The sequence below is a fragment of the Sphaerisporangium melleum genome (assembly GCF_014646695.1).
Lineage (GTDB): Bacteria > Actinomycetota > Actinomycetes > Streptosporangiales > Streptosporangiaceae > Sphaerisporangium > Sphaerisporangium melleum.
The window spans coordinates 119,013-173,287 of record NZ_BMNT01000019.1 but is presented as its reverse complement, the minus strand read 5'-3'; the positions used below and the strand labels follow the sequence as shown (position 1 = coordinate 173,287).

General features: G+C 71.4%; 43 protein-coding genes. 30 read left to right on the top strand and 13 right to left on the bottom strand.

Annotated features, from left to right (window positions below; translation table 11 throughout):
• Window positions 1-249 precede the first annotated feature (249 nt).
• Window positions 250-1,065: an HD domain-containing protein gene (locus IEY93_RS18420; protein WP_189164315.1), complete on the bottom strand. Its 816-nt coding sequence runs from the start codon at window positions 1,063-1,065 to the stop codon at window positions 250-252.
• 289 nt (window positions 1,066-1,354) lie between these two features.
• On the opposite strand from IEY93_RS18420, the gene IEY93_RS18415 reads away from it, so the two are divergent.
• The gene (locus tag IEY93_RS18415; protein ID WP_189164314.1) at window positions 1,355-2,497 is read left to right on the top strand and encodes a carboxylate-amine ligase; all 1,143 of its coding nucleotides are present in this window, start codon (window positions 1,355-1,357) and stop codon (window positions 2,495-2,497) included.
• 53 nt (window positions 2,498-2,550) lie between these two features.
• Here the strand turns inward: IEY93_RS18415 and IEY93_RS18410 are convergent, their stop codons facing one another.
• The 3 genes from IEY93_RS18410 to IEY93_RS18400 all read right to left on the bottom strand — a co-directional run bounded on the left by IEY93_RS18410 (window position 2,551) and on the right by IEY93_RS18400 (window position 5,344).
• On the bottom strand, window positions 2,551-4,101 hold the full coding sequence (locus IEY93_RS18410; RefSeq protein WP_189164313.1) for an NAD(P)-binding domain-containing protein: 1,551 nt from the start codon (window positions 4,099-4,101) through the stop codon (window positions 2,551-2,553).
• Window positions 4,102-4,105: 4 nt separating this feature from the next.
• Window positions 4,106-4,669: a hypothetical protein gene (locus IEY93_RS18405; RefSeq protein WP_189164312.1), complete on the bottom strand. Its 564-nt coding sequence runs from the start codon at window positions 4,667-4,669 to the stop codon at window positions 4,106-4,108.
• A 114-nt stretch (window positions 4,670-4,783) separates the two neighbouring features.
• On the bottom strand, window positions 4,784-5,344 hold the full coding sequence (locus IEY93_RS18400; protein ID WP_189164311.1) for a carboxymuconolactone decarboxylase family protein: 561 nt from the start codon (window positions 5,342-5,344) through the stop codon (window positions 4,784-4,786).
• 279 nt (window positions 5,345-5,623) lie between these two features.
• Here IEY93_RS18400 and IEY93_RS18395 point away from each other — a divergent pair, with 279 nt between their 5' ends.
• Entirely contained in the window at window positions 5,624-6,019 is a 396-nt protein-coding gene (locus tag IEY93_RS18395) for a nuclear transport factor 2 family protein (RefSeq protein ID WP_189164310.1), read from the top strand.
• 157 nt (window positions 6,020-6,176) lie between these two features.
• Here the strand turns inward: IEY93_RS18395 and IEY93_RS18390 are convergent, their stop codons facing one another.
• Both IEY93_RS18390 and IEY93_RS18385 read right to left on the bottom strand, forming a co-directional pair.
• On the bottom strand, window positions 6,177-6,875 hold the full coding sequence (locus IEY93_RS18390) for a carboxymuconolactone decarboxylase family protein (RefSeq protein ID WP_189164309.1): 699 nt from the start codon (window positions 6,873-6,875) through the stop codon (window positions 6,177-6,179).
• Between the two features lie 803 nt (window positions 6,876-7,678).
• The gene (locus IEY93_RS18385) at window positions 7,679-8,830 is read right to left on the bottom strand and encodes an acyltransferase family protein (protein WP_189164308.1); all 1,152 of its coding nucleotides are present in this window, start codon (window positions 8,828-8,830) and stop codon (window positions 7,679-7,681) included.
• Window positions 8,831-9,749: 919 nt separating this feature from the next.
• On the opposite strand from IEY93_RS18385, the gene IEY93_RS18380 reads away from it, so the two are divergent.
• The 10 genes from IEY93_RS18380 to IEY93_RS18335 all read left to right on the top strand — a co-directional run bounded on the left by IEY93_RS18380 (window position 9,750) and on the right by IEY93_RS18335 (window position 25,887).
• Window positions 9,750-11,357: an MFS transporter gene (locus tag IEY93_RS18380; protein WP_189164307.1), complete on the top strand. Its 1,608-nt coding sequence runs from the start codon at window positions 9,750-9,752 to the stop codon at window positions 11,355-11,357.
• 251 nt (window positions 11,358-11,608) lie between these two features.
• Window positions 11,609-11,839 (top strand): acyl-CoA carboxylase subunit epsilon, encoded by a 231-nt coding sequence (locus IEY93_RS18375; protein ID WP_189164306.1) that lies wholly within the window; start codon window positions 11,609-11,611, stop codon window positions 11,837-11,839.
• 501 nt (window positions 11,840-12,340) lie between these two features.
• Entirely contained in the window at window positions 12,341-13,333 is a 993-nt protein-coding gene (locus IEY93_RS18370; RefSeq protein ID WP_189164305.1) for a DUF1702 family protein, read from the top strand.
• 295 nt (window positions 13,334-13,628) lie between these two features.
• Complete coding sequence (locus IEY93_RS18365; protein ID WP_189164304.1) at window positions 13,629-14,606, top strand: DUF1702 family protein; 978 nt, start codon at window positions 13,629-13,631, stop codon at window positions 14,604-14,606.
• Window positions 14,603-16,570, top strand: coding sequence for a CRTAC1 family protein (locus tag IEY93_RS18360; protein WP_189164303.1), 1,968 nt, complete (start codon window positions 14,603-14,605; stop codon window positions 16,568-16,570). Before IEY93_RS18365 ends, IEY93_RS18360 begins: the two co-directional genes overlap by 4 nt.
• A gap of 5 nt (window positions 16,571-16,575) precedes the next feature.
• Complete coding sequence (locus tag IEY93_RS18355; protein ID WP_189164302.1) at window positions 16,576-17,586, top strand: enediyne biosynthesis protein; 1,011 nt, start codon at window positions 16,576-16,578, stop codon at window positions 17,584-17,586.
• Window positions 17,583-23,375: a type I polyketide synthase gene (locus tag IEY93_RS18350; protein ID WP_189164301.1), complete on the top strand. Its 5,793-nt coding sequence runs from the start codon at window positions 17,583-17,585 to the stop codon at window positions 23,373-23,375. Before IEY93_RS18355 ends, IEY93_RS18350 begins: the two co-directional genes overlap by 4 nt.
• Window positions 23,376-23,452: 77 nt before the next feature.
• Complete coding sequence (locus IEY93_RS18345; RefSeq protein ID WP_189164300.1) at window positions 23,453-23,881, top strand: acyl-CoA thioesterase; 429 nt, start codon at window positions 23,453-23,455, stop codon at window positions 23,879-23,881.
• A gap of 33 nt (window positions 23,882-23,914) precedes the next feature.
• Window positions 23,915-24,454 (top strand): flavin reductase family protein, encoded by a 540-nt coding sequence (locus tag IEY93_RS18340; RefSeq protein WP_189164299.1) that lies wholly within the window; start codon window positions 23,915-23,917, stop codon window positions 24,452-24,454.
• Entirely contained in the window at window positions 24,451-25,887 is a 1,437-nt protein-coding gene (locus IEY93_RS18335; RefSeq protein ID WP_189164298.1) for a cytochrome P450, read from the top strand. Before IEY93_RS18340 ends, IEY93_RS18335 begins: the two co-directional genes overlap by 4 nt.
• 657 nt (window positions 25,888-26,544) lie before the next feature.
• Here the strand turns inward: IEY93_RS18335 and IEY93_RS18330 are convergent.
• Window positions 26,545-27,321, bottom strand: a complete 777-nt coding sequence (locus IEY93_RS18330) for a helix-turn-helix domain-containing protein (protein ID WP_189164297.1) — start codon at window positions 27,319-27,321, stop codon at window positions 26,545-26,547.
• Window positions 27,322-27,692: 371 nt separating this feature from the next.
• Here IEY93_RS18330 and IEY93_RS18325 point away from each other — a divergent pair, with 371 nt between their 5' ends.
• The 4 genes from IEY93_RS18325 to IEY93_RS18310 all read left to right on the top strand — a co-directional run bounded on the left by IEY93_RS18325 (window position 27,693) and on the right by IEY93_RS18310 (window position 32,002).
• Window positions 27,693-28,262, top strand: coding sequence for a DUF5987 family protein (locus IEY93_RS18325; protein ID WP_189164296.1), 570 nt, complete (start codon window positions 27,693-27,695; stop codon window positions 28,260-28,262).
• Window positions 28,259-29,914 carry a GMC family oxidoreductase N-terminal domain-containing protein gene (locus IEY93_RS18320; protein ID WP_189164295.1) on the top strand — a complete coding sequence of 552 codons (1,656 nt, stop codon included), beginning with the start codon at window positions 28,259-28,261 and terminating at the stop codon, window positions 29,912-29,914. Before IEY93_RS18325 ends, IEY93_RS18320 begins: the two co-directional genes overlap by 4 nt.
• A gap of 129 nt (window positions 29,915-30,043) precedes the next feature.
• Entirely contained in the window at window positions 30,044-31,165 is a 1,122-nt protein-coding gene (locus tag IEY93_RS18315) for a carboxymuconolactone decarboxylase family protein (protein ID WP_189164294.1), read from the top strand.
• Between the two features lie 33 nt (window positions 31,166-31,198).
• Window positions 31,199-32,002, top strand: coding sequence for a TIGR03084 family metal-binding protein (locus IEY93_RS18310; protein ID WP_189164293.1), 804 nt, complete (start codon window positions 31,199-31,201; stop codon window positions 32,000-32,002).
• A 60-nt stretch (window positions 32,003-32,062) separates the two neighbouring features.
• Here the strand turns inward: IEY93_RS18310 and IEY93_RS18305 are convergent, their stop codons facing one another.
• Window positions 32,063-32,863, bottom strand: coding sequence for an SAM-dependent methyltransferase (locus tag IEY93_RS18305; protein ID WP_189164292.1), 801 nt, complete (start codon window positions 32,861-32,863; stop codon window positions 32,063-32,065).
• 448 nt (window positions 32,864-33,311) lie between these two features.
• Here IEY93_RS18305 and IEY93_RS18300 point away from each other — a divergent pair, with 448 nt between their 5' ends.
• The 3 genes from IEY93_RS18300 (at window position 33,312) to IEY93_RS18290 (ending at window position 37,020) form a co-directional block, all read left to right on the top strand.
• Window positions 33,312-34,262 carry a prephenate dehydrogenase gene (locus IEY93_RS18300; RefSeq protein WP_189164291.1) on the top strand — a complete coding sequence of 317 codons (951 nt, stop codon included), beginning with the start codon at window positions 33,312-33,314 and terminating at the stop codon, window positions 34,260-34,262.
• Between the two features lie 605 nt (window positions 34,263-34,867).
• On the top strand, window positions 34,868-36,499 hold the full coding sequence (locus IEY93_RS18295) for an MFS transporter (RefSeq protein ID WP_189164290.1): 1,632 nt from the start codon (window positions 34,868-34,870) through the stop codon (window positions 36,497-36,499).
• A 191-nt stretch (window positions 36,500-36,690) separates the two neighbouring features.
• Entirely contained in the window at window positions 36,691-37,020 is a 330-nt protein-coding gene (locus tag IEY93_RS18290; protein WP_189164289.1) for a YciI family protein, read from the top strand.
• A 108-nt stretch (window positions 37,021-37,128) separates the two neighbouring features.
• Here IEY93_RS18290 and IEY93_RS18285 read toward each other — a convergent pair whose 3' ends face one another.
• Window positions 37,129-37,593 (bottom strand): hypothetical protein, encoded by a 465-nt coding sequence (locus IEY93_RS18285; RefSeq protein WP_189164288.1) that lies wholly within the window; start codon window positions 37,591-37,593, stop codon window positions 37,129-37,131.
• A 362-nt stretch (window positions 37,594-37,955) separates the two neighbouring features.
• Window positions 37,956-39,200: an acyltransferase family protein gene (locus tag IEY93_RS18280; protein ID WP_189164287.1), complete on the bottom strand. Its 1,245-nt coding sequence runs from the start codon at window positions 39,198-39,200 to the stop codon at window positions 37,956-37,958.
• Window positions 39,201-39,538: 338 nt separating this feature from the next.
• Here IEY93_RS18280 and IEY93_RS18275 point away from each other — a divergent pair, with 338 nt between their 5' ends.
• Together IEY93_RS18275 and IEY93_RS18270 are read left to right on the top strand one after the other, a co-directional pair.
• Complete coding sequence (locus IEY93_RS18275) at window positions 39,539-40,615, top strand: DUF2855 family protein (protein ID WP_189164286.1); 1,077 nt, start codon at window positions 39,539-39,541, stop codon at window positions 40,613-40,615.
• A gap of 204 nt (window positions 40,616-40,819) precedes the next feature.
• A complete protein-coding gene (locus IEY93_RS18270) occupies window positions 40,820-41,554 on the top strand; it encodes a DUF2306 domain-containing protein (protein WP_203968670.1) in 735 nt (244 codons plus the stop codon).
• Between the two features lie 174 nt (window positions 41,555-41,728).
• Here IEY93_RS18270 and IEY93_RS18265 read toward each other — a convergent pair whose 3' ends face one another.
• Entirely contained in the window at window positions 41,729-43,075 is a 1,347-nt protein-coding gene (locus tag IEY93_RS18265; RefSeq protein ID WP_189164285.1) for an extracellular solute-binding protein, read from the bottom strand.
• 506 nt (window positions 43,076-43,581) lie between these two features.
• Here IEY93_RS18265 and IEY93_RS18260 point away from each other — a divergent pair.
• From IEY93_RS18260 to IEY93_RS18230, 7 genes are all read left to right on the top strand, one after another.
• Window positions 43,582-45,159: an FAD-binding oxidoreductase gene (locus IEY93_RS18260; RefSeq protein ID WP_189164284.1), complete on the top strand. Its 1,578-nt coding sequence runs from the start codon at window positions 43,582-43,584 to the stop codon at window positions 45,157-45,159.
• A 182-nt stretch (window positions 45,160-45,341) separates the two neighbouring features.
• A complete protein-coding gene (locus IEY93_RS18255; RefSeq protein ID WP_189164283.1) occupies window positions 45,342-46,589 on the top strand; it encodes a cytochrome P450 family protein in 1,248 nt (415 codons plus the stop codon).
• A gap of 61 nt (window positions 46,590-46,650) precedes the next feature.
• Complete coding sequence (locus IEY93_RS18250) at window positions 46,651-47,193, top strand: dihydrofolate reductase family protein (RefSeq protein WP_189164282.1); 543 nt, start codon at window positions 46,651-46,653, stop codon at window positions 47,191-47,193.
• A gap of 72 nt (window positions 47,194-47,265) precedes the next feature.
• The gene (locus IEY93_RS18245; protein ID WP_189164281.1) at window positions 47,266-48,147 is read left to right on the top strand and encodes an LLM class F420-dependent oxidoreductase; all 882 of its coding nucleotides are present in this window, start codon (window positions 47,266-47,268) and stop codon (window positions 48,145-48,147) included.
• 35 nt (window positions 48,148-48,182) lie between these two features.
• Window positions 48,183-48,764 (top strand): hypothetical protein, encoded by a 582-nt coding sequence (locus IEY93_RS18240; protein WP_189164280.1) that lies wholly within the window; start codon window positions 48,183-48,185, stop codon window positions 48,762-48,764.
• On the top strand, window positions 48,761-49,558 hold the full coding sequence (locus tag IEY93_RS18235) for an aspartate/glutamate racemase family protein (RefSeq protein ID WP_189164279.1): 798 nt from the start codon (window positions 48,761-48,763) through the stop codon (window positions 49,556-49,558). The genes IEY93_RS18240 and IEY93_RS18235 overlap by 4 nt, the downstream gene beginning before the upstream one ends.
• A complete protein-coding gene (locus IEY93_RS18230) occupies window positions 49,555-50,361 on the top strand; it encodes a thioesterase II family protein (RefSeq protein ID WP_189164278.1) in 807 nt (268 codons plus the stop codon). The genes IEY93_RS18235 and IEY93_RS18230 overlap by 4 nt, the downstream gene beginning before the upstream one ends.
• Window positions 50,362-50,397: 36 nt before the next feature.
• On the opposite strand, the gene IEY93_RS18225 is transcribed toward IEY93_RS18230, so the two are convergent.
• Both IEY93_RS18225 and IEY93_RS18220 read right to left on the bottom strand, forming a co-directional pair.
• Entirely contained in the window at window positions 50,398-50,850 is a 453-nt protein-coding gene (locus tag IEY93_RS18225; protein ID WP_203968671.1) for a MerR family transcriptional regulator, read from the bottom strand.
• A gap of 261 nt (window positions 50,851-51,111) precedes the next feature.
• Window positions 51,112-52,152 carry a LacI family DNA-binding transcriptional regulator gene (locus IEY93_RS18220; protein WP_189164277.1) on the bottom strand — a complete coding sequence of 347 codons (1,041 nt, stop codon included), beginning with the start codon at window positions 52,150-52,152 and terminating at the stop codon, window positions 51,112-51,114.
• A gap of 184 nt (window positions 52,153-52,336) precedes the next feature.
• Here IEY93_RS18220 and IEY93_RS18215 point away from each other — a divergent pair, with 184 nt between their 5' ends.
• Both IEY93_RS18215 and IEY93_RS38265 read left to right on the top strand, forming a co-directional pair.
• A complete protein-coding gene (locus tag IEY93_RS18215; protein ID WP_189164276.1) occupies window positions 52,337-53,650 on the top strand; it encodes an ABC transporter substrate-binding protein in 1,314 nt (437 codons plus the stop codon).
• Between the two features lie 138 nt (window positions 53,651-53,788).
• Window positions 53,789-54,275 (top strand): carbohydrate ABC transporter permease (locus IEY93_RS38265; RefSeq protein ID WP_229691244.1); only part of this gene is annotated, 487 nt, incomplete at its 3' end.

Below are 54,275 nucleotides of genomic sequence, written 5' to 3'. Positions count from 1 at the left end.
ATCATCACCCGCCTCGCCGTCATCAACTGACAACCCCCACCCCGGCCGGCCCGCGAACCACCCACACCGCGGGCCGGTCAATGGTGCTGAAGACGCTCCGTCACTTCGCGGTGGCCGGGGATCGTCCTGCGGACAGGTCCTGGCCTCCGCAGCCCCGCGGGCCATGCCGCGCCCTCGGGCGTCGATCACATTCGGGACGCCGTCTGGGCGGCCGCGGCGGCTGTGGGACATCCTTGGCGAGATCCGGCATCAACGGGGGTGGCGGAGGGTGTGGGAGATGCGGGGCATGGCGGCGATCAGGTGGGCGGTGTGGCGGAGGCGGGCGCGGCGGGTGGGCAGGGCGTGCAGGTCGGCGTGCCACTCCTCCAGCCAGCGGGCCCGGGACGCGGCCGGCAGCAGCGTCGCGGCCAGGGAGAGCGCGCGGAACGTCATGCCGGCGCCGTCCCTCGCGCCGCGCCGGGCGCGCGCGGGCACACCGCCGTCCTCGCCGAGGCGGTCCAGGGTGAGGACGGTCGCGGTGGCCAGTTCCTCCAGCTCCCGGCCGACGCCCTCCATGCCGAGCCGCCGCGCGATGGGGACGAAGACCTCCAGGCTCTCCCGCGACTTCACCCGCTGCTTGGCCGGGGGCAGGAAGGCGAGCGTGCGCTGGTTGTGCAGGCGGTCGGCCAGCTTGAGGGCCAGTACGCGCGCGTCGGTCGCGTTCGCCCATCCGTCCGGGCGGCGGGCGGGGTCGTCGATCAGGGTGAGGCGGTTGAGCAGGGCCAGGACGCCGGAGCCGAACTCGGCGGCGATCTGCGCGGGCGGGCAGGCGGTGTCGTCCAGCACGTCGTGCAGCAGGGCGGCGCACAGCACCTCGTGGTCCATGTCCAGCCCGGCGAGGATGGCGGCGACGGCGAGCGGGTGGGTGATGTACGGGTCGCCGTTGCGGCGGGTCTGGCCCCGGTGCCAGTACGCGGCGACGGTGTAGGCGCGCTCGATCAGGCGTGCCTGGCCGGCCGGTGGCGGGGTGGGGAGCGCGCCCAGCACCGGGTGCACCGGGGAGGGCGTCGGCGGGACGTTCGGCATGACTAGAACTCTACATAGGGTGCCGATGATGCACAGGTCTCCGTTGCGCGACAGAGTCCTCACCTTGCTCCTGGTCGATCACCGGTGAGACCCGCGCAGAACGTGCTCTGGTCACCGTCGACCGGTTCGTCCCGTGATGTGCTTTCGCCGTGTCCCCGGGGCGACCCCGGTTCGGTGTGCCGGGACCCCATTGCGGCCCCTAGTGAAGATCTGGATCGGTAGCGTGGCGTCATTCGGTACGTGAGCCCGCGGGCGCGGGCGATCTGGAAAGCCCTCACTGGAGTAGATGATGACGGCCATCGTGGACGCACCCCAGCCGGTGCCCTTCGACGCGCTATGCCCCCTGATGGGAGTGGAGGAGGAGTACCTGGTCGTCGACCCGGTGACGCGGGAGGTCAGCCCGTGGGCGGCCCGCGTCGTCACCCGGGCCGCCGCGGAGATGGGCGACCGGGTCTGCGCCGAGATCACCCGGCTGCAGGTCGAGGCCAAGACCGCCCCCTGCGCGGGCATCGGAGAGCTGGAGCGCCAGCTTCGCGAGATGCGCCGCGCGGTGGCCGCGGCGGCGCGCGAGGAGGGCCTGGCCCTGGTCGCCTCCGGTACGCCGGTGCTGGGCGAGGCCGTCCCGCCCCCGATCACCGAGGACCCGCGGTACGAGATCGGCATCGCGAACTACCGCTCACTGCACGATGAGCAGAGCATCTGCGCCGGCCACGTCCACGTCCATCTGCCCGACCGCGAGCGCGCCGTCCTGGTGGGCAACCACCTGCGGCCCTGGCTGCCGGTGCTCATCGCGCTGATGGCCAACTCCCCGTACTGGACCGGCCGCGACACCGGCTACGCGAGCTGGCGGACGCTGTCGTGGGGCAAGTGGCCGGTGGCCGGCCCGCCGCCGTACTTCGGCTCGCTGGACGAGTTCGACGCGACGATCGCCGCGCTCACCGAGCTGGGGGCGCTGGTCGACCCCGGGACGATCTTCTGGGACGTGCGGCCCTCGGCCCGGCTGCCCACCCTGGAGGTCAGGGTGACCGACGTGCCGGCCACCGCCGAGGAGTCCGCGCTGCTCGCGGCGATCGTGCGCGCGCTGGTGATGGTGTCGCTGGAGAAGGTCGAGCGCGGCGACCCCGGGCCGCGGCTCGCGGCCGAGCGGCTGCGCGTCGCCTACTGGCGGGCGGCTCGCGACGGGCTGGACGGGCACGGCGCCGACCCGGTCACCGGCCGCCTGCGCCCCGCCGACGAGCTGCCGGAGGTGCTGCTCGCGCACATCCGTCCCGGCCTGGAGGCCACCGGTGACCTGGAACTGGTCACCGAACGGCTCGCCCGGCTGAGGGTCACCGGCACCGGCGCCGCCCGGCAGCGCGCCGCCCACGCGCGCCGCGGCCTGTTCCCCGACGTCGTCGACCACCTGATCGACACGCTCGTGCCGGTCTCCTGACGGCCTGGAGCCTCGTGGGGCCCCGGGCGGACGGCCCGGGGCCCCACGGAGGCTTACAGGTAGGGGGCGAGGAAGGATCTGAGCGGGGCGACGTGGCGGACGGGGTCGCGCCACTGGGCGAGCAGGTCCTCCAGCAGGTGCCGCTCGCCGGCCTGCTCGCCGTGCTGCCACACCCGGACGACCGGGTGCAGGAAGGCGCTCTCGTGCGCCCGCTCGGGCGTCGGGTGGCGCTTGATGGCGAACACGTCCTCATGCCGGTCACGCCCCCAGCGCAGTGTGACCGTGAAGACCAGCGGGTGGGCGGCGAACCGTTCGACCGCGTAGTCCTCCGGCAGGTCCGTGTAGTGCACGACCACCCCGGCGTCCTCGTCCAGGACGTACACGTCGCACAGGTACTCGAACTGGGTCCACAGCGCCGAGCTCCAGTTGACCCGGTCGAGCATGGTGGCGGTCAGCCGGTCGGCGTCGCGCGGCAGCACCTGCCGGTCGAGCGGGGTGGACTCGTACCGCTCGGCCAGCAGCGCGGCCATGGTGCGCAGGTTGTAGCGGAACCCGTCGATGAACGCCGAGGACGCCCGCTTGAAGTCGCGGGCCTGCATGAGCGTGCCGGCGAAGTACATGCCGTCGACGTTGGCCGACTGGAAGTCCGGGCCGATGGCGGGCATCCGGCCGTTGGGGGCGAGCTCCGGGCGGCAGGAGTCGTCGAAGACGCCGGTGTCCATGGTGAACCCGGTGCAGCGGATCACCGCGTCGTACTCCAGCTCGGCCGTCTCGCCCTCGGCCAGCGTGTAGGTGATCGCGGCCTTGTAGACGTCGCCCTCGCGCCACAGCCGGTCGACGGTGCACTCCAGCACGCCGTGCAGGGTCTTGAACCAGTAGCTGTCCAGCAGGGCGCCGTACTGGCCGCGCACGTGGCCCGGGTGCTTGGTGGTCCACGACAGCGTGACCGGGCTCGGGCTGGCCAGGTGGATGATCGCGGCCTCGCCGAGCATCGACTGGGCGGTCTCGAACGCCGAGTTGCCCTTGCCGATGATGAGCACGCGCTTGTCGGTGAACGTCTCGCCCGACATCGGGACGTCCTCGTACCCCATGGCCAGCTCGATGCCCGGGATGTCGGGGATGTTGGGCCCGCCCCAGCCGGTGGCGACGATCAGGCATTCGGCGCGGAACACCTCGCCTCCGGCGGTGTGCGCGAGGAACACCCCGCCGGTCTTCTCCAGCCGCTCGACCGGTGTGGAGTACCGCACGTTGAGGTCGTGCCCGCGCTGGAAGTCGGCCAGGTAGCGCACCAGGTCGTCGGCGCAGGGGAAGTACTCGCGCGAGTAGTGGGGGAACATCAGGTCCGGCGAGTCGCTGAGCAGGGAGTTCCAGTCCCAGCGGAGCAGGATCTCGGGGTCCTTCTCGCCGGTGTGCACCTTGTTCAGGGAGATCAGCCTGCGGTGGCGCGGAAAGCGGCGGAAGAAGCCGCCGGGGGAGTCCTCGCGCTCCAGGGTGAGGTAGTCGGCGCCGGCCCGCTGCAGGTAGTAGCTGAGCTGCAGCCCGGCCGGCCCGGCTCCGATGATCAGATAGCGGTGTACGCGCCCGTCCGGCGCCTCGGCTGTCACGGAGTCAGGCCGGCACGACGGCGCAGTTGCAGCGCATCTGCGCGCGCTCGGCGGGCGTGGGACGGCGGTGCAGCCACATCGCGACCACCATGGGGATGAAGACGATCGCGTTGTAGAACAGGTGCAGTTCGACCCGGGGGACCAGGAGCTGGATGATGCTGGTCGGCACCGGCCGGCCCAGCAGGTTGTTCCCGGTCAGCGCCTGCAGCAGCAGGAGCAGGTGCTCCAGGTGGTGCCAGACCTGGATGCCGAGCGAGATGCTCCACCAGGTGCGGGCCCGGCCGGTGAAGCCGCGCCGCAGCACGATCAGGCCCACCAGCATGAGCAGCGCGTACCCGTAGTGCATCCACTCGGAGGTGACCAGCCACGGGAAGAACAGCCCGAGCACGCCGCGGGCCTCGGGGATCGGCCAGCCGAGGGCGTAGATCTGGATCGCCTGGACAACGTGCTCGGCCCAGTGGGCGATCACGATGGCCAGGAACACGTTCAGCCCGAGGCGGTGGTGTTCGGTGTTGAGCGAGGTGAGCAGGTCGCTCCGGTGGGGTAATGCGCTCGAGTGGCTGGCCATTGGGTCCTCCGCGGGGGTCGGGTGGTACACGCCGGAGGAGCGGGCGCCGCGCTCCGCTCCGCACGGCAGGGGGGTGTGCCGCCACCCGGCCGGGGCCGGGCGGCGGTGCTGCCGTCAGGAGTCGCGCTGCGATTCGGCCAGCAGGCCGAGGTAGCCGTCGGAGACGATGCGCTTGGCGCGCGCGGCGTAGGAGGCCGGGTCGTCGGGGGCGATCGTCGCGAGCCCGTCCACGTAGCGGTTGTACATGCAGAACGCGGCGGCGATGAGCACGGTGTCGTGGATCTCCAGGTCGGTCGCGCCCTCGGCCCGGGCGGCGGCGACGTCCTGCTCGGAGACCTCGCGCCCGCTGCGCTGCACGGCGGCGGCGATGACCAGCAGGGCCTTGAGCTTGGCGGAGACCGGGGCGGCCTGGAGGTCGTCGCGCACCTGCTCGACCAGTTCCATGCCGCCGGGGAGCTGGGCCGCGGCGTAGGCGGCGTGCGAGGAGTAGCAGTAGCGGCACGCGTTGAGCGCCGAGACGTAGGCGGCGATCAGCTCGCGCTCACCGGGAGTGAGCGTGCTCTCACGGCGCAGCAGCACCTCGACCAGCTCGTTGAGCGGCCGGGCGGTTTCCGGACGGAACCGGAAAAGGCCCCGAATGCCGGGTTCATCGGTGGTAAGGGTGATGTGGGGCATGGTGACTTCCCTCGCCGGTGCTGCAGTCGGGGCATGACGGATGGCCGGAGGTGCGCATTCCCCCTGCCAATCGTTCATGCTCGCCATACGACCACCCCCCTGTCAATGGGTGTTTTCGGTCACCCCTAACCGGCTTGATCGGACCCCCTAAATTGAATTGTCCTTACCGGTATGGCCATAAGGTAAGTGTCTTCTCACTCCCTTGTTCGCGGCTGAAGCGGCGGCGTAGCGTCACCACGTCGCCCCCTGACGATCCGCACCATCATGAGGAGGCCGTCCATGTCAGAACACCCGAACGTCAATCCGGTCCGCGAGATCTACGACGCCATCGCCAAGAGCGATCTGGACCACATCCGCGACAGTCTGCTCGCCGACGACGTGTCGTTCCACGTCCCCGGGCGGGGCCCGCTGGCAGGTGACTACAACGGCAAGGAAGAAGTGCTCGGCTACCTGGGAAAACTCGCCCAGCACACCGACAATTCGCTGCAGTACGAGCCGTACACCTTCCTCGCCGACGACGGGCACGTGGCCGCGCTGCTGCGCATCAGGGGTGAACGGGACGGCAAGCTCCTGGACGAGCGTGGCGTCCATGTGTTCCACCTGGCCGGCGGCAAGATCACCGAGCGGTGGAGCTTCCCGTACGACACGCACGTCATCGACGAGTTCTTCGCCTGACCGGTCCGGCAGGCCGGCCGTTCGACCGGCTGCCCCTTCGACCGTCTGAACGGTCCGGCCGTAACCGTCCTCGGGCACGGCCGGACCGTTCGGCTCTTGGCCGCCCGCGCGGCGCCGGCCCCCTGCCGGCGCCACGCGGGCGGCTCGCGTGCCGGGCTCATGGCTGCGGTTGGGTCTCGGCGGCGAAGACGGCGAGATAGCCGTTCGCCATCTTCGCCCGCGCCGCGTACACCGCCGGGTCGTCCGGTGCGAAGGTCGCCAGCCCGTCCACGTAGCGGTTGTACATGCAGAACGCGGCGGCGATGAGCACCGCGTCGTGGATCTCGACGTCGGTCGCGCCCGCCGCGCGCGCGGCGGCCACCTGCTCCTCGGTGACCTTCTTGCCGCTCTCCTGTACCGCCCCGGCGATCGCCAGCAGCGCGCGCATCTTCTCCGACACCGGTGCGGAGGACAGGTCCGCGCACACGTGCTCGACCAGCATCATGCCATCAGGTGAGCGCACGGCCGCGAAGGCCGCGTGCGTGTAGAAACAGAACCGGCACTGGTTGAGCGCCGAGACGTACGCCGCGATCAGCTCGCGCTCCCCGCGGGTCAACGTGCTGTCGCCGCACAAGAGCACCTCTGACAGGGCGTTCAACGGCAGCGCCGCCTCCGGCCGGAACCGGAACAGCCCGCGAATGCCCGGCTCATCGGTGTTCAAGGCGATATGCGCTCGGCTCGGGCTCGGTTCTCCCAACGGCACGAGCGGAGGGCGGGCCGGCCATTCGAGACCACAGGACAGGCCCGCGGTCTCCGGCAGGTCGGAGACGTCGAGCGAGACCTCGGAGCGGACGGGCAGGGCAAGGGCATTGGACATACTCAACCTTCTTCCGTTAGGGGATTTGCTCGCATGACCAACTCTGTGCTCGGGCTCACCGCCGAATTCGGGGGGCGACCGGTCGGCAAGCACACGTATCGGTAAGGCGACGGCGTTCGACAATGGACGACCCTTCTTTCCGGGAGCGAAGTGAGCTCGCACAATCCACTGTGCGACCGGCCCCCGGCGCCCGGACAGAGGAATGGCGGGCAGCAACCTGCCGGGCGGAGTCCATTTCCTGCCGGGCGGTCCCCTTGACCGCGGCCCGGCGATCAGGAAGCCACCGCATAGAGCCGTCTGGAAGAAGTGCGGACGAGCGCGCGGCGCGAGAATGCTGTGGAGACAAGGTGTCAAGTTCACTGACTCCGGCCGGATACCGAGCGGCTGACCGGAAATAACGTGTGTCTTGCGGTGAGGACGGCAACGTGAGCGATGGGAAGTCCGGGGCGGGACGAGCCGCCTCGCTTCACCTCGCGGGCACCGAGCGGTCGTGGCTCGTGGACGTCCGCGGGTTCATGGTGGCGGGCTTCCTGGTCACGATGGGCGGCCTCGGTGACCGGATCGGCCTGTCAACGCTGCTCTCGCTCGTCCGCGACATGTTCCGCGACGGCAGGCGACGGGCCTCCGCCATCGGCATCTGGGCGGGTGCCGGTTCGCCGATGCGTTCGGCCACGCGGCCGTCGTCGCCATGGCCGGAGAACGCGAGGTCGCGCCGAGGTGATGGTCGCCATCACTCCTTGACGTCACGCGGGCCGCCGGCTCTGAGAGCAGGCGGCCCGGTGTTCCCCGTGGCAGGACGGTTATCAGGGGACGATCGACGGCGCGGCGGACGCGACCGGCTTGGACGTCTCCGCCGGCGGACCCCCGGCCGGTGGCGGAGGGGGAGCGGCGTGCCGTGGGCGCGGCTTCGACGAGGCGAAGCGCTTCATGATCGGATCTTCGACCAGCCGGAACAGCATCCAGGACAGCACCAGGGTGATCGCGAACAGCACTCCCAGCATGACGAAGCCCATCGGGGTGCTCCAGCCCTCGGGTGAGCCGAACAACTGGCGGACGTACACGAGGATCAGGTAGTGCACCATGAACATGGCGTAGGACACGTTGCCGAGCCACACCATGGGGCGGCTGCCGAGCCAGCTCCGCCGGCCACTCGCGTCCCTCGCCGCACCGGCGGCGATGACGAGGCCGAGCGGGATGACCTCGACGGCCACGACGTTGTAGCTCAGCGGGAACAGCGGGGTCATGACGTAAACGGCGACGGCCAGCGCCGCCGCCGAGGGAAGGCTCACCGGGATCCTTCTGCCGGTCAGGACGATCCGGGCCAGGATGATGCCGAGGACGAACTCCAGCATCCGCACCGGCGGGAACTGCGCGACGAACCAGAACTCCAGTTCCGTCATGCCGAAGCCGGGCATCGGCGGCTGGGCCGGCAGGATCACCTTGGCCACCAGCGGCATGGCGAAGATGGCGGCCACCACGATCCCCGCCCACGCCCACAGCCGCTCAGGACGGATGCGGCCGATGGAGCGGGCCAGGAGCGGGAAGCAGAGGTAGAAGAGCACCTCGCAGGACAGCGACCACGCCGGGCCGTTGAAGATCGCCCTGAGCTCGAACTGCGGGAAGTACGACTGGATCAGCAGGAAGTGCAGTGCCGCGGTCCCGCCGTCGATGGTCTGCTTCATCACGAAGCTCACCAGCAGCAGGGCGCCGACGAGGGTGACCAGATGGTTCGGGTAGATCTTCAGGAAGCGGCGCCACCAGAACGACTTGGCGGAGTCGGTGGCCCGCTGGACGTAGGTGAGGATGAAGCCGCTCAGGATGAAGAAATAGGTGACCGCCGCCAGTCCGGCGATCAGGACGACCGACATGTACGTGCCACGCGCACCCGCCGAGGCGAACAGATTCGCGTCGATGCCGTGGGTGAGGAAGACCAGAAACGCGGCGACGAACCGCATTCCCGTCAGCGACGGGAGCCGTAATGGTCGAGTGGGGGGAGGGGAACTCGCGGATAATGGTAAATCCACCATGTGACGCACCTTCACTTCCGGCCGGCTTGAACGGGGTCAAGGGCCGCCAGGAATGCCTGCACGTCGCCAGGAAGCGGCAGCCCTCCGAATAACAGGACTAGACCCTCGCATCCCCATGCCGGCCGCGCATGTCGCAAAGTGCTCTCTTCACGCCCGGGCCGCCGGGGGAGGAGAAGTCCGCACTCCGGAAGAGGTGCCGTGGAGCAGGGTGATTCACGTCAAGGCGGCCTGGTGCTCGGCGGGCACCACGCACGTCCCGGCGCCGGGGAGCCGTTGTGTCGGGGCAGGGTTCATGCCACCACCGGTGTTCGAGCCCGGCTCATCTTCGTCTCGGCCATGCGGTCAGCGTCACATCCGGGCGCGCCGTGCCACATCTTCGTGATTGCTGTTCCTCGCAGCCCCGGCAGGCCGTTGGTCTGTCCGAAAAGGGGGACGGGGTGCACCTCGTCAACGCAGGTGGCGACGTCATATGGCAATTCAGAAGAAGGACGATCCGACTCGGGGCGCTTACAGTGGGTCACAGTGACTGTTCGTCCTGTTCCCGAGCCGGGTGCCGATCCGTACCCTGCTCGAACGGCCCTCCTCCGGACCTCGGTGGCGCCCTGTCGCCCGCGACGACCCGAGGGAGGATGCGCGGCATCATGATCATTTACGCGGTCCTTCCGTGATTCGAGCGACAAGGCGGATGTGACCACCGGCTGGGCACACGCCGGCGTCCGGCGGACGACCCTCGCGGATCGCGACGTCGGCGGCGTCATGGCATCGAGCCGAGCAAGGTGGGCGATGCCGCACGAGTCCGAGAGCGAGCAGAGCACGTCGTGGACCACGATGACGAAAGGAATATGCGATGAAGGCGAACCTGGAGGCCGGTCCCGGCCTGCAGGCGGGGCGGCGCGAGTGGGCCGGGCTGGCGGTGCTGGCCCTGCCCACCCTGCTGACCTCTCTGGACATCAGCGTGCTCTACCTGGCCGTGCCGCACCTGAGCGAGAGCCTGCACGCCGACTCCACCCAGCAGCTGTGGATCCTGGACATCTACTCGTTCATGCTGGCCGGGTTCCTGGTCACCATGGGGACGCTGGGTGACCGCATCGGCCGTCGCAGGCTGCTGCTCATCGGCGCCTCGGTCTTCAGCGTCGCCTCGGTGCTCGCGGCCTATTCGGTCAGCCCGCAGATGCTGATCGCCTCCCGTGCCCTGCTCGGCATCGCCGGCGCCACGCTGATGCCCTCGACCATGGCGCTGATCCGCAACATCTTCAAGGACCCCAAGCAGATGGGCACCGCCATCGGCATCTGGTTCGCCTGCTTCATGGGGGGCATGACGGTCGGCCCGCTGGTCGGCGGGGCACTGCTGGAGCACTTCTGGTGGGGCTCGGCCTTCCTGCTCGGCGTCCCGGTCATGGTGCTCCTGCTCATCGTCGGCCCCCGCCTGCTGCCCGAGTACCGCGACCCGAACGCCGGCCGCCTCGACCTGGCGAGCGTCGCCCTTTCGCTCGCCGCGATCCTCCCCGCCATCTACGGGCTCAAGGAGCTCGCCCGCAACGGCGTCCAGCCGCTGCCGGTCGCGGCGCTGGTCATCGGCATCGCGATCGGCGTCGTCTTCGTGTCCCGTCAGCGCAGGCTCGCCAGCCCGCTGCTGGACCTCCGCCTGTTCGCCAACCGGAACTTCAGCGCCGCGATGGGCGTCATGCTGATGGCCGGCATCGTGATGGCCGGCACCACCCTTCTGTCGAGCCTGTACCTGCAGACCGTCCAGGGCCTCGGTCCGCTGAACTCCGGCATGTGGCTGCTGCCGCAGAACATCGCCATGGTCGTCGGCTCCATGGCCGCCCCCGCGCTGGCCCGCAAGATCCGCCCGGCGTACGTCATCGCCGCCGGTCTCGTCATCGCCGGAGCGGGCCTGGTCGTCCACAGCCAGGTTCCCGCGGCAGGCGGCCTGCCCTGGCTGGTCACCGGGCTGGTGCTGGCCGCCTTCGGCATCGCCTTCCCGATGTCGCTGACCATGAACCTGATCATGGGTTCCGTGCCGCCGGAGAAGGCCGGCTCGGCCGCCTCGATCAGCCAGACCAGCGGTGAGTTCGGCGTCGCCATGGGTGTGGCGGCCCTCGGTAGCCTGGCCACGTTCGTCTACCGCACCCAGCTGGGCGACCACCTGCCCGCCGGCCTGCCCGCCGGCGCGGCGCAGACCGCGAGCCAGAGCATCACCGCAGCCCTGAGCGCCGCCCAGCAGCTCCCCGGCCGGCTCGCCGGCGGGCTGACCGAGGTCGCCCGCACCGCCTTCACCAGCGGCCTCAACGTGGTCGCCGCCGTGGGCGCCGCCATCTTCATCGGCCTGGCGATCCTTTCCGTCACCATCCTGCGCCGCACCGACCAGCCCGCGCCGGCCCCCGACGCCGCGCCCGACGCCGCGCCCGCCGCCGAGCGCGACGTCGAGCCCGACCTGGCGACCGTCGACTGATCCGGCGCCATCTATCGATCCACGACACCCGGAGCCGGGTGGCCCGGCACGACCGTGGCCACCCGGCTTCTTCGCGTGCACCCGGCGCCTGCCCGAGGTGGTGATGCCCCGCCTGATCCGGCGGCGTGACACCGGTCCGCAGGATCGGCCGTGGCGGCGACCGCCGGTTCCAGGTGCGCATTCGTGAAGTTGTGCCGCCTTTCGGCCGGGTGTGACGCTTGCGGGAGGTGTTCGATTCCGGGAGGGTCGACGTGGCGCAGGATTTCTATCTGAAGGTCGTGCGGGGAAATCCGACGGCCGAGGAGCTGGCGGCGCTCATCACGGCGCTGTCCGCCCGCGCCGCGCGGGTGCGCCTGGCCGCCGAGGAGGAGGTCCCGGCGGAGGCCGTCACGGCCTGGCAGGACGGCCTCCACAAGGTCCGCAGGCCGGCCGTTCCCTCGGCGAACCCCGCGGCCTGGCGGATCAGCGGCTGGGCCGGCTGACGGCCCGCCGCGACGCGTCCGTCCAAGCCGACCGCCGCCGGGCGCCCAGGGTGGGCGCCGGTGAGCGCGGCGTCCAGGGCGCCGGCCGCGCGCCGCAGTGCGATCTGTGCGGTCGTACGCGGCCCGGCGATCACGGCGGCGAGCGCCTGCCGTAGGCCGTCCGTCCTCGCTGGACGGCGGATGCCGTTCCATTCCGGCGGCGGCCGCGCCGTGCCATCGTGCCTTTCCCCGGCCCCCGCTGAGCCTTATGCCGCACCGCTCGGCATCGGATTTCACCCGGCCGGCGCCTTTCGATCAAGCGGCTCCCCGTGGCCACGACATCGGGCCGCTCCGGGTCCGGGCGCCATCACCCCTGCTCGCCCGCGGTCATCCCCAGATTCAAATAGGTCCACCGAGCTTGGCAATACGGGAGATGTCGCTTAACCGTCCGGCATATCACCATGAAATGGTTCGGCGGGGTATGGAACCGTCAATTGGCCGACGGTGAAGACGAGGAGCATTATGCCTACCTTGATCGGTTCTCTGCGCAGGCTCGTGCTGACTCCATCGCTGGCCGAGGTGACATTCGGCGCACGGGGTTTCCCCGCCGTGCCCTCGGACGCGACGCGCAAGCTGGAGGCGATCCCGCAGGCGGTGATCTGCGGCTTCGAGTGGGGCATCGACGCACGCGACCAGTGGGAGGTCGAGCGCCGCCTCGGCCTGGTGAACCCCGAGATGCTCGGCTTCGCCTATGAGGGCGCGACCATGGCCTTCACCGTGCTGGACGCGATGGCGGGCGGGCGCGGCCACCGCACCCGAGACCTGCTGCTCGGCCCCGGACAGCCGCACATCTTCCTCACCTACATCGGCATCGGCTTCGCCATGGCCCGGCTGCCCCGTCCGCTGTGGAAGAAGGTCATGCCCGACCTCAGCGGGTCGGCGTACTACCCCACGATGAGCTGGCTGGCCGTCGACGGCTACGGCTTCGACCGGGCCTACTTCGAGACCCGCCGCTGGGTCGACGAGCAGCGCGTCCCCGCCCCCTACGCCTGGGAGGGCGACCCGGACTACTTCCTGCGCGCCGTCGACCAGGGCATCGGCCGCGCCCTGTGGTTCATCCACGGTGGCGACGTCCCCGGCATCGCCGCCCGGGTGGCGGGCTTCGCCTCCGGGCGGCGGCCCGACCTGTGGAGCGGCGTCGGGCTGGCGGCCACGTTCGCCGGCGGGTCCACCGCCGAAGGGCTGGCCGCGCTGCGCGACGCGGCGGGAGAGTACTTGCCCGAGCTGGCCCAGGGCTCGGTCTTCGCCGCCAAGGCGCGGGACTTCTCCGGGTTCGTCCCCGAGCACACCGAGGTCGCCGCCTCGGTGCTCGCCGGCCTGTCGATGCCGGCGGCCGTCGCGCTGGCCGACGCCACCGCCGTCGAGGCCGGCCCGGGGGCGGTGCCGGCGTACGAGCTGTGGCGCCGCGCGGTGCGCGCGCACTTCAGCGCCGCCGCCGAGCGCGTCGCCCGCTGACGTAGCGGGCGCCCGCCGGGCGCCCGCCGCCCGAACGGCCCGCGCAGGCCGTCGGCGGCGTGCGAACGCGCCCGGCGGAAATGCCGCGGCCCCGGGAAACCGGGGCCGCTGATTATGAGATTTCGTTTCTCCGCGGCGTGCGGGTTGATTTCGCACGGCATTTCCGCATGCCCGCACGGAGAACAGGGCACCGAGTGAGCACGTTTGAAGTGGCTCTTCAGTACGCCCGTATGGCTACATTCTATACACAGATCACCCCACGGAGCAGGAAAACCCCCGGGGGAGGGAGAGGGAATTGGCCGGCCTTCTGAGGAATTTACGGCGGCGTATCATCACACCCGGCGTACACGAGACGAAACTCGCGACGCGCGGTTTCCACGTGAAGGACGACGCGGCGCGAGAACTGCTGGAGACCGTCGGTGAGATGTTCCTCACCGGCTACGCGTACGCGGCCGAGGCGCGTACGCCCGCCGAGGCCGAGGAGCGCCTGGAGCAGATCCCCCACAGGTTCCGCGGCTTCGCCTACGAGGGCGCCGGCATGGCCTACGCCATCCTCGACGCCACTCCGCTCGCCACCAGCGGCAAGCTGGCCGGCTCCCTCGCCGGACGGGGCGCCGAGCAGGTCTACCTGATCTACGTCGGCGCGGGCTGGGCCATGGCGCGGCTGCCCCGGATGCTGTGGTCCAAGATCCACCTGCCGGACCCGCTGCTGCGGTGGCTGGCGCTGGACGGCTACGGCTTCCACCAGGCCTACTTCAAGACCGACCAGTACGTGCACGGGCAGTACCAGGACTCCGGCTTCCGGTGGCCGGACGGGTCCGCCGCGTACGCCAACCGGGTCATCGACCAGGGCATCGGCCGCGCGTTGTGGTTCGTCGGCGGCACCGACGTCGAGGTGGTCTCCTCGCTCATCGCCAAGTTCCCCGAGCACCGCCGCGGCGACCTGTACGCCGGCACCGGTCTGGCCGCCACCTACGCGTGCGGCGCGGCCGAGGACGAGTTGCGCAGGTTCGCCGAGCTGGCCGGGCCGTACCGCCCCCAGCTCGCGCAGGGGTCGGCGTTCGCGGCCGAGGCCCGCGTGCGGCCCGGCCTGGTGGTGCCCGCCACGGAGGTGGCGACGCGGGTGTTCTGCGGCGTGACGCCGCAGGAGGCGGCGCGGATCAGCAACGGCTCCATTCCCGATCAGCCAGTTCAGGGTGATGTGCCGGCCTATGAGGTGTGGCGGCAGCGCATCGCCGACCAGTTCGTCTCTCTTGGAGGTGTTAGCCGGTGACCGCGACCCTTGGCTGGCTGCGCAGGCAGCTACCGGGAATCGTCGCTCTCGTGCTGGTCACGAGTGTCTTCCTGATCGCCCGCCTGCCGTCGTACTCCGCGGCCGAGACCGCGACCATCGCCAGCAAGTTCCAGTTCAAGCCGTTGTCGATCGCGTTGCCCAGTGGCTATCAGCAGCAGACGATCCGCAAGGTGAACAAGGACTACGAGCACATCGACGCCTGGATCTCCTCGGTCGGTGCGGCCATCGCGATGAACGACCTCGACGGTGACGGGCTGTCCAACGACCTGTGCCTGGTGGACACCCGCATCGACCAGGCCGTGGTGACGCCCACCCCCGGCGCCGGCGGCTCGCGGTACGCGCCGTTCGCGCTGAACCCGGCCCCGCTGCCGATGAACGACCACATGGCGCCCATGGGCTGTGTCCCCGGTGACTACAACGAGGACGGCCGCCTCGACCTGCTGGTCTACATGTGGGGCCGTACGCCGATCATCTACCTGGCCAAGCCGGGCGCGACCAAGCTGGACGCCACCGCCTACCAGCCCACCGAGCTGGTCTCGGGCCCCAACTCCAAGAACGGCGTCTACATCGGCGCGGAGTGGAACACCAACGCGGCGACCGTCGCCGACTTCGACGGCGACGGCCACGACGACATCTTCATCGGCAACTACTTCGCCGACAGCCCGGTCCTGGACCCGACCGCCGAGGGCGGCGTCCACATGAACCACTCGATGTCGGAGGGCCTCAACGGCGGCGAGGACTACTTCTTCCGCTGGACCGGCTCCTCCACCGGCGCCACCCCCTCGGTCACCTACCAGTGCCTCGACAACGTCCTGCCCGAGGAGGCCTCCAAGGGCTGGGAGCTCGGCGCCGCGGCCGCGGACCTGGACGGCGACCTGCTTCCCGAGCTGTACCTGGCCAACGACTTCGGTCCGGACCGCATGTTCTACAACCGGTCCACGCCGGGGCACATCAAGCTCTCGCCGGTCACCGGCGTGCGCTCGCCGATCATTCCCAAGTCCAAGACGGTCGGCAACGACTCCTTCAAGGGCATGGGCGTCGACTTCGGCGACCTGAACCACGACGGCCTCTACGACATGTTCGTCAGCAACATCACCACCTCGTGGGGCATCGAGGAGAGCAACTTCCAGTACATGAACACCGCCAAGGACAAGGCGGACCTGACCGCGCAGATGCGCGGTGGCGTGGCGCCGTTCAAGGACGAGAGCGCGCCCTCCGGCACCGCCTGGTCGGGCTGGGGCTGGGACATCAAGATGGCCGACTTCAACAACGGGGGCGAGCTGCAGATCGCGCAGGCCACCGGCTTCGTCAAGGGCCAGACCGACCGCTGGCCGCAGCTGCAGGAGCTCGCCACCGCCAACGACCAGTTGCTGCAGAACCCGTTCTGGTGGCCGAACGCCCGCGCCGGCGACGACATCGGCGGGCACCAGACGCTGCACTTCTTCGTCAAGGGCCCCTCGGGCCGGTACGTCGACATGGCCAAGGACCTCGGTCTCGCCATCCCCACGCCGACCCGCGGCATCGCCACCGGTGACGCCGACGGCGACGGCCGCCTGGACTTCGCGGTCGCCCGCCAGTGGGACGAGCCGGTCTTCTACTCCAACCAGAGCCCGGACACCGGCGCCTACCTCGGCCTGAAGCTGCTCCGTGACACCCCCGCCTCCCCGGGCACGCTCCCCGCGGCCGGCTCGCCGGTCACCGGCGCGCAGGTCTGCGTCAAGACGCCGGACGGGCGCATGTACGTCGGCCGTGTCGACGGCAGCAGCGGTCACTCCGGCCGGCGTTCCACCGACGTGCACATCGGCCTCGGCAAGAACGTCACCGGCCCGCTGACCGTGAACCTCCAGTGGCGCGACCGCACCGGCCAGGTACACGAACAGGATGTCCAGCTCGCCACGGGCTGGCACACGATCGAGCTCGGCCTGCAGGCCAAGGAGAAGTGATCGACATGGCTGAGTCAACGCCCATCGTGGCCGAGTCCAAGCCCGCGGCGGCGCCGCCGCGCCATGACCCCAAAGTGGTCACCGCCCTGCGCAACTTCGCGATCTCGATTTCGGTCTTCAACATCTTCGGTTACGTGGTCCTGGGGTTCGAGCAGCCGTGGCTGTGGCCGTTCATCGCCCTGGCCACCGGTTACAGCATCGAGATCGGCCTTGAGTGGATCGGGGCCAAGGTGGAGGGCCGCGCGCCGCGGTACAAGGGCGGCGGCTTCAAGGGTCTGATGATCTTCCTCTACCCGGCGCACATCACCAGCCTCGCCATGAACATGCTGACCTACGTCAACGACCAGATCTGGGTGCTGATCTTCGGCATCACGGTGGCGGTCGGCGCCAAATGGGTGCTGCGGGCACCGGTCAAGGGCCGGATGCGGCACTACATGAACCCGTCGAACTTCGGCATCGCGGTCATCCTGCTGCTGTTCCCCTGGGCCAGCATCGCCCCGCCGTACCACTTCACCGAGCACACCGACACCTTCTTCGACTGGGCGATCCCCTGCCTGATCATCCTGGGTGGCACGATGCTCAACGGGAAGCTGACCGGCAGAATGCCGCTGATCATGGGCTGGGTCGGCGTCTTCGCCCTCCAGTCGATCGTGCGCGGCCTGCTGTTCGGTACCTCCATCCCCGCCGCGCTCGGCATGATGACCGGCGTCGCGTTCGTGCTGTTCAGCAACTACATGATCACCGACCCGGGTACGAGCCCCTCGCGCCCGGCCAACCAGGTGCTCTTCGGCGGCGGTGTCGCCCTCATGTACGGCGTGCTGACCGCCATCCACATCTCCTACGCCCTGTTCTTCGCCGTCGCCGGCGTCTGCGCCATCCGCGGCGGGTTCTTCTGGGCCGTCCACTTCGTCAACAAGGCGCGTGAGCAGCGCGAGGCCCAGGCGGCCCTCCAGGCGGTGGCCGAGTTCCCCGTCGACCAGGTTGCCGCCCCGGAGCAGAAGGTCGCCACGGTATGACCAGGATCGCGATCGTCGGCATGGCGTGCCGGTATCCGGACGCCGCGTCGCCGAGGGAGCTCTGGGAGAACGCCGTCGCCGGCCGGCGCGCGTTCCGCAGGCTGCCCGACGTGCGCATGCGGCTGGAGGACTACTGGAACGCCGACCCGGCGCACCCCGACACCTTCTACGCGCGTACCGCCGCCGTCATCGAGGGCTACGAGTTCGACCGCGTCGGCTACAAGATCGGCGGCAGCACGTACCGCTCCACCGACCTCACGCACTGGCTCGCCCTGGACATGGCGGGCCAGGCGCTGGCCGACGCCGGCTTCCCCGGGGCGGAGGGCCTGCCCCGGGAACGTACCGGCGTGGTGGTCGGCAACACCCTGACCGGCGAGTTCACCCGCGCCAACGTGATGCGACTGCGCTGGCCGTACGTCAAGCGCACCGTCGCCGCCGCGCTCAAGGACCAGGGCTGGGACGACGACCGGCTGGCCACCTTCCTGGCCGGCCTGGAGGCGACCTACAAGAGCCCGTTCCCCGGCATCGACGAGGACACCCTGGCCGGCGGCCTGGCCAACACCATCGCCGGCCGCATCTGCAACTACTTCGACCTCAACGGCGGCGGCTACATCGTCGACGGCGCCTGCTCCTCCTCGCTGCTGTCGGTCACGACGGCCTGCAAGGCGCTGCAGGACGGCGACGTCGACGTGGCGATCGCGGGCGGCGTGGACCTGTCCATCGACCCGTTCGAGATCGTCGGCTTCGCCAAGACCGGGGCGCTGGCCAAGAGCGAGTTCCGGCTCTACGACCGGCACTCCAACGGCTTCTGGCCGGGCGAGGGCTGCGGCATGATCGTGCTGATGCGCGAGGACGAGGCCGTCAAGGCCCGCCGCCGCATCTACGCCACCATCGCCGGCTACGGCATCTCCTCCGACGGCAAGGGCGGCATGACCCGGCCCGAGGTCAGCGGCTACAAGCTGGCGCTCCGGCGGGCCTACGAGCGGGCCGGGTTCGGCATCGAGACCGTGGAGCTGTTCGAGGGCCACGGCACCGGCACCGCGGTCGGCGACGCCACCGAGCTGACGGCGCTGTCGGAGGCCAGGGCCGAGGCCGACGCCTCGGCCGCCCCCGCGGCGGTCACCTCCATCAAGGGGATGATCGGCCACGCCAAGGCCGCCGCCGGCATCGCCGGTCTGATCAAGGCCACCATGGCGGTGCACGAGCAGGTGCTGCCGCCGGCCATCGGCTGCGTCGAGCCGCACGAGGTGCTGGCCCGGGACGGGGCGACGCTGCGCGCGCTGCGCAAGGCCGAGCCCTGGCCGACCGGCGCCCCGGTGCGCGCGGGCATCACCGCGATGGGCTTCGGCGGCATCAACACCCACGTCGTGCTGGAGAAGACCGGCCCGAGGAAGCGGACCCCGCTCTCGACGCGCACCCGCACCCTGGCCGCCTCGCTCCAGGACGCCGAGCTGCTGCTCATCGACGCCGCCACCGCCGACGGCCTGCGCGAGCGGGTCGCCGAGCTGGCCGACTTCGTGGTCACGGTGTCCTACGCCCAGATCGCCGACCTCGCCGCGACCCTCCAGCGCGGCCTGCGCGACCTGCCCTACCGCGCCGCGGTGGTCGTCTCCTCGCCCGAGGACGCCGAGCGCCAGCTCCGCAAGGTGCTGGCCGCCCTGGACTCCGGCGAGACCCGGCTGTTCACCCCGGACGGCAAGGCGTTCTACGGCCACACCGAAGGGCCGGCCCGGGTCGGCTTCCTGTTCCCCGGCCAGGGGTCGGGACGGGGCACCAGCGGCGGCGCGCTGCGCCGGCGCTTCCCCGAGGTCGAGGAGATCTACCTGCAGGCGGCGCTGCCCACCAGCGGCGACATGGTCGCCACCGCGGTGGCCCAGCCGCGCATCGTCACCGGATCGATGGCCGGGCTGCGCGCCCTGTCCATCATCGGCGTCGAGGCCGACGTCGCGGTCGGGCACAGCCTGGGCGAGATCTCGGCGCTGCACTGGGCCGGCGCGCTGGACGAGGAGGCGCTGCTGCGCGTCGCCGGCGTCCGCGGCAAGGCCATGACCGAGCACAGCGCCTCGGGCACCATGGCCAGCGTCCGCGCGACGCCGGACACGGTGACCGAGCTGACCGGCGAGCTGCCCGTCGTCATCGCCGGGTACAACGGCCCCGAGCAGACGGTCGTCGCCGGCCCGGTCGAGGCGATCGAGGAGTTCGGCCGCAAGGCCACCGCCGCCGGGCTGAAGTGGACCCGCCTCGCGGTGTCCCACGCCTTCCACTCGCCGCTGGTGGCCCCGGCCGCCGAGGCGCTGTCGTCCTACCTGGCCGATGAGGAGTTCGGCCCGGTCGACCGGCCGGTCGTCTCCACCGTCACCGGCGTGACGCTGCCCCCCGACACCGACGTGCGGGAGCTGCTGCGCGACCAGATCACCGCCCCCGTCCTGTTCACCCAGGCCGTCGAGACGGCCGCCAAGGACATGGACCTGCTCGTCGAGGTCGGCCCCGGCCGGGTGCTCAGCAACCTGGCCTCCTCGGTCACCGACGTGCCCGCGCTCGCGCTGGACACCGACGACGAGTCGCTCACCGGCCTGCTCCGCGTGGCCGGCGCGGCGTACGTCGCCGGCGTGCCGGTCGTGCACGAGGAGCTGTTCCACGGCCGGCTGGTCCGGCCGCTGGAGGTCGGCGCCACGTTCACCTTCTTCCAGAACCCCACCGAGCAGGCTCCGGCGGTCAGCATCACCGGCACCGTCCTGCAGCCCGTCGCCCGCCCGGCCGAGCCGGTGGCCGGCGAGGCCCCGGCGCAGCCGGCGGGCGAGGGTGCCGAGACCAGCATCGACCTGCTGCGCCGCCTGGCGGCCGAGCGGGCCGAGCTGCCGCTGGAGATGGTGGGCCCCGACAGCAGGCCGCTGGACGAGCTGCACCTCAGCTCGGTCACCGTCATGCACATCATCGACCAGGCCACCCAGCGCCTGGGCGTGCCCGCCTCCAAGGCCCCGACCAACCTGGCCACCGCCAGCCTGCGGGAGCTGTCGGAGGCGCTGGACGAGCTGCTCGCGGGCGGCGCCGACACCGCGGAGGCGGCGGCGCCGTCGGTGGTGGCCGGCGCGGCGCCGTGGGCGCGGCCGTTCCGGGTCGACCTGGACGAGCTGCCGCTGCCGCCTCGCACCTCCCCGCAGGAGAACGGCCCCTGGCAGCTGTACACCGCCGGGGACGCCCCTCTCGCCGGGGCGCTGCGCGAGGCGCTCGAACGCGGCAAGGTCGGCGGGGGCATCCTGGTGGCGCTGCCGCCGGACTGCGCCGAGGAGCACCTGGAGCAGGCGCTGCTCGCCGCCAAGTCGGCGGTCGCCGCGGTCCCCGGCACGCGGTTCGTCCTGGTCGAGCACGACCGCGGCGCGGCCGGGCTGGCCAAGACCCTGCAGCTGGAGGCGCCGCACCTGCGCACCACCATCGTCCACGTCCCGGTGACGCCCGAGGCGGTCGGCTGGGTCGTGGGAGAGGTGGCGGCCACCACGCGGTTCTCCGAGGCGTTCTACGACGCCGAGGGCGTGCGCCGGGTGCCCACCCTGCGCGCGATGCCGGCGCGCGCCGAGCGTACCGAGCTGCCGCTGGGCGCCGATGACGTGCTGCTGGTCACCGGCGGCGGCAAGGGCATCACCGCCGAGTGCGCGCTGGCCGTCGCCACCGACACCGGGGCCAAGCTGGCCGTCCTCGGCCGCTCGGACCCGGCCAAGGACGCCGAGCTGGCCGACAACCTGCGCCGCATGGCCGACTCCGGGGTCGCCGTCCACTACGCCAGGGCCGATGTCACCGACGCCGACCAGGTGCGGGCCGGGATCGCCGAGCTGGAGGCCGCTCTCGGGCAGGTCACCGGCGTGCTGCACGGCGCGGGCCGCAACGAGCCGAGCGGGCTGACCACGCTGGACATGGCCGCCTTCCGGCGCACCTTCGCCCCCAAGATCGACGGTCTGCGGAACGTGCTGGACGCCGTCGACCAGGGCCGGCTGCGCCTGCTGGTGACCTTCGGCAGCATCATCGGCCGCGCCGGCCTGCACGGCGAGGCGCACTACTCCACCGCCAACGACTGGCTGGCCGGCCTCACCTGCGGGGTGGGGGAGGCCAACGAGGACTGCCGCGCCATCTGCATGGAGTGGTCGGTCTGGTCGGACGTCGGCATGGGCGAGCGCCTGTCGGTGGTCGAGGGCCTGTCCCGCAAGGGCATCGCGCCGATCACCCCCGAGCAGGGCGTGCAGATCATGCGGCGGCTGGTCGCCGACCCCGACGCCCCGTCGGTCGTGGTGATCAGCGGGCGCGCCGAGGGCGTGGACACCGTCCGCCGCGAGGAGCCGCAGCTGCCGCTGCTGCGCTTCGTCGACAAGCCGCTGATCCGCTACCACGGCGTCGAGATGGTCGTCGAGGCCGAGATGAACGCCGGCACCGACCTGTACCTGGCCGACCACCTGCTGGACGGCAACCTGCTGTTCCCCGCGGTGTTCGGCATGGAGGCCATGGCGCAGGTCGCCGCGGCCACCACCGGCGAGGAGGCCGCCCCGGTCATCGAGGAGGCCGAGTTCCTGCGGCCGATCATCGTGCCGCCGGAGGGCAGCACCACCATCCGCGTCGCCGCCACCGTCGTGGACGACGGCGAGGTGCGGGTGGCCATCCGCAGCGCCGAGACGGGCTACGAGGTCGACCACTTCCGCGCCCGCCTGCGCTACACGGCCGACGGCGCCCCCGACGGGCCGCCGGAGCAGGTCGGCGCGGGCCTGCCGCCCGTGCCGCTGGACCCGCCGAGCGAGATGTACGGCGACGTGCTGTTCCAGGGCGGCCGGTTCCACCGGCTGCGCCGCTACCACCGGGCCGCGGCCCGGCACGTGGACGCGGATGTGGCCGCGCTGGACGCGCGCAACTGGTTCGCCGGGTTCCTGTCCGGCGAGCTGCTGCTCGGCGACCCCGGCATGCGGGACGCGCTCATGCACGGCAACCAGGTCTGCGTCCCCGACGCGACCCTGCTGCCGGTCGGCATCGAGCGCATCTGGCCCGGCGGCGCGGCGCTGGCCGACGCCGGACAGCTCCGCTACTGCGCCACCGAGCGCTTCCACCAGGGCGACACCTACATCTACGACATCGCCGTGCGCGACGCCGCGGGAGAGGTCGTCGAACGGTGGGAGGGCCTGCGCCTGCAGGCGGTCCGCAAGAAGGACGGCCGCGGCCCGTGGGTCGCCCCGCTGCTCGGGTCGTACCTGGAGCGCACGCACGAGGACCTGACCGGCACCCGGGCCGCGATCGCCGTCGAGCCGTTCCCCGGCGCCGACGACGACGCCGCGCGCGCCGAGCGCACGGTCGTGGCCGCGGGACGCGCTCTCGGGCGGGCCGCCGAGCTCGCCCAGGGGTCCGGCGGGCGGACGCTGACCGACGACGGGCGTACCGTCTCGGCCGCCCACGGCGCCGGGGTGACCCTGTGCGTGGTCGCCGAGGGCGTCGCCGGCGCGGCCGTCGAGGCGGTCACCGAGCGGACGGCGCAGGAGTGGGCCGAGCTGCTCGGCGCGAACGCCTCGCTGGCCGAGCGGATCGCCGAGGCGACCGGCGAGGAGTACGGCACCGCGGCGACGCGCGTGCTGGCCGCCGCCGCGGCGCTGGAGGGCGCGGGACTGCCGGCCGGTGGCCCGGTCACCCTCACCGCCGAGCCGCGGGGCGCCTGGGCCGTGCTCTCCTGCGGAGGCGGCCACGTATCGACACTGGTCACGACCCTGCGGGACGCCCCCGGCCCGGTCGTGTTCGCCGTCCTCACCGAAGGGCGGCCGTAGGTCCATGGGGAGTTCGACGCGGACGGGCCGCCCTCACCGGGCGGCCCGGTCCCACACCGAAGGGCGGTCCTAGCGGGATGGGCAAGTACTACGAATACCTGCACACGGTCGGCTTGGAAGAGACCAACATGGTGGGCAACGTCTACTACGTCAACTACCTGCGCTGGCAGGGACGCTGCCGGGAGATGTTCCTCAAGGATCGGGCGCCGGAGGTGCTGGCCGACCTCCAGGACGACCTCAAGCTGTTCACGCTGAAGGTCGACTGCGAGTTCTTCGCCGAGATCACGGCCTTCAGCGAGCTGTCCATCAGGATGCGGCTGCAGGAGCTGGCCCAGACCCAGGTCGAGTTCAGCTTCGACTACATCCGGCTCGACCCGGACGGCAGCGAGGTCCTGATCGCCCGGGGCCGGCAGCGGATCGCGTGCATGCGCGGGCCGAACACCCGCACCGTTCCCGTCCGGGTGCCCGATCCCTTGGCACGGGCGCTCGAACCGTATGCCTCATAGGGGCGCTCCCCGACGGCTAGCCAGGAGGACTGCGTGAACGCCGAACCATCCACGCGAACCCGCCCGGTGGCGGACGCGAAGTCGCTGCGGCGGGCCTTCGGGACGTTCGCCACCGGCGTCACCGTGGTGACGACCGGCGGCGCCACCCCGCACGCCATGACCGCCAATTCCTTCACCTCGGTCTCGCTGGATCCGCCGCTGGTGCTGGTCTGCGTGGACCGTGGCGCGATGATGCACCAGTGCCTCACCACGAACGGCTACTTCGGGGTGTCGGTGCTCGCCGCGCACCAGGAGCCGGAGGCGATGCACTTCGCCAACCGCTGGCGCCCCCTCGGCGCGGCCCAGTTCGACAACATCGACTGGGCTCCGGGGGAGGAGACCGGGGTGCCGTTGCTCAACGGCACCCTCGCCAGCTTCGAGTGCGAGGTGTGGCGCACCTACGACGGCGGTGACCACACCATCTTCGTCGGCAGGATCCTCACCCTCATCCAGCAGACCGACCGTGACTGCCTGCTGTTCTTCAAGGGCAAGGTCCGCCAGATGAGCCCCGACTGGAGCGAGGTGCCGGTATGACCAGCACACGACCGGACGCGGGGCAGGCCACCACCGGCGAGGCGGCGGGCCCCCGCGGGACCGCCCGCCGCTCGCCCGGCCCGGCGCCGTCCTCGGCCCGCCGGGTCCCGCCCGGGCCGCCGCTGTGGGCCGGCCCCGGGCTGTTCAAGAAGCTCGCCACCGACCGGCTCGCGCTGATGAACCTCGCCGCGACGTACGGCGACGCCGCGAGGCTGCGCATCGGGCCGAAGACGCTGTACTTCTTCAACCACCCCGACCACGCCAAGCACGTCCTGGCCGACAACAGCGGCAACTACCACAAGGGCGTCGGGCTGGTGCAGGCGCGGCGGGCCATCGGTGACGGCCTGCTGACCAGTGAGGGCGAGCTGTGGCGCAAGCAGCGCCGCATGATCCAGCCGGTCTTCCAGAACAAGCGCATCTCCCGGATGGACGCGGTCATCGCGGCCGAGGCGGCGGGCCTGGTCGAGCGGCTGCGCTCGCACGCCGGCGGCGAGCCGGTCGACGTCGTCAACGAGATGACCTGGCTGAGCCTCGGCGTGCTCGGGCGCACGCTGCTGGACGCCGACCTCGGCGCGTTCAGCTCCATCGGGCACTCCTTCGAGGCCGTCCAGGACCAGGCGATGTTCGAGCTGGTCACGCTGAGCAAGGTGCCCATGTGGGTGCCGTTGCCCAAGCAGGTGCGCTTCCGCCGCGCCCGCGCCGAGCTGCAGCGCATCGTCGACCATCTGGTCGCCGACCGGCTGTCGCGCCCGGAGGGCCTCGGGGACGACGTCGTCTCGCGGCTGATCGGCTCGACCCGGCAGGAGGCCGACCCGCGCGTCGGGCGGCAGCGCATGCGCGACGAGCTGGTCACCCTGCTGCTCGCCGGGCACGAGACGACGGCCAGCACGCTCGCCTGGACCTTCCATCTCATCGACGGGCACCCCGAGGTCCGCGAGCGGCTGCACGCCGAGGCGGTGGAGGTGCTCGGCGACCGGCTGCCGGTCTACGAGGATCTGCACCGGCTGCGGTACACCGCGATGGTGGTCGAGGAGGTCATGCGGCTGTACCCGCCGGTGTGGATGCTGCCGCGGGAGGCGCAGGGCGACGACGAGGTCGGCGGCTACCACGTGCCGGCCGGGTCGGACGTGCTGATCAGCCCGTACACGCTGCACCGGCACCCGGCGTTCTGGGACGAGCCCGACCGGTTCGACCCCGAGCGGTTCAACCCGGACCGGCCGGTGAACCGGCCGCGGTACGCCTACATCCCGTTCGGCGCCGGGCCGCGGTTCTGCGTCGGCAACCACCTCGGGATGATGGAGGCCACGTTCGTGATCGCCATGGTGGCCCGCGACCTGCGGCTGCAGCGGCTGCCCGGGCACGAGGTGGTCGCCGAGCCGATGCTCTCGCTGCGGGTGCGCGGCGGGCTGCCGATGACCGTCCACCCGGCCTGACGGGCGGTCATCCGCCAGGGGGGCGGGCGCGACCTTCGGGGGCGCCCGCTCCTCGCATTCTCCCGCAATTCCGCGTGATTTCCTGATATATCCGGCAGGCGGTAGGGCAGCCGGTTCATCGCCGACCGGCGAGTGCGGTGATTCGCCGGCGCTTCCCCGTACATCCCGGCGGGCCGGGCGCGCCGCATCGAGGGCCCGGAGAAACAGACGCGTGGGGCCGCGGCGAACGACGGACCGCCGGAGCGGCGGCCCGCCGAAAACGACCGGGGAAACCGCCGGTGAATTCCATGGGCGGAACCGAGGAAAAGGAGGGCGGAAAAGAGCGGCGCAGGAGGTGGGAAAGGGGTCGCCGGGAAAAGTCCGCGAAGTGACCGGAGAAGTCCGGGCAGGTGACCCGGAGAAGTCCGCGAGCCGACCCCGGAAAGTCCGCGACCTGACCCGGAAAGTCCGGAAGGCGACCCGGGAAGTCCGGGAGGAGACGGGAAAGATCCGAAAGTCCGATGACCGGGCCGGTGCGTGCGGGGCGGACGGGGGAGAGGTCGCGGGGCGGCGGAGGGAGGTCCTCCGGCCGGCGGGCGGGTCCCGCCCGGGGCGGGCGGGAAGGTCCCGCGGGAGGGCCGGGAGTCCGGCGGAGGACCGCCGGAGCCGGTCAGTGGGTCAGTGGGTCAGCTGGGGGACGTTGACCGGCAGCAGATCGCGCAGCGCCAGCAGCACGGGCGGGTCGAGCGGCCGCATCGGCCGCAGCGAGAGGTCCGCGACCTTGGTCTGCGTGCCGGGACGCACGCTGATCGGCCCGTGCCGGCCGACGCAGACCGCGGCGTCGCCGCCGGGCACCAGGTCCAGGGGGTCCTGGAATCCCGGGGCGATGGCCTGGGCCATCAGGTGCCACTCACCCTGGGGCACGTCCTCCAGCACGTAGGGGCCGGGCTTGGGCAGGATCGTGTAGCGGATCGGCCGCCCCTCGACGATGCGGTCGGGGAACAGCCCGGCGAAGACCGGCTGGTCCTCCAGCGGGGAGAAGATGTCCCCCCTGATCGTCGTGCGCACCGGCCCGCAGGCGGGCTGCTCGTACAGGGCATCGTCGTACGGCGTCTCCGGGGCGAGGCTCTTGAGCTGCCGGTACTTGGTCGGCGAGACCCCGACGCTGCTGGTGAACCGCGAGCTGAAGGTGCCGACGCTGGAGTACCCCACGCGGTGGCTGATGTCGGTGACGGTCAGCGAGGTCGAGGCGAGCAGCCGCTTGGCCTCCTGGAGCCGCACCGCGGACAGGAAACGGCCGGGCGACAGCCCGGTGACCCGCTGGAACACCCGGGAGAAGTGGAACTTGCTGAACATCGCCGTACGCGCCATGTCATTGATGGTCAGCTGCTCACCCAGGTTCTCGTGCATGCTTCTGACCACCCGGAGGACGGCCTGTTCGATTGCGCTATCCATTGCTCCTCCCGTGCACCGGAGGTGTACGCGGAATTGACCCCGAATCGCCACGGGAGAACTCGTCTTCGCGAGCCTCCGTCATCTTGCTCACACCTCACTGCAGTGAATGGACCCCACCCGGTCACCGTGTGAATTCCGGGAAAGACGACGCTCAACGACGACACTTCGACGGCACTCGGCCATGCCATCAGAATTGGGCGCGACCCCCTTCGGGACAACCCCTAAGCCCCCCCTGCCTGCAGATATCCGCTTTCCGCCCGCCCCAGAACGAGGGGAAATGTGAAAGCAACTCAGAAGATGCGGCGGGGACGGACGTGACAGACCGTTGAACAGGTCAGCTCACGGCCCTGGACCGACGAAGGAGAGCGCGTATGCCGTCGCCAGCCCCTGAGGGGAGACAGGCCACGACGATGACGCTGGAGGCGTTCGCGGACACGATCGTCCCCGGCGAGAAGCGGTCGCCCGACGACCGGGCGATCGCGGGCGCCACCACGGGCGGCGGCGCCGTCCAGGCCGGCGCGCTCGAACTGCTGGAGTGGGACGCGACCGGTCTGTCGGAAGCCCTGGACGACCTCGCCTCCGCCCTGGACGTCCACGCGGGCGCCCTCGCCGCCGAGCACGGCCTCACCCTGGACGAGGACGTGCCGCCGTTCGTCGCGCTGCCGTTCGAGCACCGCACCGAGCTGGTGCAACGGCTGACCCTGCCCGGCAACCCCGAGAAGCCCTTGTGGGTGAGCCTCGCGCTGTTCTGCAACATGGCCTTCGACTCGGCGGCGCACATGCACACCGCCGACGCGATCGCCCAGGGACATCCGGGCCTGCTCGCCCTCGGCATCGAGAAGCCCGGTCCCGACGGCCTGTGGCGGTTCGACCACTACTCCTACGGCCGGCCGCTGGCCCGCCTGCACCCGGACACGACGCCATCAGGGAGTCCCGCATGACCAGCACCGAACGCACCGATGTCCTCGTCATCGGCAGTGGCTTCGGCGGCGCGATCGCGGCCTACCACCTCGCCGCGGGCGGGGCGAAGGTCGTCGTGCTCGAACGGGGCCCGTGGCTGACCGGCGAGGACTTCGACCAGGACTTCAAGCTCGGCTCCTCCTACACCCGGGCCTTCGACTTCGTCGTCGGCGAGGGCATGAGCATCCTCGGCGGCAACTGCGTGGGTGGCGGCAGCGTCGTCTACTTCGCCGCCATGCCCCGCGCGCCGCGGTTCGTCTTCGAGCGCCACGGCAGCATCGGCCGCCGCATGTGGCCGGCCGCCGTCAACCGCGACACCCTCGACCCGTGGTACGACCGGGTGGCCGAGTCGATCCCGATCCACCAGAACACCTGGAACGACGTCTCCTACGCGGGCGGTCTGTGGGCCGCGGCGTGCAACCACGCCGGGCGCACGGCGAACCCGGTGCCGGCCGCCATCGACCCCACGCAGTGCGTCAACTGCAACTGGATGATGGCCGGGTGCCGCTTCGACGCCAAGAAGTCGCTGCTGTTCACCTACCTGCCGGCGGCGCTGGCGCACGGCGCGCAGATCCGCCCGCTGCACGAGGTGCAGCACATCACCCGCACCGACGACGGCGCCTACCAGGTCCACTACCAGATCGTGGACGACGAGGACTACCGGATCACCACCGGCTCGGGCACGATCGAAGCCAAGATCATCGTGCTCGCCGCCGGGGCCGGCGCCACCCCCGTCATCCTCCAGCGCAGCGAGCCGCACCTGGGCACCATGCCGAACGCGGTCGGCCGCTACTTCTCCGGGAACGGCGAGCGGCTCAACACCGCCATCATCAACGAGGACCGCGTCCGCGAGGTGCTCGGCCTGGAGCGCGAGAACGGCCTGGCGTACGAGGCCAACCAGATCGGCAAGGGCCCGGTCGTCGCCAACTGGGACCGCCTGGACGGCTCGCTGCCGGAGTTCGAGCGCTTCTCGCTGGAGCAGCTCTACTTCCCGCCCGGCCTCGGCACCATCCTCGCCCAGGTCCCCGGCGCCGAGGGCATCAGCTGGTTCGGCGTGGACAAGAAGGAGATACTCAAGCGCTGGCGGTCCTGGCTGATCATCTTCCAGATGATCGAGGACAACAACGAGGGCGTCTTCGGCCCGCCGCCGGCCCGGGGCAACGCCGACCGGCTGTCGCAGCAGATGCTCGGCGTCGGCCGCCTGCGCTACGACCCGACGCCGCAGACGCTGCGCGCCTGGGCCCTGGCCGACGCCGAGTGCAAGGACATCCTCGAGCGGGACGGCCTGGCCGAGGTCGCCGCCTGGACCAACGACGTGGTCGGCGCCTACACCGTCCACCCGCTGTCCTCCTGCCGCATCGGCGACGACCCGGCGACCTCCGCGCTCGACGACCGCCACGAGCTGCGCGGGCACCCCGGCATCTTCGTCACCGACGGCTCCGCCGTGCCGGGCGCGCTCACCGTCAACCCGGCGATGACCATCTCGGCCCTGGCCGAGCGGGCCATCCCCGGCATCGTCGCCGCCGCCCAGGAGCGCGGCATCGACGTCACCTACGGCGCCCCGGCCCCGAACGGCGGCGTCGCCGCCCGCCGTGCCGCCGCCCCCCTCGTCCCCGAGTTGATGCGCCGGTGACCACGCCCCGCCGGCCGCCTCCGCCGTCCACGACGGAGGCGGCCGGCGGGCGGGGAACCCGCGAAGGCGACCACGAACGACGGCCCGGGCCGCGCCGCGCGCGAAGACGGCCCGACAGGGAGGCAGACGATGGGCAAGGTGCTCAGCAGGGTGATGCTGCCCGGCGTGCTCGCGCAGATCGGGCACGTCACGCCGGTGCGGCCGAAGGACGCCGACGGGCTGGTGGCCCGGGTGTACGCCCAGGCCGAGCGGGAGTTCGGCATGCTCGCCCCGCCCCTCATCCTGCACTCGCCAGCCCCCGAGCCGCTCGCCGCCGCCTGGGCGATGCTGCGCGAGTCGCTGCTGGCCGCAGGGACCGTCGGCCGATCGGTCAAGGAGGCGGTCGCCACCGCCGTGTCCGCCGGCAACGCCTGCCCGTACTGCGTGGACGTCCACCGCGCCACCATGGACGGCCTGGCGCCCGGCCGCCCGGCGAGCCGCGTCGACGGCGATCACATCGAGACCATCGGTGACCCGGCGCTGCGCCGCGTCGCCGCGTGGGCCGCCTCGAACGCTCCGGGGGCCGCGCCCCTCGACCCGCACGCGCCGCCCGAGGCGGCCAGGGAACTGGCGGCCGTCGCGGTGACCTTCCACTACCTCAACCGCATGGTGAACGTCTTCCTCGGCGAGTCCCCGCTGCCGCCGCAGCTGCCCGCCCGGGCACGCGGCACGGCCATGCGGCTGTTCGGCCTGGTCATGCGCCCGGCCGCCCGCCGGGCCGCCGCGCCCGGCGCGTCCCTGGTGCTGCTGCCGCCCGCGCCGCCCGCCGCCGACCTGGCGTGGGCCGACGGCGCCCCGTTCGTCGCCGGCGCCTTCTCCCGCGCCGCCGCGGCCTTCGAGCAGGCCGGGCGCCGCTCGGTGCCCGAGCCGGTCCGCGAGCTGGTCGCCGCCGAACTGGCCGGCTGGAACGGCGCGCCGCGCGGTCCGAGCCGCGCCTGGGTGAACGACGCGATCGCCGCGCTGCCGCCCGGGCTGCACCCGGCCGGCCGGCTGGCGCTGCTGACCGCGCTCGCCTCCTACCAGGTCGACGCCTCGGTCATCGCCGGCTTCCGCGCCGAGACGCCCGGTGACCGGGCGCTGGTCGAGCTGACCTCCTGGTCGGCCTTCACCGCCGCCCGCCACATCGGCGGACGGCTGCGCATCGCGCCGCCGCCCTCCGCCGCGGCCGGCGCGGTGGCCGGCGACCCGCCCCGCGACGCAGTGACCACCTGACCTGACCAAGATGACCCGGTGAAAGGAAAGAACGTGTCCGAGCTGGATGTCGTGCTCGCAGACCTGTCCGCGGAAGGTGACCGGCTCGACGACCTGGTCGCCGGACTGACCCCCGAGCAGTGGAGCCTGCCCACCCCCGCGCCGGGATGGACGGTCCACGACCAGATCGCCCACCTGGCGTTCATCTTCCGGATCGCCGGCACCGCGGCCGCCGACCCGGAGAAGTTCACGGCGGTGACCGCCTCCGCCCAGCACAACTTCGACGGCGCCGTCAACGCCGCGCTCGCCGACTACGCCGGCGACACCCCCGAGGTGCTGCTGTCCCGCTGGCGCGCCGAGCGGTCGTTCGTGGTGGACGCACTGGCCGCCGTGCCGGCCGGCCAGGTGGTCCCCTGGCTGGTCAACCCGCTGCCGCCGATCATCCTGGCCAGCGCCGGGATCATGGAGCAGTTCGCGCACGGTCAGGACATCGCCGACGCGCTCGGGGTCGAGCTGGAGCGTACCGACCGGATCAAGCACCTGGTGGTCTTCGCGATCCTGACCAAGGACTTCGGCTACCAGGCGCGCGGCCTCACCCCGCCCCCCGTCGAGTTCCGCTGGGAGCTCACCCTCCCGTCCGGCGAGCTGCTGGCGTTCGGGCCCGAGGACGCCGAGCAGCGCATCAGCGGTCCCGCCGTGGACTTCTGCCTGCTCGCCACCCGGCGCCGTCACCGCGACGACCTGGCGGTCACCGCCGTCGGCGCCGAGGCCGACCATTGGCTGGACATCGCCCAGTGCTACCGCGGCCCGGCCGGCGCCGGCCGCCGCCCCGGCCAGTTCGCCCCCGCCACCGTCTGACCCCGCCACCGCGGCCGAAGGGACCCCGCCCGATCGGGCAGGGTCCCTTTCAGCCGGTGGTCAGGGCTTCACCGCGACGCCGCAGAAGGCGGTGACCTCGTCGGCCGGATTCCACGGCCCGGTCTCCGGGCGCCAGTGCGTCACCGACACCACGCCCGGCTCCAGCAACCGCAGGCCGGTGAAGAACGCGGCGAGCTTGTCCGCGGTGCGCAACTTGTACGGGTCGCCCGCCTCGGCGCGGGTCTTCTCCGCTTGCGCGGCGGCCTCGGGGTCCACCGCGTCGGTGCCGTCCTCGATGACGACGTAACTGCCCGGTGCGAGCCCCTTCACCAGCCGCTCGCAGATGTCCATCGCCTCGGCGTCGTCCCACACGTTGCCGAGGATGCCGAGCATCATCAGCGCCACCGGACGCTCGAAGTCCAGGGTGCGGGCCGCCCGCTCCAGGATGTACTCCGGCTCGCGCACGTCGGCGTCGACGTAGTCGCACACCCCCTCCGGCGTGCTGGTCAGCAGCGCCTGGGCGTGCACCAGCACCAGCGGGTCGTTGTCCACGTACACGATGCGGCAGGCGGGGTCGACCCGCTGGGCGACCTCGTGGGTGTTGTCGCCGGTCGGCAGGCCGGTGCCGATGTCGAGGAACTGCGTGACGCCGGCCTCACCCACCAGATGGCGCACCGCCCTCCCCAGGAAGGCCCGCGACTGGCGGGCCACGTCCACGATCCCCGGGTACACCTGGCGGACCTGGTCGCCGACCTCCCGGTCGATCGGATAGTTGTCCTTCCCGCCCAGCCAGTAGTTCCACACCCGCGCCGAATGCGGGGTCGTGGTGTCGATCTGCGGTAACGGCCGTTCGTCTGTCATGGGGCTGCTCTTCGTCCTCGCGGAGTGGATGACGGGTGCACGCGTTCGGCGGCCGTCATTCCCGGCCGGCTCCCCGCACCTTGCGTGAATCGAGTCAATGCCAGCAGAAAACCGCCGAGGCCGTCAACGACCCGCTTCCGGCAGGCGCCCGGCACCGCGAATCGCTCAGGGTGCGGGCGGGCGTGGTGAACCACCGCGGCCCCGGTCTCGCGTGTCCAGCCGTTCGATGGCAGGAAACGGATGCCCGTCCGCAGTTTGCTGCCTGCTCCGGCCACCTTCCCGGCGCGCGGAATGCCGCACAGTAGGTGATGTGCGCGGCGGTGAATCCGAATACCGCCGCACGGAGAATCCGGTACCGGAGAACCGCCGGGAAAAGCACCGGACGGCGACCGGAGAAACCGCCGGATCCGCCACGGACGGCGAAGCAGCGAAGAAAGGGAGCACCGCCATGGTGAGCATGATGGCCGCGGACGCCTCGACCACGCACGTCACGGCGATCGGCGTGCCGCGCTCGCCGAAGATCCGCCGCGTCACGGTGATCGGCACCGGTGTGATCGGCACCTCGATCGCCCTCGGCCTGCGGCAGGCCGGCGTCCAGGTCGCTCTGACCGACCGGGACGAGATCTCGCTGGCGCAGGCGGTGCGCATGGGCGCGGGCGTGCCGCTGTCGCCCGCCACCCCGGCGGCCGACGTGGTGGTGGTCGCCACCCCGCCCTCCACCATCGCCGCCGTGCTGCGCGACGCCCAGGCCCGCGGGCTCGGCGCCGCCTACACCGACGTGGCCAGCACCAAGGCGGGCGTCGTGGCCGGCGCGGAGCGGGCGGGATGCGACTTCTCGACCTACGTCCCCGGGCACCCGATGGCCGGACGCGAGACGTCCGGCCCGGCCGCCGCCCAGAAAGAGCTCTTCGCCGGACGCCCATGGGCGCTGTGCCCGAGGGCCGGGACGCCACGGGAGACGGTCGCGCTGGTCACCCGGCTGGTCGAGATGTGCGGGGCGCGGGTCAACGTACTGGACCCCGGCCAGCACGACGAGGTGGTCGCCGCGTCCTCGCACGCCCCCCACGTGGTGTCGGCGGCGCTCGCGGCCCACTTCGCCGGGGCCGGCGCGGCGATGCTGTCCATGGTCGGCCCGGGGCTGCGGGACACCACCCGCATCGCCGCGGGGGACCCCGGTCTGTGGTGCGACATCCTTCGGCAGAACGCCGAGCCGGTCGCCGCCGTGCTGGAGGCGGTGGCACGCGACCTGGCCGAGGTGGCCGCCGCGTTACGTGACGGCGGCCCCGCCGCCGCGGAGGTGCTCGCCGGCCTGCTCACCAGAGGCAACCTCGGCAGGGCGAACATCGCCGGGGCCGGGCCGGACGCTCCCGCCGGGCGCCCGCTCGCCGTCGTCGCCTGACCGCCGGCGACGCCCGCGTACAGAGCAATCTGGAAGAAGTACGGCCGCATGGCTGACGAGACAATGCTGGGGGAGAGCATCGGCGGATGGCCGCAGGCTGGCCACCGTCAGCAGGAAGGAGTGTGCCGACCGGCATGACAGGACGACTTGACTCGGCTTTACCCGCGAAGTTTCGTCGTGTGGCGTGCCCTGCCGGCCAGGTCCGGAGTAACGTACGTCGGCCGGATGCGATGACCATGCCCTCATCGCGTACCGGCCGAATTTCCGGGCCGTCGGCGCGGCCCGTTCATGTCCCCGCTTTCTCTCTTCTCGCGAGGTGGGGTGTGCGGGAATGTCGCTCGGTCTCCCGCCGCGTCCTCTGGTGGCGTTCCCTGGGCGCTCCGTTCGTCCGGGTTCCGGCCACCCCGCAGGCGCCGCCGGTGTGATCAGCCCGATGTCGGATCCTGAGAAAGGGGCGCCGCTGCCGGAAAAACCCGTGGCCGGTCGCCCCTGTCCCATGGAGTCCGGAGAACCGGCCTGATATCGAGCGCATCCCTTCGAAACGCACCACCCAACTCAAATCGGCCACCCCCGGCGGTGTCGGCCGACGAAGAGAGGACAAGAATGTGACCGACGACGTGCGGCTGAAGGCCGGACGACGTGAGTGGGTGGGCCTGGCCGTCGTGTGCCTTCCCGCCCTCATCGTCGCCCTGGACATCTTCGTGGTGCTCCTCGCACTGCCCGAGCTCAGTGCGAAGCTCGGCGCGAACAGCACCCAGCAGCTGTGGATCGTGGACATCTACGGGTTCATGGTCGCCGGCTTCCTCATCACCATGGGCAACCTGGGCGACCGCATCGGCCGCCGCAAGCTGCTCCTGATCGGCGCCGCGGCGTTCGGCGTCGCCTCGATCGTGGCGGCCTACTCGACCAGCGCCATCACGCTGATCCTCGCCCGGGCCGTGCTCGGCATCGCCGGCGCCACGCTCGGCCCGTCCACGCTGTCCCTGATCAGCAACATGTTCCGCGACGACAAGCAGCGCGCGAGCGCCATCGGCATCTGGGCCGGATCGTTCTCCATCGGCGCGATCATCGGCCCGCTGGTCGGGGGCGTGCTGCTCGAGTACTTCTGGTGGGGCTCGGTGTTCCTGCTGGGCGTCCCGCCGATGGTGCTGCTGCTCGTGGCGGGCCCCTTCCTGCTGCCCGAGTACCGCAGCCCCCAGTCCGGGAAGATCGACCTGCTCAGCGTCGCGCTGTCCCTGGCCGCGATCCTGCCGGTCATCTACGGCATCAAGGAGCTCGCCCGGCTCGGCTGGCAGGCCGGCCCGGTCGTCGCCGTGGTGATCGGCCTGGTCATGGCGGCGGTGTTCCTGCGCCGCCAGCGCACCCTGGCCGACCCGCTGCTCGACCTGCGCCTGTTCGGCAACAAGATGTTCAACGCCGAGCTGAGCAGCATGCTCCTCTACAGCGGGCTCACCGGCACCACGATGCTGTTCATCACGCAGTACTTCCAGTCGGTGGCGGGGCTGACCCCGCTGCAGGCGGGACTCGGCCTGGTGCCCGGCCTGGTGCTCGGCATCGTCAGCGTCACCGTCGGGCCGCAGCTCGGCGGCAAGATCAAGCCGGCCCACCTCATCGGCGGCGGACTGGTCCTGGTGGCCGCGGGCCTGACCGTGCTCGCGTTCGTCGACTCGGTGCCGGGCCTGATCATCGGGTACGCCATCTGGTGCCTCGGCGGCGGCCCGCTGCTCACGATCGGCATGGGCCTGGTCGTCGGCTCGGTCCCGCCGGAGAAGGCCGGCACGGCCTCGTCGCTGGCCCAGATCTCCAACGAGCTCGGCTACGCGCTCGGCATCGCCACGGTCGGCACCATCGGCACCCTGGTCTACCGGACCCAGGTGGCCGACGCCATCCCGGCCGGCGTGCCCGAGGCCGCGGCGGGCGCCGCGCGCGAGAGCATCGCCGGCGCCTCGGCCGCGGCCGGCGGGCTGCCGGAGCAGATCGCCGGCACGCTCCTGGCTCCCGCCCGGGAGGCGTTCACCAGCGGTCTGCACGTGGTCGCGGCCATCAGCGCGCTGGTCGTCCTCGGCATCGCCGTCCTCAACGCGGTCGTGCTGAAGGACCTGCCCGCCTTCGGGCAGCCCCCGGCCGCCCCGGAGGGCGGCGAGGCGGGCGGCGCCCAGCCGGAGGCGGACGTCCAGCCGCATGCGGCCACCGAGGCCGTGCGCGACGAGGTGGCGGTGGGCCGCGCGGACGCCTAGCGGAGCGGATCGCCGGGACCGCCGCGGCCCCGGCGGTCCACCCCGACCGCACCCCTATTCGTCCACCGAATACCCCGATATCGGGACGGGCAAATGAATCGGTCCGTAGCATTGCCCGGGAAAACAAACCCGGCGGCCTGGTGGCCGGTTCGCGGTAAATGGAATTGACAACGATGAAAGGAGAGCCTGACATGGCTCAGTTCGCGGTTCTGCTCTACGCCCCCGCCCCGGCCGACTGGACGGAGGCGCCGGCCGAGGAGCTGGAGGCGCACGGCGAGTACGCCGGCAAGATCGAGGAGCTCGGCGGCAGCATCGTCGCCGGGTACGCCCTCCACCCCAGCACCACCGCCAAGTCCGTCCGCAGCGACGGCGTCACCGACGGTGCGTTCATCGACGCCAAGGAGGTGCTCGGCGGCTTCACCGTGATCGAGGCCCGGGACATCGACCACGCCGTGGAGATCGCCAAGCTCAGCCCCGGCACCTGGCGCGGTGGCATCGAGGTGCGTCCGCTGCTCGGCTGACTGACCCACCCGCCCTGCCTGGCGGGCTCGCACGAACCCGCGTTTCGCCGCGGCGCGCCACCGGCCCGCCGCGGCGATTCCATGTGGGCACCTCGTCTCCTCGCCGGGTCATTCCGCGGGAGCCGCAGGACGGAGGGCCTCGCCGCCGTCGCCGGGGAACGGGCCTTGGAGCTCGTGAGCGAGGCGCGGATCGCTCCAGGCGATCGCGGTGGACCGCCAGGAGGTAAGCGCGCGGCTGAACGGGACGAGTTCGCCCGTGTCGGCGCCGGCGATCAGATGGTCGAGCAGTTCTCTCACGCAGGCGTGACGTTCGGTCTCGGGCAGCCAGGTCGTCCATGGCAGTTCCTCGCGCAGCACATCCTCGGCGAGGCCGCTGTTGCGGCGCGCGAGGATGGCGAGGGCGCGCGCGGCGATGCGCAGGGTGGCGACGCTCGCCTCGAAGCGTTCGGCGCGCATCAGGATGAGGTTCTCGTCGTCCCGCCGCTCCAGGATCACATCCGCGTCGTCGAGAGAGGGCAGCACCTGCGAGGGCCCGCGCAGGAAAGCACTGTACGGGAAACTCTTCGTCGCCATGGTTCGCATGCTATCTGAACTACTTCAGACCGCTGATCCCCGCCACCGGATCCCGAATCTGGCGCTCCAGCGCGTTCCGGTGACAGGCTCAACGGCACGGGGGGACCTCAGATGTCGGCAGTCCGTCTGAGGCCGATCAGACATGCTCTGACCTCGGTGTTCTTGAAAACGCGGGTGTGGTGTTCTTAATTCTGCCAGAGGTCTGGTCGGCATTTCGCGGAGTCGCTGGTCGTAATTTTGACGATCAAGCTGGGCGGTGAGGCCGTCCGGCGGGGGCATACGCCTGGTTCCGGATGAGGCGGAGGGACCACGACGGCCCTCGCCGGGAGCGCGAGGGCCGTGGGGAGAGGGAAGGGCGGAGGTCAGGGGTTCGGAGTGGTGGGGGCGACGCCGGCGAGGGCCGGGGGCTGCTCGGCGGCGGCCGGGGCGGCCGCCGGAGCGGGAACGAGGGCGGCCCCGGCGCGGCGAGTGCCGGCGAAGCGGCGCATGATCGGCTGCTCCACCAGGTGGAACATCGCCGCGGCCAGGGCCAGCGAGATCAGGAACAGCAGCGCGACGATGCCCAGCGCGGCCGGGAAATCGTAGCTCCTGCCGCCGGTCAGCCAGATCGTGCCGAAGATGATCACGAGCAGGTGGCACATGTAGAAGGCGAAGGACACCTCGCCCAGCCACACCATGACCCGGCCGTGCAGCAGGCTCGGCCGGCGGCTCAGGTCGGCGCGGGCCATGTTCGCGATGAGCAGGCCGAGCGGGATCACCGTGGCGGCCGCCTGCGGGTAGGTCAACGGCAGGTGCGGGCCCACCACATAGGCGAAGGCCGTGAGCGCGACCGAGCCGCCGACTCCCACCGGCAGTCTCCGGCCGGTGAGGACGATGCGGGCCATGATGATGCCGAAGACGAACTCCAGCAGACGCACCGGCGGGAACTTCGAGGTGAACCAGAACTCCAGGTGCGGCGACTGGGTCCACGGCTGGAACATCCCGCCCGCGCCGGGCAGCAGGGTGGCGACGAGCGGGACCAGGAAGATCACTGCGATCACGCCGGTGGCCCACGCCCACAGCCGCTGGGGCCGGATGCGGCCGATGTAGCGGACCAGGAACGGGAACAGCAGGTAGAAGAACGCCTCGTTCGACAGCGACCAGGAGACCGAGTTGAACGCCGTCCAGGTCTCCAGCGGCGGGAAGAAGGCGTGCAGCAGGCTCACGTTGAGCAGGGCGCTCTGCCAGCCGAACCCCATGTTCAGCACCGTGCCGAACAGGATCGCCGCGGCGGCGAAGGTGAGCAGGTGGTTCGGCCAGATCTTCAGCACCCGGCGGCGCCAGAACTTCGCGGTGGTGTCACCAGGGCGCATGGACCAGGTGAGCACGAAGCCGCTCAGGATGAAGAAGAAGCTGACGGAGGCCCAGTTCCCCTCCCAGAGGTAGGAGGCGAAGGTGCCGGGCACCGGCATCATCTGCCAGGTCTTGTCGGCGAACAGCGTGGTGCACAGGGCGTGGAAGCCGAAGACGGCCATCGCGGCGAGGAACCGCGTTCCGGTCAGCGAGTTCAGGTGGGGGGGGACGGCGGGCGGAGGCGCCTCGGCTCTCGTGGACGGTGAAGCCACCATGGGACGTGCCTTTCGACGTTCTGGGCTCACTGGAATCGACACGAGGACTCGATGAAGCGGTGGCACACGAGCGGCCCGCCACGGTCAGGCCACCCACAGTCGACGAGCCCGGTGAGACAAGAGTGGCTTCCTGTCCAGTCCGCCACATATCGCGAATTGCTGAGTTCGCCGTTTCCGGCCGGGAGGGAGCGAACCGCGCAATCCACAAGATGCGCCCCGGAACGCCCGCGGAGAACGATGTGGCGGTGTGGGCCGGCGGGCCCACTCCCCACGGTGTTCCGGTGCCCGGCCTTCCGGCGACCGCCGGCCCGCCGGCGCGACGAACGAAGGAGATGGCAGTGTCTCACCCCGACAGATGGGATCTGATCTACAAGCGCGACGATCTGACGGTGAGCGAACTCCGGGACGCTTCCACACCGGACCTCGGGCCCGGCGAGGTGCGGCTCGCGGTCGAGAAGTTCGGCCTGACCGCCAACAACGCCACCTACGCCCGGTTCGGCGAGTCCGACATCCCCTTCTTCGACGCCTTCCCCGGCCCCGAGGGGTACGGCCGCGTCCCGGTGTGGGGCCACGTCCGGGTCGAGGAGTCCCGCCACCCGGAGATCGCGGTCGGCGAGCGCTTCTTCGGCTACGTGCCGATGTCCACCCACCACGTCGTGGCGCCCCAGGTCACCCCGCGCGGCTTCGCCGACGGCACGCCGCAGCGGCACTTCCTGCACCCGTGGTACTGGCACTTCGAGCGCGCCGCGGAGCCCGACGCGCTGGACGACCGCCGCACGCTCATCCACCCGGTCTACCCGGCGGCCTACAACCTGGCCGACATGCTGCAGCGGCAGGCCGAGGCGGGCGCCCGGACCCTGGTGCTGACCAGCGCCTCCAGCAAGGTGGCCATCGGCCTGGCCGAGGAGGCCGCCGCGCGCGCTCTCGGCCTGACCACCGTGGCGTTCACCTCCGAGCGCAACGCCGCGTTCGTGGGCGGCCTCGGCCTGTACGACACGGTCGCCTCCTACGAGGACCTGGCCTCGGTGTCCATCGAGGGCCCGGCCGTGTTCGTCGACCTGACCGGCGAGGCCACCTGGCGGCTCGCGGTCGCCGAGCGCTTCGCCGACAAGCTGGTCAACACCACGCTGATCGGTTTCACCCACCCGGGCGCGCAGGTCCCGCCGCCGCCCGGCCTGCAGGGCCCGGCGGCCGAGGTGTTCTTCACCCCGGCGGTCGAGTGGGCGGTCGCCGAGGCCGAGGGCCCGGAGAACTACTACACCCGGTACGACGCCTCCGAGCGGCGCTTCCTGGAGAGCACCACCTCGTGGCTGACCATCGAGCAGGCCCAGGGGCCGGAGGCCCTCGCCGAGGTCTTCGGTGACCTGCTCGCCGGGAAGCAGCCCCCGGACCTCGGCTACGTCCTTCGTCCCTGACGGCGGACACCGGCCGGGCCGCGCGGGCGGCGGCCCGGCGCGCTCACCGTCCGACGTCCATGGCGATCACGCGCCGGCCGGGCCACAACCAGGCCTGACCGGCGCCGGCAGGGCTACAGCGAGGGCCGTCCGGCACCGGCTGGGCCACAACGGGGGAGCACGCAGCGGCTCGATGCCGGGCCTCGTTCAGCAAGGAGAAGAACCGTGACCATCGATACGGACAAGGCCGGCGTCCCCACGGGCCTGGCCGAGCCGCCGGCCACCACGCGGGTGCCGGCCGCGCCCCAGGCCAGGAAGCCGTTCTGGCGCCGGCCGTGGATCCTCCCGCTCGCGGCGGTCGTCGCGACGTACCTCTTCTACCAGATCTCGCCGTACGTCCCGGAGAGCACCGCCCCGGTCCCGCCGCACGACGGCTTCCCGGCGTACTACCCGGTGCTGGTCACGCACATGGTGGCCAGCACCCTCGCGATCATCACGGCCGTCTTCCAGGTGTGGCCGTGGCTGCGCAAGAAGCACCCGGCCGTGCACCGGGCCAGTGGCCGGGTGTACCTGCTGGGCGCCGTCGTCGGCGGCATCACCGGCCTGATCATCGTGCGGTTCGCCCCGCCCGTCGGCCAGATCGGCGTCAGCGCCGCGGTCAGCCTGTGGATGATCTTCACGATCGTCGCCGTGGTCTACGCCCGCAAGGGCCGCTACGACCTGCACCGCCGCTTCATGCTGTACAGCTTCGCCATCGTGATGAACAACATCTGGGGCGTGCTGATCGTCAACGTGCTGATGCGGCTGCCGTGGGAGGTCAACTTCGTCTACATGCTGGAGGCCGCCCGCTGGACCGGCTGGGTGTTCAACCTGATGCTCGTCCAGTGGTGGCTCTACCACACCGAGGGCCGCGACATCGGCCTTCCGCGCGGCGCGAAGGGCAAGCGCGTCAGCGCCTGAACACTCGCCGCACGAACCCGCGCACGGCCGGCAGGGAGATTCCCCTGCCGGCCGTTCCGCGTGCCAGGGACGTGGCGACGCGTGTGGCAAGGACACCGACGACGACAGGGAAAAGGCCGGCGGTCCCGTACGGGACCGCCGGCCTTTCGCCTCCGCCGCAGTGGCGGCTGCCGGTCAGCTGTCGATGAGCATGCAGTGGGCCGGACGCGGGCCGGTGGCCAGGCAGTACCTGCCGTAGTCCTCCAGCAGCCGCTCGGCCTCCTTCGCCGCCCGGGTGAAGCGCTCCACCGGGTCGGCGCCCTGCCCCATGATGTCCTCCAAGGCGTACATCATCGCGTGCTGGATCTGCGCGAAGTGCCCGAGCATCGCGCCCTGCGCGCCCGCCGACGGAGCGGTCATGTCGAGCTGGGCGGTGGTCACCCGGTGGTAGGGGTGCTCGTCGTACCACCCCTCCCGCTCCAGCAGCTCGGCCGCCGCCCGGGTGACCGGCGCCGACCCGTAGACCTGGTGCCAGGTGGCGGCGTTGCGCGGGCTGTTCAGGTACTGCATGAACGCCAGCGCGCCGTCCCGGGTCTCCTCGTCGAGGCCGTCGCGCAGCCAGATGCCGTCGCCGCCGATCCAGTTGCCGGCGAAGGGGTATTCGGCGTTGTAGGGCGTCGGGGTGACGGCGACCTCGAAGCCGTTCTCCTGGCCGGCCTTCACCATGTACGGCGCCTCGAAGGAGGAGCTGAACCGGAACACGACCCGCTGCTCCCGGAACGCCTTCCCGCAGCCCGCCCAGTCCTCGAGGACGCCGGTGTGCATGTAGTGGCCGTCCCGGTGCAGGCGGTACCACCACATCACGAAGGCCATCATCTGCGGCGACAGCAGGTCGACGGTCGTGGCGCGCCCGTTGCGGCCGTTGTCCCCGTCGGTCAGCAACCCGCCCTGGTGGGCGAGCATCTGCTGGAAGAACTTGCCGTCGTTGGCCCAGCTGATCCGGTACGGCGGGGCGTTCTCCATGGCGGCGATCTTCGCGCAGGCCGCCTCGACCTCCTGGAAGGTGCGCGGCACCTCCTCGATCCCGGCTTCGCGCATCAGCGTGACGTTGGTGTACATGTGCATCGTGGACAGCGTCATCGGCATCGCCGCGAAGGTCCCGTCGATGGTGTAGAAGTACCGGCCCGCGGGGTGCACGTCGTTGAGCACCACCGGCTGGCCGAGGATCTCCGTGCGCCCGGCGATGGCCTTCTCCACCGAGGTGAACAACGGCCTGCCCTCACGGTCCAGGGTGTCGCGGGCGAGCTGGCTGGCGCCGCTGTAGTAGGAGGCCATGGTGGGCGGGCGGCCCTCCTGGGTGGCCTGCGTGACGTCCGCGGCCAGGGTCTGGAAGTAGGAGCTGCCCACGTTGATCTGGTAGCGCGGGTACAGCCGCTCGAACTCCCTGGCCCGCTGTTTGATCGGCTCCAGAAAGTTCGGAAACGTGTATTCGGAGAACCAAGCGTCAATGACGATCTTCTCGGAGCGGTCCGCCTCACTCACGTGCTCGTCCTTTCGTCGGATTAACGGCGGGCAGGCCCGCGCAGCCTGATCGGCCCGGCCGTCTTCGACGCGGCGACCAGGCCGGCGAGAGGTGGGGACATTCACCGCCAGCAAAGCGGGACATCGATGTCCAAATGCCCATGCTCCGCCCCACCCCGCCCCCCCGCATCTCGCCGGTTGCTGTGCTTGCTTTGCCTCGCTACGCTCGGCGGCTCGTGGCGCCCTTGAGGCGGCGCCCTTCGTCGTCGTTCACGAGCGCTCGTTCCTCGCACTCGCTCTCTCCTCCTCAGGACACCGCCGCGCCACGAGCGGTCCCCGGCTTTCCTCGGGAGTCATGTCGGAGCTGAAGAAGATGTGAGCCGGCCGAGCGGAGCTAGGCAAAACCAACACAGCACGAAGAAAGATGCAGCTGTTTTGCCCGGATAGCAGGCTTATGGCAGCCGAGCCGACCATGACCCGGCCGGGCGGCGGCGTCGAGCCGCCCGGCCGCCATCGGAGGAACGAATATGACCGAGCTGCAGAGTCACGGCCATTCCAACGGGGCCGCCGCCGCTTCCTCCACGGCCGCGGGGCAGCACCAGTCCGTACTCGGGCCCGCCACGATCACCCGGGACGATCCCCGGTACGACAGCATGCTGCGTGGCACCAATCACCGCTTCGTCGGCAGCCCCGACTATGTGCGGGTGGTGACGACGACCGAGCAGGTCGTGGACGCGGTGAACGAGGCGGTCGCGGCCGGCAAGCGCATCGCGGTGCGCAGCGGCGGGCACGGGCTGGAGAACTTCATCGCCAATGCCGAGGTCAAGGTCCTGCTGGACATCTCGGAGATGACGGCCGTCTACTACGACAGCGGGCGCCGCGCGTTCGCCATCGAGTCCGGCGCGATGCTCGGGCACGTGTTCCGTGTGCTGTTCAAGGGGTGGGGTGTCACCGTCCCGGCCGGCATGTGCCCGGACGTGGGTGTCGGAGGGCACTTCGCCGGCGGCGGCTTCGGCCCGTTGTCGCGCACTCTCGGCGCGGTGGTGGACTACCTGTACGCCGTCGAGGTCGTGGTGGTCGGCGAGGACGGCCGGGCGAAGGCGGTCGTCGCGACCCGTGAGCCCGGTGACCCGCACCGCGACCTGTGGTGGGCGCACACCGGCGGCGGTGGCGGCAACTTCGGCGTGGTCACCCGTTACTGGGTGCGCAGCCCGGACGCCGTCTCGGCCGACCCGGCCGAGCTGCTGCCCAAGGCGCCCGCCGCCACCCGCAGCGGGGTGGCGATCTGGTCCTGGGAGGGGATGTCGCAGGAGGGCTTCACCACGCTGCTGCGCAACTTCGGCACCTGGATGGAGAACAACAGCGCTCCCGGCACCCCGCAGGCGGCGCTGTTCCCGTACTTCCACGGCACGCACAAGGACACCCCGCCCGGTCTGATGGTGGGCGCCCTCATCGACGACGGGGTCGCGGACGCCGAGGCCCTGATGAACGGCTTCCTCGACGCGTGCGGCGAGGGGGTGGGCGTGGCGCCGGTGGCGCGGTTCCAGGAGGTCCAGCCCTGGCTGTACGCGGCGGCCTACCCCGGTTACGGCGACCCGGGCAATCCGGGCGTGCGCCGCTTCAAGATCAAGGCCGCGTACCTGCGCAAGGGCTACACCGACGCGCAGATCACGGCGATCCACGAGCACTTCACCGGTGAGGTGTACAACCCGACGCAGTTGCTGCTCGTCGGCTACGGCGGCCAGGTGAACACGGTGGCCCCCGACGCCACGGCGACCGCGCAGCGCGACTCCATCCTCAAGGCCGCCTACCTCGGCGCCTGGGCGAGCCCGGCCGACGACGAGAAGAACCTGAACCTCATCAGGGACCTGTACCGCGACGTGTACGCGCACAGCGGCGGCGTCCCCGGCCCGGACGAGTGGAGCGACGGCGCCTACATCAACTACCCGGACGCCGACCTCGCCGACCCCGAGCTGAACACCTCCGGCGTCCCCTGGCACACCCTGTACTACAAGGACAACTACCCCCGGCTGCAGCAGGTCAAGAAGCGTTACGACCCGCGCAACGTCTTCCGGCACGCGTTGTCCATCAGGCTTCCCGAGTAACCCCGACCCATCCGAGCAACCCGACAGCCCCTTCCCCGGGGGCCTGGTGACCAGCCCCGGGGCTCCGCGATTTTTCGAAGGGACGCGGCGGGCCGCCGGCCGCGCGTCCCGATCGAGGGCGCCGTGCCCGGCCCGGCACGCGCGCCCGGACCGCACCACCAAACGAGATCTTGGAGTCACTGATGGAGAATCGCTGCCCCGTCGCCCTGGACATCACCGGCAAGGACATCCACGCCGAGGCCGAGCACCTGCGTTCGCTCGGCCCGGCCACGCTGATCGAGCTGCCCGGCGGCGTCACGGCTTGGGCGATCACCGAGTACGAGACGCTGCGCAAGGTGCTGACCGACCCGCGCGTCACCAAGAGCGCCCGGGCGCACTGGCCGGCGTTCACCAGCGGTGAGATCCGGCCCGACTGGGAGCTGATCAGCTGGGTCGCGATGGACAACATCTCCACCTCCTGGGGCGCCGACCACAAGCGGCTGCGCCGCCTGGTCGGCAAGGCGTTCACCCCGCGGCGCATCGACGCCATCCGGCCGCTGATCGTCCAGCTCACCAACGAGATCCTCGACGGCCTGGCCGCCGCGGGCCCGGACGCGGTCGTCGACCTGCGCGCGCAGTTCGCCTACCCGCTGCCCGCCCGCCTGGTCGCCGACATCATCGGCATGGACGAGACCGCGCTCGCCAAGACCGCGCCGGTCATCAACATGATGGTGGACACCACGGTCAGCCCCGAGGTGGCGCACTCCATCCTGATGGGCTGGCGCGACGCCATGTCGGAGTTCATCGCGTCCAAGCGCGCCAACCCCGCCGAGGACATCACCAGCGACCTGATCGCCGCCCGGGACGACGAGGACGGCGGCAAGCTGACCGAGGGCGAGCTCACCGACACCATCTTCGCCATCCTCGGCGCCGGGTCGGAGACCACGATCAACTTCCTGAGCAACGCGGTCACCAACCTGCTCACCCACCCCGACCAGCTCGCACTCGTGAAGTCCGGCGAGAAGTCCTGGGACGACGTGATGGAGGAGGTGCTGCGCGCCGAGGCCCCGCTGGCCAGCCTGCCGCTGCGCTTCGCCGCCGACGACATCGAGTTGGACGGCGTGCTGATCCGCAAGGGCGACCCGATCCTGGTGAACTACCTCGCCGCCGGCCGCGACCCCAAGGTGCACGGGGAGACCGCCTGCGAGTTCGACATCACCCGCGCCGACAAGGAGCACATCTCCTTCGGCTACGGCCCGCACTACTGCCTGGGCGCCGGCATCGCGCGCCTGGTCGGCGCGATCGGCCTGTCGACACTGTTCGAGCGCTTCCCCGACATCAGCCTCGCGGTCCCGGCCGAGGAGCTGCAGCCGCTGCCCACGTTCATCATGAACGGCCACCGCAGCCTGCCGGTCCGCCTGCACGCCCGGGTGCCGGCCGAGGCCCACTGAGACGCCGCACGCAGACCGACCCCCTGACCGAGCCCACCGACCGGACCGGACGGAGCACGCCGTGCGGAAAGTGATCCTGTCGATATTCGTCAGCCTGGACGGCCGCATCGAGAACGCGACCGGGCAGCAGGACTGGAACATCGACGTCTTCGACGACGAGATGGAGCGGTACGCCGCCGAGCAGCTCGACGAGGTCGACACCCTGTTGCTGGGGCGCCGCACCTACGAGCTGTTCGCGCGGGACTGGCCCGCGGAGACCGGTGAGGTCGCCGACAAGATGAACGGCATCGACAAGGTCGTCTTCTCGCGGACCCTCACCCAGGCCACCTGGCGCAACACCAGGATCGCCACCGACGTCGCGCTGGAGATCACCGCCCTGCGGAACCGGCCCGGCAAGGACATGCTGATCTACGGCAGCGCCGAGCTCGCACGCGACCTCATGCGGCTCGGCCTGATCGACGAGTACCGGCTGTGGGTCCACCCGGTCGTCCTCGGAGACGGCACGCCCCTGTTCGAGAACTTCAAAGACCGCATCGATCTGAAACTGGTGGACACCCGGGTGTTCGACACCGGGGTGTGCATCCTTCGCTACCGGCCGGCGTGAGCCACCCCGGGCCGCCGGCCGGCCCGCGACACCCGCGTTGAACCGTTGTCACACGAAGCTATGGAGGCCGGCGTGAAGGTTGGCTTGGTAATCGGGGACTTCGCCTGGACGGGCGGACCGGCCCGCATCGCGGACACGCTGGCCGAGATCGCCCAGTCCGCCGACGACGCCGGCTTCTCGCTCCTCGGCGTGGGCGACCACGTATGGCAGGGCCCGCACGCGGGCGGCCCCGAGTCGCCCATGCTGGAATGCTTCAGCACGCTCACGCTGCTGGCCGCGCACACCCGGCGCATCCGGCTGGCCCCGATCGTCGCCGGCGTGCACTTCCGGCACCCCGGCATGCTCGCCAAGACCGTGACGACCCTGGACGTGCTGTCCGGCGGGCGGGCGATGCTCGGCCTCGGCGTCGGCTGGTACGAGGACGAGGCGCGCGGCCTCGGCATCCCGTACCCGTCCCTCGCCGACCGGTTCGCCATGCTGGAGGAGACGGTCCAGATCTGCCACCGCATGTGGGACGGTGAGCAGGGCGACGAGCGGCCGTACGAGGGCGCGCACTACCGGCTGGAGCGCACGCTGAACCTGCCGCAGAGCATCACCCGGCCGCACCCGCCGATCCTGATCGGCGGCGGCGGGGAGAAGAAGACCCTGCGCCTGGTCGCCAAGTACGCCGACGCCTGCAACCTGTACCCGGGCCCGGACCTGCCGGCGAAGCTGGACGTCCTGCGCGGGCACTGCGAGGCCGAGGGCCGCGACTACGACGCCATCGAGAAGACGGTGATCTTCCCGTTCGACGTCGGCGCGGACGGCGCCCAGGCCGGAGAGCTGACCGACATGCTGCGCGGGCTCGCCGCGCTCGGCGTGGACACGGCCATGGGGATCATCGGCGGCCCCGATCCGGTGCGCACGGTGGAGATCGTCGGCAAGAAGGTCGTCCCCGCCGTCGCCGACGCCTAGTGCCATGACCGCCGCGCGCGAGAGCGAGAACTGACATGACCGGATCGATCACGGTCCCCGCGGGGTGGACGGCCCGGCCGGATGACTGCATCCTGCCCGGCTGCTCCGGCGACGCCGCCCGCACCCCGACCCTCACCCGGGCACTCGCGGGCGACCTGGCCGGCCCGGCGGCGCCGTCGGCCGCCGAGGTACTCGCGGCGATCGCCGACGTGCTGACCGAGTGGCTCGGCGGCGAGTACATCACGATCGACGTGGTGGACCACACCGCCGGCCGGCGCGACCCCGCCGCGCCGGCCGCCGTGACCAGGGTGGTCGTCTCCGCCGACGGGCCGTGCGGCCTCCCGCCGGAGGACGGCCCGGCCGCGCGGGTCAGGTACGAGCACTTCGGCACGCTGGCCGATCCGCTGCCCGTCGAGGGGCCGGTGAGCCAGCACTCCGCCGTCACCGCGCGGGCGCACATCAAGCCGTGCGTGCTGTCGGTGTACGGGACCGTCGTGGACGGCCGGCCGTGCCTGGACTGGTGGTGCGGCCCCCAGTTGTGCGCGCTGCTGCGTGAGGGCGACGTGCCGCAGCGGGTCGCCGACGTGCTGTCCCGGGTTCGCGGGGCCGTCACATGAGCGGCCCGGGCCCCGCGCCGCAGCCGCGACCGCCGTCCCCGCTGCCGCCGCTCGCGCCGACGCTCGGCGTCCTCGGCGGGATGGGCCCGTCCGCGACGGCCGAGTTCCTGCGCCTGCTCGCCGCCCGCGTCCCCGCCAGAAGCGACCAGGAACACCCGCGCGTCGTGATGCTGTCGGACCCCTCCATCCCCGACCGGTCGGCCGCCGTGCTGTCGGGCGGCGAGGGGCCGCTGCCGCCGATCAGGGCGGGCCTCGCCACGCTGGTGGAGTGGGGCGCCGACCTGCTGGCAGTGCCGTGCGACGCCGCGCACGTGTACGTCGAGCGGATCCGCGAGCCGCTGCCCGTGCCGCTCGTGCACATCGTCGACGCGGCGCTGGAGGCGGCCGTCCGGCTCGCCCCCGGCGGTGCCTGGCTGGCGGCGACCAAGGGGACGCTCGCCAGCGGCCTGTACCAGCGGCGGGCCGAGGCGCTCGGCTACCGCCTGATCCTGCCGTCGGAGAGCACGCAGGAGTCGGTCCACCACGTCGCCCGGATGGTCAAGGCCGGGCGGGCGCACCAGGCGGGGGCGCTGCTCGGCACGGTGACGCGCGGCCTGTGGAAGCGCGAGGAGGTCCCCCTGCTCGCCGCGTGCGCCGAGTTGCCCCTGGCCTACGCCGCGGGCCGGCTCCCCGCGAACATGATGATCTCCAATCTGGACGCCCTCGCCGCCGCCTGCGTCGCCCGGCTCTACGCCCCGCCCGCCGCCGGGCCGGCGACGTCCACGTCCGGCCGTCCCGTGGTGACCCTCGCATGACCGCGGCCGGCACGATGGGCTGGGAGCCGGTCGCGGCCGTGCGGCGGCGGCCCCGGCGGGCCGAGCCCGGGGTGTGGATCTCCGAACTGCGGCCCGCGCTGGACGGGCCGCGGGGCCGGGTCGTGGCCTTCCCGCACGCCGGGGCCGGGCCCAACGCCCTGATGCCGCTGCTCGCCCGCCTGCCCGGCGGCTACGAGATCGTCGGCGTCACCCTGCCGGGCCGGGAACGCCGCTTCGGCGAACGCCACGAGACCACACCGGACCACCCCGGCGCGGTCGTGGACGGCGTCGTGACCGAGCTGGCCGGGCTACCGTCCTGCCCCACCGTGTTCTTCGGGCACAGCATGGGGGCGTCGCTCGCGGTCGCCGCGGCGCTGGCCGACCCCGCCGCCTGCTCCCGGCTCGTGCTGAGCGCGCACCCGCCGTCCGGCGTGCGGTTCGAGCGGCAGGCGAGCTGGAACGACGCGGTGCTGCTGGAGGTGATCAGGCTGGGCGGCGGCACCCCGCGGGAGATCCTGGACAACGCCTACTGGCGCGGCCACCTGCTCGGCCTGCTGCGCTCCGATCTCACCCTGGCCGCGCGCCTGGCCGCCCGCAACCAGGGCGGGCGCCTCACCATGCCGCTGACCGTGCTCGGCGGCGACCGGGACGAGCTCGTACCCGTGCGCGACCTGGTCGGCTGGCAGGAGTGGTCGGACACCGGCGCGCGCATGCGCGTCTTCCCCGGCGGCCACTTCTACCTCCTCGACGAGCCCAACCGCCCCGCCATCGCCACCGAGATCACCGGCACACCGCCGCGCTGACGGCGGGGCACCGGATCGCTCTGGCAGGCCCCCGGCTCAGCGGGGTCGGCGGAAGCCGGTGCCGATGCGGCCGGCCACCATCGACTGGAAGTGGGGGCAGGCGGTGAAGTCCTCGTGGTCGCAGTCGAGCGCGTGGTCGATCATGTCGAGCGCCGTGCGCGCCTCGGCGATCCGCCGGATCAGCACGACGCGGCCGCGTTCCATGGCGCTGTGCCGCACCGACGGGGCGCCGGCGTCGAGCATGTCCCGGATGTCGCGCACGGCGAAGCCCGCCTCCCTGGCCCGGAGGATGACCGCGACGCGGAAGAGATCGGCGTCCTCGTAGCGGCGGCGGCCCCGGGTGTCCCGCGGTGGCGCCAGCAGGCCCGCCGACTCCCACCTGCGCAGCACCTGTGGCGCCAGCCCGAACCGTGCAGCGATCACGCCGATGGACATCGACCGGTCGGCGACCGGCGTCCCCCCGGCGTCGGGCCGCGTGATGCGGCGCATGTCCAGTAAGGGGCCGGATTCCGATATGACCGGTGACTGCATCGTTCCCTGATCGAGCTGATGGACGTCGCCGATGCGATGCCCGGGGGCGGCGGACCTACCCGTCGATCTTACGACCTCCCGGCCTCACCCCGGCCGTTTGTCCGGTGGCCTGGCGTCCGCCGCAAGGAGCGGGGGACCGCCAGGACCCGCCGGCCGGCAGGGCCTCCTCGCGGGCGAGGCGGCGGGGTCGTGGCGGACATGGCCCGGTGCCGGGGCCGATCAGGACGCCGGGGCGGGGCCCGTCGAGTCGCGGACGTTGAGGGTGGTCGCGAGCTGGAGGTGCCGGGAGGCGGGCTGGACGCCGTCCGCCATGCCGAGGACGGTCTCGACGGCCATCCGGCCCATGCCGACGAGAGGCTGCCGGACGGAGGTGAGCCGGGGCGTGGTCCACTGGGTCTGCGGGGTGTCGTCGAACCCGGTGACCGACAGCTCGCCCGGGACGCTGATGTGCAGTTCCTTGGCCGCGGCGAGGACCCCGACGGCGATCTCGTCGTTGCCCGCGACGATCGCGGTCGGCCGCTCGCCGAGGGTGAGGAGGTCATGGCCGTGCCGCAGGCCCGCCTCGACGGAGAACGCCTCGTGCCGGATCAGCGTGCGGTCGGGTGTGATGCCGGCCGAGTCGAGCGCGGCCTGGTACCCGTGGAACCGTTCCAGCGAGGGAGCCGACCCCGGCGGGCCGCCGATCCAGGCGATCCTGCGGTGGCCGAGCCCGATGACGTGCTCGGTGGCCGAGCGGCCGCCCGCCCAGTTGGTGGAGCCGATGCTGACGACCCGGGACTCGGTGGTGTCTATCGGGTCTATGGTCACGACGGGCACCTCGAGGTCCTCCGCGGCGAGGAGCACCGGGTCGGGCACGGAGACGGCGAGCGCGATGATGCCGGCGATGCCGGACTCCTTCTGCTCGGCCAACCAGGTGCGGGCCGTCGTACGGCTTGTGCTGATCGGCTCCTCGGGCGGCAGGCGGAGCAGGAGCTCGGCCTGCGCGGAGGTCGCGGCCACGAGTATCCCCTGGAGCACCGTCCCGGCGTAACGGGACCGCACGATGTCGAGCACGGTGACCAGGGTGCGGCCGCGGGTGCGCTCGTGACGCGCGGTCGTGGGCCGGTAGCCGAGCTCGGCCATGACGCCGAGGACCAGCTCGCGGGTGTTCGGGCCCACGTCGCTGCGTCCGTTGAGGACCTTCGAGGCGGTCGTCGGGGAGACGCCGGCCAGCCGGGCGACGTCCGCCAGGGTGGCCCGCTCGGCACGACCTCGGGGCATCGGGGCTCCCTTCGGGCTACGAAACTTTTGCGAAATCTAGCACGGCCCGATCGTCGATCGCTGCCCCGAATTCTTCCGGATTCACATCGTTGACATGGGCTGGACGCACAACCTAGTGTCCTCGCAATGACGAACAAGTTGCGAAATCTTTTCGCAACCGGCTTCAGGACGAGAGGAGAGGCCCATGCGGCTCTCCCGGAGGGCAACCATCCTTTCCGCGGTACTCGTGCCGATGCTCGCGCTGACCGCCTGCTCGGGCGGAACCAGCGGCGGCGGCGCGACCGGGGGTGGTGACGAACAGGTGAAGCTCACGGTCTGGAGCTGGGACGGCACCGTCGAGAAGGCCGTCCCCGGCTTCCAGGCCGCGAATCCGAACATCAAGGTCGAGGTCGTCAACGCGGGCTCGTCCACGGACGAGTACAAGGCGCTCGACAACGCCATCCAGGCCGGTTCCGGCGTACCCGACCTCGCGATGTTCGAGTACTTCGTGGTCCCCTACTTCGCCATTCCCGGCAAACTCACCGACCTCGGTGAGTTGGGCGCGGGAAACCTCAAGGGGGACTACGTCCAGGCCGCGTGGAACGACGTGACGGTCAACGGCAAGGTCTACGCGCTGCCGTCCGACTACGGGCCGTCGGCGATGTTCTACAACCAGGCCACGCTCAAGAAGGCCGGCGTGGACCAGCCCCCGGCCACCTGGGACGAGTACTACGAGGCCGCCAAGAAGGTCCGCGCGCTCGGTGGCGACCACTACATCGCCCAGGACACCGGAGACATCTTCTTCCTGCTCTCGCTCATCTGGCAGGCCGGCGGCCGTCCCTTCAAGGTGGACGGCACCAAGGTGCACATCGACTTCACCGACGAGGGCACGACCAGGGCCGTGGCGTTCTGGCAGAAGATGCTCGACGAGAAGCTGGTCAACACCAAGATCACCGGTTGGTCCGACGACTGGAACCGCACGCTGAACGACGGAAGCCTCGCCACCCAGACCATGGGCGGCTGGCTGACCGCGACGCTGCCCGAGCGCGCGCCCAAGGCCGCCGGTGACTTCCGGGTCGCCCTGATGCCGCAGTGGAAGCAGGGGGACAAGGTCGGCGCGGAGAACGGCGGAAGCTCCTTCGGCATCCCGGCCGCGGCCGAGCACAAGGAGACCGCCTTCAAGTTCCTGGAGTACTTCACGCACGGCGGGGGCCTGGCGTCCCGGGTCGACGACGGCGCCTTCGTGCCCAACACCTCGGTGCTGAACAACGCGGAGTTCCGCGGCAAGACCGACAAGTACTTCGGCGACCAGAAGGTCGGCGCCGTGCTGGCCGAGGCGTCGGAGACCGTCGGCACCGGCTGGCAGTACCCGCCGTTCTTCGAGTGGGCGCGCTCGGTCTACGGCGACATCGCCTCACCGTTCTACACCACCGGCAAGGGCTCGCTCGCCGAGATCCTCCAGCAGTGGAAGCAGCGCTGCGTCCAGTACGGCAACGAGCAGGGCTTCCAGGTGGACTAGCTCCTCATCGAGGGCGGCGGTCCCGCCTGTGGCGACGGCCGCCGCCGGCCGATGCGGAAACGAGCCGGGCAACGCACTGGATTCGGAAGGAATACGTATATGGACCTGGCACGTCGGTTCGACGTACCCCCGAAAGCCATGGCATCGCCGGATGCGACGCGGCATCCGGCGCCGGCTCCCGAGCGCCGGAAGACGCAGATCGGGCTGGCGTTCATCGCGCCCTTCGGGGTGCTGTTCGCGCTCGTGTTCATCGTGCCCATCCTGTACGCCGGCTACCTGAGCCTGTTCCAGGAGAAGCTCGTCGGGGGCAACACGTTCGTCGGACTCGCCAACTACCTGAAGCTGTTCCAGGACCCGCAGTTCTGGGACGGCGCGGGACGCGTCTTCCGGTTCACCTTCGTCCAGGTGCCGATCATGCTGATCTTCTCCATGGCGCTGGCGCTGGCCCTGGACTCCATGCGCCTGCACGGCACCAGGTTCCTGCGGGTGACGATCTTCCTGCCCTACGCGGTGCCGGCGATCGTGTCGACGCTCATGTGGGGATTCCTGCTGGGCGTCAAGTACGGCCTGTTCGGCAGCCTCAACGACGCCCTGGGGACGGACTTCAACCCCTTCGCTCCCGGCA

Coding starts and splice junctions, on each gene's coding strand:
- IEY93_RS18300 (WP_189164291.1), top strand. CDS start 33,312: ATGGTGAGCATGATGGCCGCGGACGCCTCGACCACGCACGTCACGGCG.
- IEY93_RS18225 (WP_203968671.1), bottom strand. CDS start 50,850: ATGCGCCGCATCACGCGGCCCGACGCCGGGGGGACGCCGGTCGCCGAC.
- IEY93_RS18305 (WP_189164292.1), bottom strand. CDS start 32,863: ATGACAGACGAACGGCCGTTACCGCAGATCGACACCACGACCCCGCAT.
- IEY93_RS18415 (WP_189164314.1), top strand. CDS start 1,355: ATGACGGCCATCGTGGACGCACCCCAGCCGGTGCCCTTCGACGCGCTA.
- IEY93_RS18335 (WP_189164298.1), top strand. CDS start 24,451: ATGACCAGCACACGACCGGACGCGGGGCAGGCCACCACCGGCGAGGCG.
- IEY93_RS18320 (WP_189164295.1), top strand. CDS start 28,259: ATGACCAGCACCGAACGCACCGATGTCCTCGTCATCGGCAGTGGCTTC.
- IEY93_RS18400 (WP_189164311.1), bottom strand. CDS start 5,344: ATGCCCCACATCACCCTTACCACCGATGAACCCGGCATTCGGGGCCTT.
- IEY93_RS18260 (WP_189164284.1), top strand. CDS start 43,582: ATGACCGAGCTGCAGAGTCACGGCCATTCCAACGGGGCCGCCGCCGCT.
- IEY93_RS18330 (WP_189164297.1), bottom strand. CDS start 27,321: ATGGATAGCGCAATCGAACAGGCCGTCCTCCGGGTGGTCAGAAGCATG.
- IEY93_RS18220 (WP_189164277.1), bottom strand. CDS start 52,152: ATGCCCCGAGGTCGTGCCGAGCGGGCCACCCTGGCGGACGTCGCCCGG.
- IEY93_RS18290 (WP_189164289.1), top strand. CDS start 36,691: ATGGCTCAGTTCGCGGTTCTGCTCTACGCCCCCGCCCCGGCCGACTGG.
- IEY93_RS18355 (WP_189164302.1), top strand. CDS start 16,576: ATGGCTGAGTCAACGCCCATCGTGGCCGAGTCCAAGCCCGCGGCGGCG.
- IEY93_RS18255 (WP_189164283.1), top strand. CDS start 45,342: ATGGAGAATCGCTGCCCCGTCGCCCTGGACATCACCGGCAAGGACATC.
- IEY93_RS18230 (WP_189164278.1), top strand. CDS start 49,555: ATGACCGCGGCCGGCACGATGGGCTGGGAGCCGGTCGCGGCCGTGCGG.
- IEY93_RS18370 (WP_189164305.1), top strand. CDS start 12,341: ATGCCTACCTTGATCGGTTCTCTGCGCAGGCTCGTGCTGACTCCATCG.
- IEY93_RS18380 (WP_189164307.1), top strand. CDS start 9,750: ATGAAGGCGAACCTGGAGGCCGGTCCCGGCCTGCAGGCGGGGCGGCGC.
- IEY93_RS18285 (WP_189164288.1), bottom strand. CDS start 37,593: ATGGCGACGAAGAGTTTCCCGTACAGTGCTTTCCTGCGCGGGCCCTCG.
- IEY93_RS18325 (WP_189164296.1), top strand. CDS start 27,693: ATGCCGTCGCCAGCCCCTGAGGGGAGACAGGCCACGACGATGACGCTG.
- IEY93_RS18315 (WP_189164294.1), top strand. CDS start 30,044: ATGGGCAAGGTGCTCAGCAGGGTGATGCTGCCCGGCGTGCTCGCGCAG.
- IEY93_RS18385 (WP_189164308.1), bottom strand. CDS start 8,830: ATGCGGTTCGTCGCCGCGTTTCTGGTCTTCCTCACCCACGGCATCGAC.
- IEY93_RS18350 (WP_189164301.1), top strand. CDS start 17,583: ATGACCAGGATCGCGATCGTCGGCATGGCGTGCCGGTATCCGGACGCC.
- IEY93_RS18345 (WP_189164300.1), top strand. CDS start 23,453: ATGGGCAAGTACTACGAATACCTGCACACGGTCGGCTTGGAAGAGACC.
- IEY93_RS18390 (WP_189164309.1), bottom strand. CDS start 6,875: ATGTCCAATGCCCTTGCCCTGCCCGTCCGCTCCGAGGTCTCGCTCGAC.
- IEY93_RS18420 (WP_189164315.1), bottom strand. CDS start 1,065: ATGCCGAACGTCCCGCCGACGCCCTCCCCGGTGCACCCGGTGCTGGGC.
- IEY93_RS18235 (WP_189164279.1), top strand. CDS start 48,761: ATGAGCGGCCCGGGCCCCGCGCCGCAGCCGCGACCGCCGTCCCCGCTG.
- IEY93_RS18215 (WP_189164276.1), top strand. CDS start 52,337: ATGCGGCTCTCCCGGAGGGCAACCATCCTTTCCGCGGTACTCGTGCCG.
- IEY93_RS18240 (WP_189164280.1), top strand. CDS start 48,183: ATGACCGGATCGATCACGGTCCCCGCGGGGTGGACGGCCCGGCCGGAT.
- IEY93_RS18405 (WP_189164312.1), bottom strand. CDS start 4,669: ATGGCCAGCCACTCGAGCGCATTACCCCACCGGAGCGACCTGCTCACC.
- IEY93_RS18280 (WP_189164287.1), bottom strand. CDS start 39,200: ATGGTGGCTTCACCGTCCACGAGAGCCGAGGCGCCTCCGCCCGCCGTC.
- IEY93_RS18395 (WP_189164310.1), top strand. CDS start 5,624: ATGTCAGAACACCCGAACGTCAATCCGGTCCGCGAGATCTACGACGCC.